This is a genomic window from Paenibacillus sp. NPDC056579 (assembly GCF_042793215.1).
Classification (GTDB): domain Bacteria; phylum Bacillota; class Bacilli; order Paenibacillales; family NBRC-103111; genus Paenibacillus_S.
In genome coordinates this window covers 286,924-344,594 of the sequence record NZ_JBHTVD010000003.1, presented here as the reverse complement: position 1 = coordinate 344,594, position 57,671 = coordinate 286,924, and the positions used below count along the sequence as shown (strand labels likewise).

At 51.3% G+C, this 57,671-nt stretch carries 51 protein-coding genes and 3 tRNA genes (2 of these 54 only partly in view); 40 read left to right on the top strand and 14 right to left on the bottom strand.

Features of this window, described 5'->3' with window-relative positions; all coding sequences use genetic code 11:
- From pyrR to pyrE, 7 genes are all read left to right on the top strand, one after another.
- A protein-coding gene (pyrR, locus tag ACFQ88_RS14135; RefSeq protein WP_379454538.1) for a bifunctional pyr operon transcriptional regulator/uracil phosphoribosyltransferase PyrR crosses the window boundary here: on the top strand, window positions 1-425 show its 3' portion. It extends 133 nt beyond the left edge of the window; only the last 425 of its 558 coding nucleotides appear in the window; the start codon falls outside the window, past its left edge; the stop codon is at window positions 423-425.
- The gene (locus ACFQ88_RS14130; protein WP_379454537.1) at window positions 422-1,330 is read left to right on the top strand and encodes an aspartate carbamoyltransferase catalytic subunit; all 909 of its coding nucleotides are present in this window, start codon (window positions 422-424) and stop codon (window positions 1,328-1,330) included. Before pyrR ends, ACFQ88_RS14130 begins: the two co-directional genes overlap by 4 nt.
- Window positions 1,331-1,428: 98 nt before the next feature.
- Entirely contained in the window at window positions 1,429-2,715 is a 1,287-nt protein-coding gene (locus tag ACFQ88_RS14125) for a dihydroorotase (protein WP_379454536.1), read from the top strand.
- 82 nt (window positions 2,716-2,797) lie between these two features.
- Window positions 2,798-3,976 (top strand): carbamoyl phosphate synthase small subunit, encoded by a 1,179-nt coding sequence (locus ACFQ88_RS14120; RefSeq protein WP_379454535.1) that lies wholly within the window; start codon window positions 2,798-2,800, stop codon window positions 3,974-3,976.
- Window positions 3,963-7,178 carry a carbamoyl-phosphate synthase large subunit gene (gene carB, locus ACFQ88_RS14115; RefSeq protein ID WP_379454534.1) on the top strand — a complete coding sequence of 1,072 codons (3,216 nt, stop codon included), beginning with the start codon at window positions 3,963-3,965 and terminating at the stop codon, window positions 7,176-7,178. The genes ACFQ88_RS14120 and carB overlap by 14 nt, the downstream gene beginning before the upstream one ends.
- Window positions 7,179-7,317: 139 nt before the next feature.
- A complete protein-coding gene (pyrF, locus tag ACFQ88_RS14110; protein WP_379454533.1) occupies window positions 7,318-8,052 on the top strand; it encodes an orotidine-5'-phosphate decarboxylase in 735 nt (244 codons plus the stop codon).
- Between the two features lie 47 nt (window positions 8,053-8,099).
- Window positions 8,100-8,762, top strand: coding sequence for an orotate phosphoribosyltransferase (pyrE, locus tag ACFQ88_RS14105; RefSeq protein WP_379454532.1), 663 nt, complete (start codon window positions 8,100-8,102; stop codon window positions 8,760-8,762).
- A 155-nt stretch (window positions 8,763-8,917) separates the two neighbouring features.
- Here pyrE and mtnB read toward each other — a convergent pair whose 3' ends face one another.
- The 7 genes from mtnB to ACFQ88_RS14070 all read right to left on the bottom strand — a co-directional run bounded on the left by mtnB (window position 8,918) and on the right by ACFQ88_RS14070 (window position 16,448).
- Entirely contained in the window at window positions 8,918-9,559 is a 642-nt protein-coding gene (gene mtnB / locus ACFQ88_RS14100; protein ID WP_379454531.1) for a methylthioribulose 1-phosphate dehydratase, read from the bottom strand.
- Window positions 9,556-10,218, bottom strand: a complete 663-nt coding sequence (locus tag ACFQ88_RS14095) for a 2-hydroxy-3-keto-5-methylthiopentenyl-1-phosphate phosphatase (protein ID WP_379454530.1) — start codon at window positions 10,216-10,218, stop codon at window positions 9,556-9,558. The genes mtnB and ACFQ88_RS14095 overlap by 4 nt, the downstream gene beginning before the upstream one ends.
- A complete protein-coding gene (locus ACFQ88_RS14090) occupies window positions 10,215-11,489 on the bottom strand; it encodes a 2,3-diketo-5-methylthiopentyl-1-phosphate enolase (RefSeq protein WP_379454529.1) in 1,275 nt (424 codons plus the stop codon). Before ACFQ88_RS14090 ends, ACFQ88_RS14095 begins: the two co-directional genes overlap by 4 nt.
- Before the next feature lie 15 nt (window positions 11,490-11,504).
- Window positions 11,505-12,371, bottom strand: coding sequence for a pyrroline-5-carboxylate reductase (proC, locus tag ACFQ88_RS14085; protein WP_239626872.1), 867 nt, complete (start codon window positions 12,369-12,371; stop codon window positions 11,505-11,507).
- A 58-nt stretch (window positions 12,372-12,429) separates the two neighbouring features.
- On the bottom strand, window positions 12,430-13,701 hold the full coding sequence (locus ACFQ88_RS14080; protein ID WP_379454528.1) for a glutamate-5-semialdehyde dehydrogenase: 1,272 nt from the start codon (window positions 13,699-13,701) through the stop codon (window positions 12,430-12,432).
- A 35-nt stretch (window positions 13,702-13,736) separates the two neighbouring features.
- Window positions 13,737-14,852, bottom strand: a complete 1,116-nt coding sequence (gene proB, locus ACFQ88_RS14075; protein WP_379454527.1) for a glutamate 5-kinase — start codon at window positions 14,850-14,852, stop codon at window positions 13,737-13,739.
- A 393-nt stretch (window positions 14,853-15,245) separates the two neighbouring features.
- Window positions 15,246-16,448 carry a pyridoxal phosphate-dependent aminotransferase gene (locus ACFQ88_RS14070; RefSeq protein WP_379454526.1) on the bottom strand — a complete coding sequence of 401 codons (1,203 nt, stop codon included), beginning with the start codon at window positions 16,446-16,448 and terminating at the stop codon, window positions 15,246-15,248.
- Between the two features lie 207 nt (window positions 16,449-16,655).
- On the opposite strand from ACFQ88_RS14070, the gene ACFQ88_RS14065 reads away from it, so the two are divergent.
- From ACFQ88_RS14065 to ACFQ88_RS14050, 4 genes are all read left to right on the top strand, one after another.
- On the top strand, window positions 16,656-17,453 hold the full coding sequence (locus ACFQ88_RS14065; RefSeq protein WP_379454525.1) for a carbon-nitrogen family hydrolase: 798 nt from the start codon (window positions 16,656-16,658) through the stop codon (window positions 17,451-17,453).
- A 124-nt stretch (window positions 17,454-17,577) separates the two neighbouring features.
- The gene (locus ACFQ88_RS14060; RefSeq protein WP_379454524.1) at window positions 17,578-18,069 is read left to right on the top strand and encodes a GNAT family N-acetyltransferase; all 492 of its coding nucleotides are present in this window, start codon (window positions 17,578-17,580) and stop codon (window positions 18,067-18,069) included.
- 16 nt (window positions 18,070-18,085) lie between these two features.
- A complete protein-coding gene (locus tag ACFQ88_RS14055; protein ID WP_379454523.1) occupies window positions 18,086-18,451 on the top strand; it encodes a GrpB family protein in 366 nt (121 codons plus the stop codon).
- Window positions 18,448-18,609: a GrpB family protein gene (locus ACFQ88_RS14050; protein WP_379454522.1), complete on the top strand. Its 162-nt coding sequence runs from the start codon at window positions 18,448-18,450 to the stop codon at window positions 18,607-18,609. Before ACFQ88_RS14055 ends, ACFQ88_RS14050 begins: the two co-directional genes overlap by 4 nt.
- 24 nt (window positions 18,610-18,633) lie before the next feature.
- On the opposite strand, the gene ACFQ88_RS14045 is transcribed toward ACFQ88_RS14050, so the two are convergent.
- On the bottom strand, window positions 18,634-19,536 hold the full coding sequence (locus ACFQ88_RS14045) for a LysR family transcriptional regulator (RefSeq protein ID WP_239626853.1): 903 nt from the start codon (window positions 19,534-19,536) through the stop codon (window positions 18,634-18,636).
- 202 nt (window positions 19,537-19,738) lie between these two features.
- Between ACFQ88_RS14045 and leuC the strand changes: the two genes are divergently transcribed.
- From leuC to ACFQ88_RS14030, 3 genes are all read left to right on the top strand, one after another.
- Window positions 19,739-21,157: a 3-isopropylmalate dehydratase large subunit gene (gene leuC / locus ACFQ88_RS14040; protein WP_379454521.1), complete on the top strand. Its 1,419-nt coding sequence runs from the start codon at window positions 19,739-19,741 to the stop codon at window positions 21,155-21,157.
- Window positions 21,158-21,189: 32 nt separating this feature from the next.
- Window positions 21,190-21,795, top strand: coding sequence for a 3-isopropylmalate dehydratase small subunit (leuD, locus tag ACFQ88_RS14035; RefSeq protein WP_239626850.1), 606 nt, complete (start codon window positions 21,190-21,192; stop codon window positions 21,793-21,795).
- 151 nt (window positions 21,796-21,946) lie between these two features.
- Window positions 21,947-23,320 carry a UDPGP type 1 family protein gene (locus ACFQ88_RS14030; protein ID WP_379454520.1) on the top strand — a complete coding sequence of 458 codons (1,374 nt, stop codon included), beginning with the start codon at window positions 21,947-21,949 and terminating at the stop codon, window positions 23,318-23,320.
- A gap of 247 nt (window positions 23,321-23,567) precedes the next feature.
- On the opposite strand, the gene ACFQ88_RS14025 is transcribed toward ACFQ88_RS14030, so the two are convergent.
- Window positions 23,568-24,410: a helix-turn-helix domain-containing protein gene (locus tag ACFQ88_RS14025; protein WP_379454519.1), complete on the bottom strand. Its 843-nt coding sequence runs from the start codon at window positions 24,408-24,410 to the stop codon at window positions 23,568-23,570.
- 126 nt (window positions 24,411-24,536) lie between these two features.
- Here ACFQ88_RS14025 and ACFQ88_RS14020 point away from each other — a divergent pair, with 126 nt between their 5' ends.
- From ACFQ88_RS14020 to ACFQ88_RS13995, 6 genes are all read left to right on the top strand, one after another.
- The gene (locus ACFQ88_RS14020; protein WP_379454518.1) at window positions 24,537-25,307 is read left to right on the top strand and encodes a sugar phosphate isomerase/epimerase family protein; all 771 of its coding nucleotides are present in this window, start codon (window positions 24,537-24,539) and stop codon (window positions 25,305-25,307) included.
- A gap of 37 nt (window positions 25,308-25,344) precedes the next feature.
- Complete coding sequence (locus ACFQ88_RS14015) at window positions 25,345-26,364, top strand: Gfo/Idh/MocA family protein (RefSeq protein ID WP_379454517.1); 1,020 nt, start codon at window positions 25,345-25,347, stop codon at window positions 26,362-26,364.
- 252 nt (window positions 26,365-26,616) lie between these two features.
- Window positions 26,617-27,489, top strand: a complete 873-nt coding sequence (locus ACFQ88_RS14010) for a 3-hydroxyacyl-CoA dehydrogenase family protein (protein ID WP_239626835.1) — start codon at window positions 26,617-26,619, stop codon at window positions 27,487-27,489.
- Entirely contained in the window at window positions 27,486-28,700 is a 1,215-nt protein-coding gene (locus ACFQ88_RS14005) for an acetate/propionate family kinase (RefSeq protein WP_379454516.1), read from the top strand. The genes ACFQ88_RS14010 and ACFQ88_RS14005 overlap by 4 nt, the downstream gene beginning before the upstream one ends.
- 60 nt (window positions 28,701-28,760) lie before the next feature.
- Window positions 28,761-30,041: an asparagine--tRNA ligase gene (gene asnS, locus ACFQ88_RS14000; RefSeq protein ID WP_379454905.1), complete on the top strand. Its 1,281-nt coding sequence runs from the start codon at window positions 28,761-28,763 to the stop codon at window positions 30,039-30,041.
- Window positions 30,042-30,105: 64 nt separating this feature from the next.
- Window positions 30,106-30,765 (top strand): DnaD domain-containing protein, encoded by a 660-nt coding sequence (locus tag ACFQ88_RS13995; protein ID WP_239626829.1) that lies wholly within the window; start codon window positions 30,106-30,108, stop codon window positions 30,763-30,765.
- Between the two features lie 123 nt (window positions 30,766-30,888).
- Here ACFQ88_RS13995 and ACFQ88_RS13990 read toward each other — a convergent pair whose 3' ends face one another.
- Together ACFQ88_RS13990 and ACFQ88_RS13985 are read right to left on the bottom strand one after the other, a co-directional pair.
- Complete coding sequence (locus ACFQ88_RS13990; RefSeq protein WP_379454515.1) at window positions 30,889-32,631, bottom strand: PdaC/SigV domain-containing protein; 1,743 nt, start codon at window positions 32,629-32,631, stop codon at window positions 30,889-30,891.
- Window positions 32,632-32,781: 150 nt separating this feature from the next.
- The gene (locus ACFQ88_RS13985; protein ID WP_239626824.1) at window positions 32,782-33,006 is read right to left on the bottom strand and encodes a spore germination protein; all 225 of its coding nucleotides are present in this window, start codon (window positions 33,004-33,006) and stop codon (window positions 32,782-32,784) included.
- Between the two features lie 577 nt (window positions 33,007-33,583).
- Between ACFQ88_RS13985 and ACFQ88_RS13980 the strand changes: the two genes are divergently transcribed.
- The 10 genes from ACFQ88_RS13980 (at window position 33,584) to ACFQ88_RS13935 (ending at window position 50,088) form a co-directional block, all read left to right on the top strand.
- Window positions 33,584-34,447 (top strand): ABC transporter ATP-binding protein, encoded by an 864-nt coding sequence (locus tag ACFQ88_RS13980; protein WP_379454514.1) that lies wholly within the window; start codon window positions 33,584-33,586, stop codon window positions 34,445-34,447.
- Window positions 34,407-35,510 carry an efflux RND transporter periplasmic adaptor subunit gene (locus tag ACFQ88_RS13975; RefSeq protein WP_379454513.1) on the top strand — a complete coding sequence of 368 codons (1,104 nt, stop codon included), beginning with the start codon at window positions 34,407-34,409 and terminating at the stop codon, window positions 35,508-35,510. Before ACFQ88_RS13980 ends, ACFQ88_RS13975 begins: the two co-directional genes overlap by 41 nt.
- A gap of 5 nt (window positions 35,511-35,515) precedes the next feature.
- Window positions 35,516-38,449, top strand: a complete 2,934-nt coding sequence (locus tag ACFQ88_RS13970; RefSeq protein WP_379454904.1) for an ABC transporter permease — start codon at window positions 35,516-35,518, stop codon at window positions 38,447-38,449.
- Between the two features lie 3 nt (window positions 38,450-38,452).
- A complete protein-coding gene (locus ACFQ88_RS13965; protein ID WP_379454512.1) occupies window positions 38,453-39,334 on the top strand; it encodes an ABC transporter ATP-binding protein in 882 nt (293 codons plus the stop codon).
- Window positions 39,335-39,421: 87 nt separating this feature from the next.
- Window positions 39,422-40,900 (top strand): ABC transporter substrate-binding protein, encoded by a 1,479-nt coding sequence (locus tag ACFQ88_RS13960; protein ID WP_239626818.1) that lies wholly within the window; start codon window positions 39,422-39,424, stop codon window positions 40,898-40,900.
- Window positions 40,901-40,960: 60 nt separating this feature from the next.
- Window positions 40,961-43,114 (top strand): hypothetical protein, encoded by a 2,154-nt coding sequence (locus tag ACFQ88_RS13955; RefSeq protein ID WP_379454511.1) that lies wholly within the window; start codon window positions 40,961-40,963, stop codon window positions 43,112-43,114.
- Window positions 43,115-43,301: 187 nt separating this feature from the next.
- Window positions 43,302-43,826: a GbsR/MarR family transcriptional regulator gene (locus tag ACFQ88_RS13950; RefSeq protein WP_379454510.1), complete on the top strand. Its 525-nt coding sequence runs from the start codon at window positions 43,302-43,304 to the stop codon at window positions 43,824-43,826.
- A 115-nt stretch (window positions 43,827-43,941) separates the two neighbouring features.
- Window positions 43,942-47,046, top strand: coding sequence for an efflux RND transporter permease subunit (locus tag ACFQ88_RS13945; protein ID WP_379454509.1), 3,105 nt, complete (start codon window positions 43,942-43,944; stop codon window positions 47,044-47,046).
- A 33-nt stretch (window positions 47,047-47,079) separates the two neighbouring features.
- The gene (locus tag ACFQ88_RS13940) at window positions 47,080-48,333 is read left to right on the top strand and encodes an efflux RND transporter periplasmic adaptor subunit (RefSeq protein WP_239626808.1); all 1,254 of its coding nucleotides are present in this window, start codon (window positions 47,080-47,082) and stop codon (window positions 48,331-48,333) included.
- Window positions 48,334-48,363: 30 nt separating this feature from the next.
- A complete protein-coding gene (locus ACFQ88_RS13935) occupies window positions 48,364-50,088 on the top strand; it encodes a hypothetical protein (protein ID WP_379454508.1) in 1,725 nt (574 codons plus the stop codon).
- Between the two features lie 78 nt (window positions 50,089-50,166).
- Here the strand turns inward: ACFQ88_RS13935 and ACFQ88_RS13930 are convergent, their stop codons facing one another.
- Window positions 50,167-50,679, bottom strand: a complete 513-nt coding sequence (locus ACFQ88_RS13930) for a 2'-5' RNA ligase family protein (protein WP_239626804.1) — start codon at window positions 50,677-50,679, stop codon at window positions 50,167-50,169.
- Window positions 50,680-50,829: 150 nt separating this feature from the next.
- On the opposite strand from ACFQ88_RS13930, the gene ACFQ88_RS13925 reads away from it, so the two are divergent.
- From ACFQ88_RS13925 to ACFQ88_RS13890, 8 genes are all read left to right on the top strand, one after another.
- The gene (locus ACFQ88_RS13925) at window positions 50,830-51,381 is read left to right on the top strand and encodes a phosphatidylglycerophosphatase A family protein (RefSeq protein ID WP_379454507.1); all 552 of its coding nucleotides are present in this window, start codon (window positions 50,830-50,832) and stop codon (window positions 51,379-51,381) included.
- 166 nt (window positions 51,382-51,547) lie between these two features.
- Complete coding sequence (locus ACFQ88_RS13920; protein WP_239626799.1) at window positions 51,548-51,712, top strand: hypothetical protein; 165 nt, start codon at window positions 51,548-51,550, stop codon at window positions 51,710-51,712.
- Between the two features lie 83 nt (window positions 51,713-51,795).
- Window positions 51,796-51,872 (top strand) — tRNA-Met (locus tag ACFQ88_RS13915).
- Between the two features lie 11 nt (window positions 51,873-51,883).
- Window positions 51,884-51,960 (top strand) — tRNA-Ile (locus ACFQ88_RS13910).
- A gap of 27 nt (window positions 51,961-51,987) precedes the next feature.
- Window positions 51,988-52,073 (top strand) — tRNA-Leu (locus tag ACFQ88_RS13905).
- 302 nt (window positions 52,074-52,375) lie between these two features.
- The gene (locus ACFQ88_RS13900; protein ID WP_379454506.1) at window positions 52,376-53,695 is read left to right on the top strand and encodes a hypothetical protein; all 1,320 of its coding nucleotides are present in this window, start codon (window positions 52,376-52,378) and stop codon (window positions 53,693-53,695) included.
- Between the two features lie 84 nt (window positions 53,696-53,779).
- Window positions 53,780-54,349, top strand: coding sequence for a sigma-70 family RNA polymerase sigma factor (locus ACFQ88_RS13895; RefSeq protein ID WP_379454505.1), 570 nt, complete (start codon window positions 53,780-53,782; stop codon window positions 54,347-54,349).
- 6 nt (window positions 54,350-54,355) lie between these two features.
- Window positions 54,356-55,129: an anti-sigma factor gene (locus ACFQ88_RS13890; RefSeq protein ID WP_379454504.1), complete on the top strand. Its 774-nt coding sequence runs from the start codon at window positions 54,356-54,358 to the stop codon at window positions 55,127-55,129.
- 116 nt (window positions 55,130-55,245) lie between these two features.
- Here the strand turns inward: ACFQ88_RS13890 and ACFQ88_RS13885 are convergent, their stop codons facing one another.
- Window positions 55,246-55,581: a hypothetical protein gene (locus tag ACFQ88_RS13885; RefSeq protein ID WP_379454503.1), complete on the bottom strand. Its 336-nt coding sequence runs from the start codon at window positions 55,579-55,581 to the stop codon at window positions 55,246-55,248.
- A 25-nt stretch (window positions 55,582-55,606) separates the two neighbouring features.
- Window positions 55,607-56,305 (bottom strand): pirin family protein, encoded by a 699-nt coding sequence (locus tag ACFQ88_RS13880; protein ID WP_379454502.1) that lies wholly within the window; start codon window positions 56,303-56,305, stop codon window positions 55,607-55,609.
- A gap of 169 nt (window positions 56,306-56,474) precedes the next feature.
- Here ACFQ88_RS13880 and ACFQ88_RS13875 point away from each other — a divergent pair, with 169 nt between their 5' ends.
- Window positions 56,475-56,867, top strand: a complete 393-nt coding sequence (locus ACFQ88_RS13875; protein WP_239626785.1) for a VOC family protein — start codon at window positions 56,475-56,477, stop codon at window positions 56,865-56,867.
- Window positions 56,868-56,947: 80 nt separating this feature from the next.
- A protein-coding gene (locus ACFQ88_RS13870) for an acyltransferase (RefSeq protein WP_379454501.1) crosses the window boundary here: on the top strand, window positions 56,948-57,671 show its 5' portion. Its footprint extends 443 nt past the window's final position; 724 of the gene's 1,167 nt are visible here — the first part of the coding sequence; it begins with the start codon at window positions 56,948-56,950; its stop codon lies beyond the right edge, outside the window.

Below are 57,671 nucleotides of genomic sequence, written 5' to 3'. Positions count from 1 at the left end.
GCATATACCTTGCCAACCGGATTGCCGAGCGGATCATGGAGATCGAGAACGTTCCGGTTCCGGTAGGCGAGATTGATGTAACGCGCTACCGCGACGACCGGTCGGGCAGGCTGGAGCGGGCGGTCAAGAGCGATGCAGCACCGGCAATGGACATTCACAACAAGAAGGTCATCTTGTTCGATGATGTGCTGTACACAGGCAGAACCGTTAGAGCGGCAATGGACGCTTTGATGGATCTGGGAAGGCCGCAGATGATCCAATTGGGCGTGCTGGTCGACCGAGGCCACCGGGAGCTTCCGATTCGTCCTGATTACGTGGGCAAAAACATTCCGACCTCGCGCCTTGAGAGCATCGAGGTACTGCTTAAAGAAGTGGACGGAGACGACCAGGTCGTCATTACTCAACAAAGGAGGCAAAACGGATGACACAGTTGAAGCTCGCATCGGAGAAACATTTGTTAGGCACCAAAGGGATGAGTGCACAGGACATCACGTCCATATTAGACCGGGCGGCCTATTGGGAGCAATATCCCGTGAAGCTGGCGAACCACTTGCAGGGCCGTTTTGTGGCCAATATGTTTTTTGAAAACAGCACAAGAACGCGATTTTCCTTCGAAGTAGCGGAGAAAAGACTCGGCGCGGAAGTGTTGAACTTCGCGGCTGCAGTATCGAGTGTGCAAAAAGGAGAATCGATATACGATACAGTCAAAACGCTTGAATCTATGGGGATCGACGCCGGCGTGATCCGGATGAAGCCGAACGGCCTGCTGGCTGAGCTGGCGGAGAAGATCAAAGTACCGCTGATCAATGCGGGCGACGGCAACAATGAGCATCCTACGCAAGCGCTGCTCGATCTGTATACGATGCGCAAGCAGTTCGGGCATCTGAAGGGGCTGCACGTAGCGATCATCGGAGATATTCAGCACAGCAGGGTAGCGCGCTCGAACTTATGGGCGCTGCAGACGATGGGAGCCAAAGTAAGCCTGTGCGCTCCACCATCGATGCAGGCGCCAGAGCTGGCTGCATATGCGCCGTACGTTACGATCGACGAAGCAATCAAGGCCGATGTGGTGATGATGCTGCGGGTGCAGCTGGAGCGCCACGAAGAGAGCGTGTATAAGTCGGCTGCCGACTATCGTGAGGCTTACGGCTTAACCGTGAAAAGGGAAGCGGCGATGGCGCCTCATGCGATCATCATGCACCCTGCGCCGGTCAACCGCGATGTTGAGATAGACGACGTGCTGGTGGAGTGCGAGCGCTCGAAGATTTTTGCCCAGATGGGGCATGGGGTACCGATTAGAATGGCTGTAATCGAACGGGCATTAAGCTAACATCATTAGCTTCCTATACGGGCCCGTACATAGAGAAATGCGGGCGAATGGATTCGCTGGGCACACTATAAGCAATGAAGGACGACAGGGAGGGCATTATGGGAATTTGGATTTTGAACGCGCAGGTTGTAGCTACCGGTAACGAGCTGGCGAAACGGCATATTTTAGTAGAAGGCAATGTAGTTGAAACGATAATTGACGCAGCCAACGGCGTGCCGGATACGGCGGGCCACACGGTAGTGGATGCGGCAGGCAATCTGGTAACACCGGGCTTGATCGATATGCACGTGCATCTTCGCGAGCCGGGCTTTGAGCATAAAGAAACGATTGCAACCGGAACCCGTTCCGCTGCACGCGGCGGCTACACGACGATCGCCTGCATGCCGAACACCCGGCCGGTAATCGACACGGTCGAGACGGTCAAATATGTACTGGACAAAGCGGAAACCGAAGGCGTAATTCGCGTCCTGCCATACGGCTGTATTACGAAGAACGAGCTCGGCCGCGAGCTGACCGATTTTGATGCACTGAAAGAGGCCGGCGTTATCGGCTTTACGGACGACGGCGTTGGCGTGCAAAGCGCACAAATGATGAAGGATGCGATGGCCAAAGCGGCATCGATCGGGCTCCCGGTTATCGCTCACTGCGAAGACAACACGCTGGTTGAGGGCGCTTGGGTAAGCGAAGGAGCATTCTCCAAGAAGCACGGCTTGAAGGGGATTCCGAACGAGTCGGAAGCGATTCATGTAGGCCGTGACGTATTGCTCGCCGAAGCGACAGGCGTTCATTACCATGTGTGCCACGTCAGCACGGAGCAATCCGTTCGCCTGATCCGTCACGCGAAGCAATTCGGCATCAAAGTGACCGCAGAAGTTTGTCCGCACCACCTGCTGCTGTCCGATGAAGACATTCCGGGCATGGATGCGAATTGGAAGATGAATCCTCCGCTCCGCACGCCAAGAGACGTGCAAGCTTGTATCGAAGGGCTGCTGGACGGTACGATCGACATTATCGTTACTGACCATGCACCGCACAGCGAAGAGGAGAAAGCGCGCGGCGTCGACCTGGCTCCTTTCGGAATTGTTGGCTTCGAAACGGCGTTTCCGCTCTTGTATACGAAATTCGTAGCTACCGGCGAATGGACGCTGCAGTTCCTTATAGATAAAATGACTTCCCTTCCGGCGCAAGTGTTCGGATTGCCTTGGGGCACGCTGGAAGTCGGCAAAGAAGCGGATCTGACGATGATCGATCTGGAAACGGAAAAAGAAGTAAATCCTGCGGAATTCGCTTCCAAAGGACGCAACACGCCGTTTACCGGCTGGAAGCTTAAAGGCTGGCCAACATGGACGATGGCAGGCGGCAAGGTCGTTTGGTCGGAAGCCTAAACCACGTTCAGACCTCTAATTGGATATAACGATTGATTAGCATACAGGGATGTTTCTTTAACATGATAAGGAGTTGAAAACGATGCAGGCAAGGTTGTTGTTGGAAGACGGCACGTTATTTACCGGCAAGGCGTTTGGCAGTGAAGGCGAGTCGACGGGTGAAGTCGTATTTAATACAGGGATTACAGGTTATCAGGAGGTTCTCTCCGATCCTTCCTACTGCGGACAGATCGTAACGATGACGTATCCGCTGATTGGAAACTACGGGATTACGCGGGACGATTTCGAATCGATCCGCCCGTTCATTCACGGGTTTGTAGTCCGCGAGCATGAGACGGTTCCAAGCAACTGGAGAGCGGAATATTCCCTCGACAGTCTGTTGAAGGAATATGGCATTATCGGCATCAGCGGCGTTGACACACGGATGCTGACCCGCCGTATCCGCCACCATGGCGTAATGAAAGGGCTGCTGACAACGACCAACAAACCGGTTGCCGAGCTGCTGGAGCAGCTGAAAGCAACTACGCTGATGACGGATCAAGTATCCCGGGTTTCCACGAAATCCGTATTCAGCTGCCCAGGAACGAAAGAGCGGGTCGTACTCGTAGACTTCGGTGCAAAAAGCGGTATCGTTCGTGACTTAACCAAGCGCGGCTGCGACGTAGTAGTCGTTCCGCAGGATGCAACAGCGGATCAAATCCGCCGGTTGGCTCCGGACGGCATTCTGCTCTCTAACGGCCCTGGGGACCCTAAAGACGTTCCTCATGCCGTAACTATGATTTCCGAGCTGATCGGCGAGTTCCCGATCTTCGGCATCTGCTTGGGTCATCAGCTGTTCGCGCTCGCTTGCGGCGCCGATACCGAGAAGCTGAAATTCGGACATCGCGGGGGCAACCATCCGGTTAAAGATTTGCAAAGCAACCGCTGCTACATCACTTCGCAAAACCACGGCTATACCGTAAAAGACGATTCCATCGCCAATACGGAGCTGGAAGTAACTCATATCAACAACAACGACGGAACCATTGAAGGCTTGAAGCATAAGAAGCATGCGGCGTTCTCGGTACAGTACCATCCGGAAGCGGCACCGGGTCCATTCGACTCCAGCTACTTGTTCGATGACTTCATCCAAATGATCCGCGATTTCAAACAGGCGAATCCGCAGCTGCCAAGACAGGCGCAAATTTCCGCGGCTTCCAAGCTGGGCGTACAGCCTGCCGGATCTGCATCGAAAGGAGAACTCCACTATGCCAAAAAATAATAGCTTGAAAAAAATACTCGTTATCGGTTCCGGTCCGATCGTCATCGGACAGGCGGCTGAGTTCGACTACGCCGGTACTCAGGCTTGCCAAGCATTGAAAGAAGAAGGAATGGAAGTTGTCCTGATCAACAGCAACCCTGCTACGATCATGACGGACACGAATATGGCGGACAAGGTTTACATCGAACCTATTACGCTGGAGTTTGTAACGCAAATCATCCGCCAGGAGCGTCCCGACGGATTGCTCCCGACACTCGGCGGTCAAACCGGCTTGAACATGGCGGTTGAACTGGCAAGAGCGGGCGTGCTGGAGCGCGAAAACGTCAAGCTGCTCGGTACTCAGCTGACAGCGATCGAAAAAGCGGAAGACCGCGATTTGTTCCGCGACTTGATGAGAGAGCTGGAGCAGCCGGTACCTGACAGCACGATCGTAACGACGGTGAAAGAAGCGGTTGATTTCGCTAACGAAATCGGCTATCCGATCATCGTTCGCCCTGCCTACACATTGGGCGGTACAGGCGGCGGTATTTGCGCCAACGAAGAAGAGCTGCTGGAGACTGTTGCATCCGGTATCCGCTACAGCCCTATCGGCCAATGCTTGATCGAGAAGAGCATCGCCGGCATGAAAGAAGTCGAATACGAAGTTATGCGCGATGCGAACGACAACTGTATCGTCGTATGTAACATGGAGAACTTCGACCCGGTTGGCGTTCATACAGGCGACAGTATCGTTGTGGCGCCTAGCCAAACGCTGTCCGACCGCGAGTACCAAATGCTCCGTTCGGCATCGCTCAAAATTATCCGCGCCTTAAACATCGAAGGCGGATGTAACGTACAATTCGCGCTGGATCCGTTCAGCTACCAATACTATGTTATCGAGGTAAATCCTCGCGTGAGCCGTTCCTCGGCGCTGGCTTCCAAAGCGACGGGCTACCCTATCGCCAAGATGGCTGCAAAAATTGCGATCGGCTACACTCTGGACGAGATCGTCAACCCGGTAACAGGACAAACTTACGCTTGCTTCGAGCCGACGCTGGACTATATCGTATCCAAAATTCCGCGCTGGCCGTTCGATAAATTTACAGCGGCTAACCGTAAGCTCGGTACGCAAATGAAAGCAACCGGCGAGGTTATGGCTATCGGCCGTACATTCGAGGAATCGATTCATAAAGCGATTCGTTCCCTTGAGATCGGCGTGCACCGCTTATACTTGAAAGAAACAGACCTTCTGGACCAAGAAACGCTGGAAGCGCGTCTGATCAAGCCGGACGACGAGCGGATGTTCCTGATCGCAGAAGCGTTCCGCCGCGGCTATACATTGCAGCAAATTCAAGACTTGACCAAGATCGACTGGTGGTTCCTGAGCAAGCTGGAAGGGCTGATCCAGTTCGAAGAGCAGCTGCTTCAGCCTGAGCTGACCGAAGAGCTGTTGTATGAAGCGAAGCGCAAAGGCTTCACGGATCGTGCGATTGCCGAAATTCGCCGCAATGCGGATAAAGGCTTGAACTTCACGCAAGAAGCGGATATCCGCGCTTACCGTCTGAGCTTGAACCTGAAGCCGGTCTACAAAATGGTAGACACTTGCGCGGCAGAGTTCGAAGCGACGACTCCTTACTACTACTCGACTTACGAGACGGAAGACGAAGTGAAGGAGACGACGAAGCAAAAGGTCGTCGTACTAGGCTCCGGACCTATCCGTATCGGACAAGGCATCGAGTTCGACTACTCTACGGTACATGCCGTATGGGCGATCCAAGCCGCAGGCTATGAAGCGGTTATCATTAACAATAACCCGGAGACGGTTTCTACGGACTTCAACACATCCGACCGTCTGTACTTTGAACCGCTGTTCTTCGAGGACGTAATGAACGTCATCGAGCATGAGAAGCCGATCGGCGTAATCGTTCAGTTCGGCGGACAAACCGCTATCAACCTGGCTGCACCGCTCGCTAATGCAGGCGTACGCATTCTCGGTACCGACCTTGAAAATATCGATGCAGCGGAAGACCGCAAAAAGTTCGAAGCGCTGCTGCGCGAGCTGAACATCGCTCAACCGCCGGGCGGAACAGTGACTTCCGTCGATCAAGCGGTAGGCATGGCTTCCAAGTTCGGTTATCCGGTACTCGTTCGTCCTTCCTACGTATTGGGCGGACGCGCGATGGAAATCGTCTATTCCGATGAAGAGCTGCTGAGCTACATGGAGTATGCAGTCAAAATCAACCCTGAGCATCCGGTATTGATCGACCGTTATATGCTTGGTAAAGAAGTAGAGGTTGACGCGATTTGCGATAAAGAAACGGTCCTAATCCCAGGTATCATGGAGCACGTTGAGAGAGCGGGCGTACACTCCGGTGACTCGATCGCCGTGTATCCGCCGCAAACCATCTCGGAAGAGATTAAACAGCAAATTATCGATATTACTACGAAAATCGCCAGAGGGCTGCAAGTGGTAGGCTTGGTGAACATCCAGTTCGTCATTTATCAAGACCAAGCTTATGTGATCGAGGTAAACCCTCGCTCCTCCAGAACGGTGCCGTTCCTGAGCAAAGTAACGAAAATTCCTATGGCTAACGTAGCTACCCGCCTCATTATGGGCGAGAAGCTGGCCGACATGGGTTATCAAACAGGCTTGTGGCCGGAAGACGAATACGTATCCGTAAAAGTGCCTGTATTCTCCTTCGCCAAATTGCGCCGCGTAGACACGACGCTTGGACCGGAAATGAAATCGACCGGCGAGGTTATGGGACGCGACCTCAACTTCGCAAAAGCTCTGTACAAAGGATTGATCGGTTCCGGGATGAAAATTCCGCCAACCGGCGCGATTATTGCTACAGTAGCGGATAAAGATAAAGCTGAGGCGATCGAAATTTTGACTGGCTTCTACAAGCTTGGCTACAAAATCGTGGCAACCGGCGGAACCGCCAAAGCATTGGAAGAAGCAGGACTGCATGTAACCCGCGTCAACAAGCTGAGCGAAGGCTCGCCGAACATTCTTGACCTGATCCGCAATGGAGAAGCTCACTTTGTCGTCAATACGCTGACCAAAGGCAAAACGCCTGAACGTGACGGTTTCCGTATTCGCCGTGAAGCGGTTGAGAACGGTGTGGTCTGCATGACCTCCCTCGATACGGTTAGAGCGCTGTGGCACATGCTTGAAGCGATCAACTTCCAATCGACGGCTATGCCTGCTCACCACGCATAATAGAGTGAATTGAAGATTAGCACAGTAACCCGGGATGACCAAGGGAAGCTGTGCTAATCCCTTGATTAGGCGGCTCCACCGCTTGAATGTTTGATGAAGCCTGATGAAAATACACAATACAATGGGGAGGCGAGACAGCATGTCAGTGCAAACGAATATCGCGGAACGAATTATGGTGGCTCTGGATTATCCCGACGCCGCAGCGGCTCAGAAGCTGCTTGAATCATTGAGAGGCATTCCTTGCTATATGAAGGTCGGCATGCAGTTGTTTTACAGTGCCGGACCTCAATTCGTAAGCAGTCTGAAGGAGCAGGGCTACAAGGTGTTCCTCGATGTGAAAATGCACGATATTCCGAACACGGTGAAAGGCGGATCGGAAAGTGTGACCCGTCTTGGCGTGGACATGTTCAATGTGCACGCGGCTGGCGGCAAGCAAATGATGGAGGCTGCTCTCGAGGGAGTCGATAAGGCTTTGGCGGGCGGAGGTGCAGCTGAAGCAAGCCGACCGATCGTCATCGCCGTGACTCAGCTGACCAGTACAAGCCAAGCCGTGATGAATGAAGAGATCGGTCTGCCGGGAACGGTGGAGGACGCCGTACAGCGTTATGCACAGCTTGCGCAATCTGCAGGATTGCAAGGCGTTGTCGCTTCTCCTTTGGAAGTGACACGAATCAAAAGCGTGTGCGGTTCGGGATTCGTGACCGTGACGCCGGGCATTCGTCCGGCAGGCGCAGCCATAGGCGATCAGTCGCGCGTTATGACGCCTGCAGAAGCTTTTGCACAAGGAACGGACTATGTCGTTATCGGGCGTCCGATTACAGCGGCAGAGGACCCTAGAGGCGCTCTGGAAGCTATTATTCAATCGGTAGAGTAAGTAGCCACTCGCCGATCTCAAACTATAGATAAAAGGAGTTTTGTCTGATGAGCACAAAAACGATTTCTACGAACCCCCAGCTGGCAGAACGTATTGCAGCGGCCCTTTTGCAAATTGAAGCGGTAGCTCTTCGCCCTGACCCTAGTCAGCCCTTTACATGGACGTCCGGACTCAAATCGCCGATTTATTGCGATAACCGGCTGACGATTTCCTACCCGGAAATCCGCGAGCTGATTGCAGACGGCTTCGTATCCTTGATCCGCGACAACTTCCCGGATGTTGAAGTAATCGCCGGAGCTGCGACTGGCGGCATTCCGCATGCAGCGTGGGTTGCTCAAAAGCTGAACCTGCCTATGGTGTACGTTCGCGACAAAGCGAAAGGCCACGGCAAGGAGAACCTGATCGAAGGAAGGATTCGCCCAGGACAAAAAACCGTCGTTATCGAAGACTTGATTTCCACAGGCGGCAGCTCGTTGAAGGTTGCTTTGGCAGTTAATGATGCAGGCGCTAATGCTCTGGGCGTGCTCGGGATTTTCTCCTACCAGTTCGACAAAGCAACGGAAGCGTTCGCCGGCGCAGGAATTCCGTTCGAAACGCTGTCCAATTACACGACGCTATTGGATGTAGCCTTGAAACAAGGCAGCATTCAAGAGTCGGATGTGGAAGTGCTGAAGTCTTGGCGCGTAAATCCGAGCGAATACGGTAAATAACCTATTATGGACATGCCCCATACTCGTCTTTCTGCAAAGAAAGCCGGTGTGGGGCTTTTTTGCCGCTTATTGAACAAAAAAATCGCGGAGCCTCCCTTCCTGGTGAGGGTGTCCGCGATTTTGTTACCATAATAGAATTTTATAACATTCCGAGGTCATTTTTTGAGCAATTCCAGACGGTACACATATTCGAACAAATATTCAAATGCTTCCAGATTGCGCTTGGCTTCGAAAGCATTGGCGCCCCAAGCGTAAATGCCGTGCTTGCGCAGCATGATGCCAGGGACGCGTGGAACGATGGCGTCTTGTACCAGCTCGGCAATCCTTGGAATGTCCGCATAGTTAGGCAGGATAGGCACTTCGATCTGCGCCTCTTCGTCCCAAATGTTGAATGCTTTGATCAGCTCGACACCGTCGACAGGGATCGATTTGCGCTCCCAGAACAGCTCCGAGACGAGATTGTTGAATACGGTATGGACATGGAAAATCGCCCCGCAGCCCGTTGCTTTATAAATTTCACAATGGATTAATGTTTCCGCCGACGGCTTAAGTCCTGTCGTTTCCGTAGGCTGTCCCTTATCATCCACCAGAAGAAAATCGGAAGGCGTGTTCACCGATTTGTCTTTACCGCTGGCGGTAATGGCGAAAGTAAATTGCTCCGGGGCGAAATCGCCTACACGGATGGACAGGTTGCCGCTGGTGGCAGGAAACCAGCCCTTTGCCGCTAAAATGGTCTTTACTTCCCGAAGCTCGGCGAACGCCTGCTGCTTTTCTTCCAATCGAAGCGTGCTGCTCACTTGACTTTCAACTCCTCTAATTGCTTGATAATGTCATGAAAATCCTCAAAGGCATAATAGTTCAATCCTAAATCCTTGCACAGGTCGACCAGGATGGAGCGGGCAAATACGGTTTCCACCAGCTTCGCTCCTTCAAAATCCGTTACACTGTCACCGATCAGAATCCGCTCGTAAGCTTCCGGCGAGTAGCCGCGGATAATAGCCGTTTTGCACATTCCGCAATCATTGTGACAGTGCTCGTCGCAGGAATGCGGCCATAGGATTTCGATATGGCTTCCGCTGAAGTCGCTGCCGTTGCAGTAAATGTGATCTTTCGGAATATCGAACTCCGACAGCACAGGATAGACGAAAAAGTCGATCCCGCCGCTCGTGACGTAAAATTCGATATCGTTATCCTTGCAATAGGCAAGCAGCTCCTTGAAGCCGGGGCGTATGACTACGTTATGGATCGCATAATCGACGACTTCCTGCTTACGGGAAGTTGGCAGCAAGGCAAACATGCGGCCTACACCTTCGCGAATCGAGATCGATTTGGCGAGAACCTGCTCAACCAGCCGATCCCAACCTGGCGGCTGAAAATGCTTCATGATGGCGACGATATTGTCGTTAACGGTGATGGTGCCGTCAAAATCGCAAAAGATGATCCGTTTCCTGCTCATTCTCTAATCCCCCAAGCTTCGATTGCTACTCTTAGCTCCGGATGCTGCTCTGCATAATCCTTCAGCGATACACCGGCTTGGCATGCGGCAATGGCTTGACGGAATGCTTGTCCGCCTGCGATAGTCCCCATAGGATGGCCATGGATACCTCCGCCCGCATTGACGACGACCTGCTCGCCGAAATCCTTCAGGATGAGCGGCACAAGACCAGGGTGAATGCCTGCGGACGGAACCGGGAAGCTAGTTTTCAGCGGCAGGGAAGCGACCGTTTCTCCGTTGGCACTGTATACGTAATCCGAAGTCTGTCCGGTTAACAGCACTTCCTTGATCGCCATGTTCTCCTCACGCGGCATGACGACGGAGCCGTATGGCGACGGAAACAGGACCAGATCGGCGCCGGCCAGACGCATCAGCTTGCCCAGCAGCACATTGGCGGCAATTCCGTAATGCGGCGATGGATAGAAGGCGCCGGCCATCGCCGGATGGGCCATGATCGGCACGCTGATGTCCGGATGACGGCTTAGCTCTGCGAGTGTGTCAAATCCATAGGCAAGAACGTTAAACAATAAAGCGTTAGCTCCGGCATCGATTGCCTTGCGGGCTTGATCCAGCAGGCTGAAGGTAGGACCGGTCAAATTAGTTGCGTACAGCAGCTTTTGACCCGTAACCTGTTCCGCTTGTGCGGCTGCCTGCAGGCAAGCTTCCACACGCCGTTCAATCGGCGTCAGCGGATTCTCAAATAAAATCTCGTCATCCTTGATCAGATCGACGCCGCCTGCCGCCTGCAAGTAAAACTGCTCGCGAAGCGTAGACAGGTCGTGTCCGATTACGGATTTGAAAATACTCATCAACAGCGGGCGGTCATGGACTCCAAGAAGATCCCGTACGCCCTGCATGCCGAATTTAGGTCCTGGGAAAGCAGACAGAAACTCGCTGGAGAACTGAAGATCGATCAGCTTGACCCGGCCGTCCATGGAGAGCTTACCGAATACCGTAACAAGCAAAGCAGGGATATCCCGGCTGAAATTGGCATCCGGATAGGCGATGGAAATGTCCGCGTAACGCTCCGATGCAGGTGCGCCGGGAGCGGGCTCATGTACCTTAATATCGACCACTTTGCCGAGATGGCGCTCCATTTCGGCTTTCTTGGCTTCCGGCAGATCGGTCCAGCTGCCCACCGTCAGCCCGACGGCGATACCTTGTGCTTTTTTGGCAAAATCCGCTTTCTCATCATGGCAGCGATAGGTGGCAACACAATATGAATTTAACAACACGTACACCTACTTTTATTTAGATTGAACGGCAGCAGCTTGGGATGAAATCGCTTCTCCCAGCTCGCCTGCCCGTTCTGCCGAGCGCAGAACCGCTTTGGTCACACCGACGGAGAAATCGTGACGTTCCAACGTTTCCAGCGCGGCCTGGGTTGTTCCGTTAGGTGAAGTAACCTTACGACGCAAATCCGCAGGATCCTCGCCTGTCAGTTCAACCATTTTGGCTGCTCCGAGTACGGTTTGCACCGTTAGTTGCTTTGCGGCCTCAGGGGTAAGACCGCCGCGGATGCCGCCTTCGATCATAGCCTCCATCATGTAGTAAATATATGCCGGTCCGCTGCCGGAAACGCCGGTCACGATGTCGAGCTTCGACTCCTCCACGACCGATACGATCCCGGTAGAGGCGAACATGTCAATGGCCAGCTTCTGCTGCTCGGCGCTTGTGCCGGAGGAGAAGCTGATGCCGGTTGCTCCAAGTCCGATGGAGCTCGACGTATTAGGCATTGTGCGGACGATGGGCTGTCCGCTGGTGCCGAGCACAGCTTCAATCGTGGCGATGGACATTCCGGCGATCACGGATACAAGCAGCGCGGAAGGCTTCAGTTGGGAGCTGAGCGAAGTCAGCCCTTCGATGGCGTCTTTCGGCTTGAATGCCACGACTACGACATCCGCTTCCGTAACGGCGCGGAGCTTGTCGACTTCATTCGCAGCATAGCTGACCCCATAGCGGTCATGAAGAGACTTCAGACGGTCCGTATCCTGTCTGTTAATCATGGTAATCCGGGCAGGATTATCGTTTTTACCCGACGTCAGCCCCCGAACGATGGCTTCAGCCATTGAGCCTGCGCCTATGAATGTGATGTTGGCGGTGGATAAAGACATAGCTTGTCGTCTCCTTTGCAAGCAGGTAATGTTGAGTAACGATTTTATACAAAATGACTTAGCCGCGAATTTGTCCGCTGCCGCTGATGCAATATTTGGTAGAGGTCATCTCAGACAGCCCCATAGGTCCGCGGGCATGGAGCTTCTGCGTGCTGATGCCGATTTCCGCGCCGAACCCGAATTCGAAGCCGTCGGTAAACCGTGTGGATGCGTTATGATACACGGCTGCTGCGTCGACTTCCTGCAGGAAGCGGGCGGCATGCTCAGCCGTTTCCGTGACGATGCATTCCGAATGCATTGTTCCATGCCGGCGGATATGTTCCATAGCTTCGTCCAGCCCATCGACGACGCGGATGTTGAGTATATAGTCGTTGTACTCCGTATCCCAATCCTGGTCGGATGCGGCCTTGATGGAAGGAACCAGCTCGCGTGCCATTGCGTCCCCGCGAAGCTCTACCTTGTTCTCCGAAAAGGTTTGTGCCAAAGAAGCGAGACGGTCTTGCGCGAAGCTCCGATGGACGAGCAGCGTCTCCATGGAATTGCATACGGAAGGGCGTTGGACTTTGGCGTTCAATGCGATATTCAAAGCCATTTCATATTGTGCGGTATCGTCAATATAAGTATGACAAATGCCGGCTCCCGTTTCAATGACAGGCACGGTTGCATTTTGCACGACATTTTGAATCAAGGAATGCCCTCCGCGAGGGATCAGGACGTCCAGCAGACCGTTCAGCTTCAGCATCTCATCGACGGAGGAACGTTTAGGGTCCAGCACAAGCTGAATGGCATCAGCCGGTACATCGGTACGGGAGAGGGTTTCATGCATGACTTCCACGATCCGTTTGTTGGATTGCAGCGCTGCCGAGCCCCCGCGAAGCACAACGGCGTTGCCGGTTTTGAGGCACAGTCCGGCGGCATCGACGGTAACGTTAGGGCGTGCTTCATAGATCATGCCGATGACCCCGATAGGCACGCGGATTTTGCGGATATGCAAGCCATTAGGACGATCGAATTCCTCGAGCACGTCGCCGACCGGATCGGCAAGGTCGACTACCTCTCTGAGTCCTTGGGCGATAGCTTCGACACGCTTCTCGTCAAGCTTGATGCGATCCAGAAGCGAATCACTGGTTCCATTTTTCTTGCCCTCGGCAAGATCCAGCTTGTTGGCTTCTATGATGGATGCCGACTCCGCGACGAGAGCATCGGCGATGAGAAGCAGGGCGTTGTTCTTTTGCTCGGTTGACAAATTGGCCAAGCGTGGAGCTGCTTTTTTGGCTAAAGTCGCTTTTTGGACAACTTCGCTTGCCGTTTGAGTTTGTTGTGCTGTCATTGTTAATTCCTCCTTTTAATTAGTAAATATAGAGGCTATACCTGCTTGTGAACGGATAGCGTAATCCATTCGTCACGGTGGATCACTTCAATCCGGTTGACCTCAATACGCTTCTGCACTTCCTCGGTGCTAAGACCGGCAACGGCCTGAAGCTGCCATTTGGTGTAGTTGACGACGCCGCGGCCGATCGTTTGCTGATCGAGATTTACAACCTCGACCACATCACCGGGATGAAAATCGCCGGTGATTTCGGTTACTCCTGCCGGCAGGAGGCTTTTGCCTCCGACGATTAGAGCGTGCTCGGCACCTGCGTCTACCGTAATGCGGCCTTGCGGGGAAGAGTGGAAGCCGAGCCACTGCTTTTTGACCGGCAAATTGTGCTCATTCGTTTCGAAATAGGTGCCTTTGCCTTTGCCGTCGATGGCGAGCGACAAATCTCCATCCTCCATAACCCGGCCAATGAAGAGAGGGACGCCGCCTCTCATAGCGATACGGGCCGCTTCAATCTTGGAGCGCATGCCCCCTGTACCTACGGAGGAGCCGGAACCGCCGGCGATGCGGAACAGATCCTCGCTGATTTGGGTTACGAGATTCAATCGCTGCGCATTAGGGTTATGCCGCGGATCTTCCGTGTACAGGCCGTCGATATCGGTTAAAATGACGAGCTGTTTGGCTCTGACGAGATTCGCCACCAAGGCGGACAACGTATCGTTGTCCCCGAACTTCAATTCGTCGACGACTACCGTGTCGTTCTCGTTAATGATAGGGATCATCCCGTGGCGCAGCAGCTCTTCGATCGTCATGGAAGCATTGTGGATTCGCTTGCGGTTCGAGAAGTCGGAGCGCGTCAGCAAAATTTGCGCAACGCCTATGCCGTGGGCCGCGAACGCTTCGTGATAAGCCTGCATCAGGAGCGCCTGGCCGACCGAGGCCGAAGCCTGCTTTTCATGCAAAAGCTTGGGGCGGGTTATGTATCCCATTTCGCGAAAGCCTGCCGCTACGGCGCCGGACGTTACCAGCAGCACTTGATAGCCTTGCTTGTGCAGCTGTGAAAGCTCGGAGGCGAAGAACACGATTTTGCTGCGGTTCAGTCCGCCTTCATCGGAGGTAAGAGAGCTGCTGCCGATTTTGATGACAATGGTTTGCTGCATGGAGGGATCACTTCTTTCTGCCATATAAATAAAATGGAAAACAAATCGCATTTAGGTTGGAGACTGTAAGATAACGGTGATAGGGTCCGATGAAAACACAAAAAGCTCCCGTCCACTAAGGACGGAAGCTGATATCTTCCGCGGTACCACCTTAATTGATGATAAAACATCCAACTTGATAGCCTTATTAACGGCAAGGGCAGCAACCGTCCAACTCATCGTTGGCCGTTCCGGGGCGGGTTCGGACAGTGTTCACGGTAAATTCTTTCAGCCGGTGGAATTTACTCTCTGGGCGTGCATGGACTTCCTACTGTTCCCATCATCACGTTTCGATTTCTTATAAGCATAGCACGCATCCGGCGGTTTTGTAAAGGTAGCTTGGCCTAATCGGCATTACCCGAATAGGTGCAGCTTGGCTACCCGCTCCACGGCTTCCTGCAAGCGGGCTTCCGGCGTCAGCAGACCGAGCCTAACATAGCCTTCGCCGTTTTCGCCGAAGCCGATGCCAGGGGCAACGACGATCTTGGCTTCTTCCAGCAGCAAGTCGGCAAGCGACGCCGAAGTGTGGCCTTTTGGAACCGGCAGCCAGGTGAAGAAGGAGCCTTGCGAGCGGTTCGCTTTCCAGCCGATGCGATCGAGTGAAGCATAAAGGGCGTCTCTGCGGCCTTGATACATCGCGAGCAGGTCGCGGACGCAATCCTGCGGGCCTGTCAGCGCCGCTGCAGCGGCTTCTTGGATGCCGCCGAACAGACTGCAGTAGTAATGATCCTGAATCAGGTTGATCATGCGCACGATCTCTTTGTTGCCCAGAGCAAAGCCGACGCGCCAGCCGGCCATGTTGTACGTTTTGGACAGCGTATAAAACTCGACGCCGACTTCTTTGGCACCGGGAAGCTGGAGGAAGCTGACCGGCTTCTGACCGTCGAAGCCGAGAGCGCCGTAGGCGAAATCACTGGCAACGACAATGCCGTGCTTTGCCGCAAAACGGATCGTCTCTTCATAAAAGGAAGCGGGAGCAGCTGCACCCGTAGGATTGTTCGGGTAATTGATGAACATGAGCTTCGCCTGGTTCAGATCCGCTTCCGGAATCGCGCTGTAATCCGGCAGGAAGGCATTCGATTCCCGGAGCGGCATAAATGACATGCGGGCACCTGCCAAAGCGACTCCGGACCAATAGTCGGGATAACCAGGGTCAGGGACGAGGCATACGTCACCGGGATTCAGCAAGCATTGGCTGATTTCGACCAGTCCGGTTTTGCCTCCGAACAAGATCGCGACCTCCGTCTCGGGGTCCAGCTCGACACCGTAATCTTCCTTATAGCGAGCGGCAACAGCCTGCTTCAGAAACAAAAATCCGTTGAATGGCGGATAACGGTGATACAGCGGGTTTTCCGCAGCTTCCTGAAGCTTCTTAACTATATGGGCAGGCGTCGGTTGATCGGGATTTCCTTGTCCCAAATTAATGACGTCGTGTCCCGCGGCGATTTGCGCATTGGCTTTGCCGACCAGCTTCGCAAAAAATTGCGTAGGCAGCTCCTGCATACGTTCGGCGGGTTGAATAGGGAATGCGGAAATGCGGGTTGAAGCAGTACTCATTTATGGTCACTCTCCATTGATTTGTATAAGCTTGCCGTTCTAACGGGCTAGCAATAATGTATCATGAATCGATGCGACTGTATAGAACTCGAAGTCATTTATCCCACTTAGCGCATTGGAATAATATAAATTCGACAGTCATTGAACTTCGTGACGGCATCGACTATGATTAGGGAGATAATGTAGAGATGAAAGGTGATTATACACATGACGCAAAAACGTTGGAATATAGCGCTGCTGCAAATGGATATCGCCATCGGCGAGCCGGAACGGAATTTCTCCAAGCTGGAGGCTATGCTGCAAAAAGCGGTCGAAGGCGGTCCGAAGCCGGACGTTATCGTATTTCCCGAAATGTGGAATACCGGCTACGCGTTGGATCGGATTCATGAGCTTGCCGACGTGAACGGGGAACGGACGAAGGCTTTGCTATCCGCATTCAGCCGGACACACGGTGTAAATATTATTGGAGGTTCAATCGCTGAGAAAAAAGGCGATGACATCTACAATACGATCTATGCGTTCGACCGCGAAGGAAAGCAGGTAGCGGATTATTCCAAAATCCATCTGTTCCGCCTTATGGATGAAGAGAAATATTTGAAGGAAGGCGGCCATATCGGTCAGCTGGAGCTGGACGGCGTTCCTGCCGGCATGATGATTTGCTACGACATCCGGTTCCCTGAGCTGAGCCGCAAGCTGGCTCTTGGCGGAGCACAGATTATGTTCGTTCCAGCAGAATGGCCGAATCCTAGACTTCACCATTGGCGTACTCTGTTAACTGCGAGAGCGATAGAAAATCAGATGTTCGTCGTTTCCTGCAACCGGATGGGCGTGAGCGGGACGACGGAATTTTTCGGCCACTCGATGGTGATCGACCCTTGGGGCGAAATCTTGGTGGAGGGCGACGAGTCCGAAGCCATCCTGCGTGCGGAGATCGACCTGGAGCTTGTCGGGCAGGTTCGCAGCAAAATTCCGGTATTCGAGGACCGGAGACCGGCTTTATATTAATAATGTAGAGGGGCAGCTTAACGGCTGCTTTTTTCTTTTATATAGAAAGTTTCCCGACCGAGGTGCGCTTGAATCGTTTACAGTTAAATGGATGCACGATGCACAAGTTTGAGGAGGAAACAAAATGGCAAATAGGGGTATGGCTCTGGAAACAGTCGCCTATGAAAATAAGTCGATTTTACAAAATCTAATGGAGCTCTATCAATACGATATGAGCGAATATGAAGATGAATTTGAGCTTAACGATTACGGTTTATTCGGCTATCGGTATATCGATCATTATTGGACGGAGGAAGGGAGGCACGCTTATTTTGTAAAAGTCGACGGCAGGCTGGCCGGATTTGTGCTGCTGCGTGAGCTGCCACAGCTGGCCGACGGCACAGTATGCAGATCCATCGCTGAATTCTTCATCTTAAGGCATTACCGAAAGTCCAGCATTGGCCGGAAAACGGCGAAGCAGGTGTTCTCACAATTTCCCGGGCAATGGAGCGTCTGTTACTTGGAGAAAAACACGATTGCAAGAACGTTCTGGACCCGTGTGATACAAGAGAGCGCAATCGGTGAAGTGAGGAATACGACATATCTTGATATGAAGTGCTTTGAGTTTCAAACATAGCGGGAGGGGACGCGGGATGAGAAGGGCAGAAATTGCGGCGTGGACACCGGAATGGGGTAGTTTGTATGCGGCCGCGCAAGAGGAATTAAAGCAGCTTCTGGGGAAAGATTGCATTGAAATCCACCATATCGGCAGCACATCCGTCCCCGCTATCGGGTATGCCAAACCGATAATTGATATCGTCGTTGCCGTCCGGAGCATTCAAGCCGTAGATGCTTTCAATGAACGCATGATAGAGGCAGGCTTTCAACAGAGAGGGGAGAATGGCATAGCCGGCAGAAGGTATTTCACCAAAGGCGGCGAACGGCGAACGCATCATATCATATATTTGAGGCTGGCGACGCTAACATCCGCGCGCATTTGGATTTCAAAGCTTACTTGACCGCGCATCCCGATGAGGCACGCCGTTACGGCGAGCTGAAGCTGAGGGTAGCGGAGCAGTATCCAGATCATGTACATCGTTATCAGGAAGGCAAACAGTTCTTTGTCCAACAATTGGCGCAAAAAGCCGCCGAATGGGCGGCTCGAAGCGACCGTTGACGCACCATAACGGTACGATGACGTTTACTGCTGCTCGACGACTTCCTTGAAAGTCGATATGAAAGCTTCAACCGCCTTGGACATGTAGCGTCCCTTCCGGTAAGCAATGACCAGCATGCGAGTCGGGCGATCAGCGAGGGAGAGATAGGCCGGGGCATGCTGGCTCCAAGCACCCCGGGAAATCATGTGCGGCACGAAAGCGATGCCCATTCCCGCCGCGACCAGGGATTGTACGGTTTCGATATTGCTGCTCTCAAATACGATGCGGGGCGAAAAGCCGGCATGCTCGCACAGCTGCAGCGTAATTTGACGAAAACCTTGACCCTTTTTCAGGGCGATGAAAGGCTCTTCGCGAAGCTCCTCGATCCGGATCGGACGCTTCTCTGCTTCCGCTGTTTTGGCAAGACGATGCTGAGGCGGCAGCGCGAGGACGATCTCCTCCTCGATCAGCGGCTCATAAGTGAGCGAGTCGTCCATAAGCGGAAGCGACAGCAGGCTGATGTCGATTTGGCCGCTGGCGGTGAGATGCTCCAGATTGGCGGTGGTCTCCTCCATGAGCATAATTTCGATCTCCGGGTATCGCTCTTGAAATACCGGCAGCACCAGAGGCAGCACGTGGGCTCCTGTTATCGGCAGGCTGCCGACGACGAGCTTGCCCTTGCGCATTTGCGATATATCTTCCATTTCGCGCTTCAGCTGCTCGACCATGTCCAGAATGGCCTGGGCTTTCTCGACGAACAGCGATCCGGCATACGTAACCTCTACCGAGTTCGTTGTCCGCTGAAACAGCAGCAGGCCGATTTCTTTTTCCAGCTTGGACAGCTGCTGGCTGAGCGACGGCTGAGCGATGTGAAGCTTCTCCGCGGCGCGGGAAAAATTTTTGTCTATGGCGATCTGCAGCGCGTATTGCAGCTGTCTCAGTTCCATTTTTTTGAGGCTCCTTTTATTAGCGATGTCGTGGTATGCTTCATTTGTAACTGTTCTATCCGCATTTATGAAGCAAACGTTTCATTATAATGATTTCCTATCAAGCTTATAGATATTATATCTTGGATCAATGAATAAAGAAATGCTAGACTATGTAGCATGAGATGAATTGATTCGCATTCATGACAATGAGGTGAAACTGATGGCAAAAACTATGTTTGAGAAAATTTGGGACAATCACGTTATTCATCAGGAAGCAGGCAAACCTAGCATCATTTATATCGACCTGCAGCTGGTTCACGAGGTAACGTCTCCGCAAGCGTTCGAAGGACTTCGGCTGTCCGGCCGCAAAGTGCGCCGCCCGGATCTGACTTATGCAACTATGGATCATAACGTTCCTACTAAAGACCGTTTCAACATTACAGACCCTATCTCCAAGCAGCAAATCGACACCTTGTCGCAAAACTGTAAGGATTTCGGCGTTACTTTGTTCGACCTGGACAGCATCGACCAAGGCGTCGTGCACGTTATGGGCCCTGAGCTCGGCTTGACGCACCCAGGTAAAACGATCGTTTGCGGCGACAGCCACACTTCCACTCACGGTGCATTCGGAGCTCTTGCTTTCGGTATCGGTACGAGTGAGGTTGAGCACGTGTTGGCGACTCAATGCTTGCAGCAAGCGAAGCCAAAAACAATGGAAGTGCGCATTAACGGCAAGCTGAACCCTGGCGTTACGGCGAAGGACTTGATCTTGGGCGTTATCGCTAAATACGGCACGGACTTTGCTACTGGCTACGTATTGGAATATACCGGTGAATCTATCCGCAACCTGTCGATGGAAGAGCGTATGACGGTATGTAACATGTCCATCGAAGCGGGCGCAAGAGCAGGTCTGATCGCTCCGGACGAAACGACATTCAACTATTTGCGTGGACGTGAATATGTGCCTCAAGGCGCTGCATTCGACCAAGCGGTAGAGCAATGGAAGCAGCTTACTACGGACGCAGGCGCACAATACGATGCGGTTGTAGAATTCGATGCCGACAGCCTGATCCCGCAAGTAACCTGGGGAACAAGCCCTGGTATGGGTACGGACATCACGGCTCTTGTACCGGATCCAAAAAGCTTTGCTACCGAGAACGAGCGTAAAGCCGCTGAAAAAGCGATCGAGTATATGGGCATTACTCCGGGCACTCCGATGACCGATCTTGCAGTTGACTATGTATTTATCGGTTCCTGTACGAACGGACGTATCGAAGACCTTCGCGCAGCTGCCAAAGTAGCGCAAGGACACAAAGTATCTTCGAACGTGACTGCGATTGTCGTACCTGGCTCCGGCCGTGTAAAAATTCAGGCGGAAAAAGAAGGCCTGGATAAAATCTTCACTGAAGCGGGCTTCGAATGGCGCGATGCGGGCTGCAGCATGTGCTTGGCGATGAATCCGGACGTATTGAAACCGGGTCAACGCTGTGCATCGACCTCCAACCGTAACTTTGAAGGACGTCAAGGACGTGACGGACGTACGCATCTGGTGTCTCCTGCAATGGCAGCGGCAGCAGCGATCAAAGGACATTTCTACGATGTTCGCGATTGGAACTTCAAAGTGAAGCAAGAAGCTTAATTCAATAAACCTTAAGTGAGGAGAATGACTACATGGAAGCTTTTACTAAGCATACCGGTCTTGTAGGCCCGGTCGACCGCGTTAACGTAGATACAGATGCCATCATCCCTAAACAATTTTTGAAACGGATCGAGCGCTCCGGCTTCGGCCAATTTTTGTTCTTCGAATGGCGCTTTGACAAGTCCGGCGAAGTGATCAAGGAGTTTTCCTTGAATCAGCCTCGCTACCAAGGTTCGTCCGTTCTGATCTCCCGTGCGAACTTCGGCTGCGGATCTTCCCGTGAACACGCGCCTTGGGCTATTCAGGATTACGGCTTCAAAGTCGTTATCGCTCCGTCTTATGCGGACATTTTCTACAACAACTGCTTCAAAAACGGCATTTTGCCTATCAAATTGAGCGAAGAGCAAGTGGAAGAGCTGTTCCAGCGTACGGCTAAGACGGAAGGCTACCAATTGACGGTTGATCTTGAGAACAAAAAGATCACTGACGATCAAGGTTTGAGCATCGACTTCGATCTGGATGAGCACCGCCGTCAATTCCTGCTGCAAGGCTTGGACGATATCGGCTTGACGCTTCAGCACGCAGATAAAATCGCTGCTTACGAAGAAGCACACAAAGCTCGTCTTGCATATAAATAAGCTGTTTATTAAGAGACTGTTCCGGGTTATCCGACCCGGGCGGTCTTTTTTTGTTTAAGTGGGGTTCATGCGCAGCAAGGTAACGTAAGCGCGAAGAAATATGATACAATGAACCCAAAAGCTGGAAGATCCGATCGAGGGGGAGAACAGGTTGGAACAAAGACGCGAGGAAGCGGAAGCAAGGCTGGCCGCATACGGTCAGGAGCATCTGCTGCGCTTTTACGATGAGCTATCCGGCGATTCGCGACGACAGCTGCTGGATCAGGTGCTGCAGCTGGATTTGGAGCGGATCCGCTCGATTTGGGAGCAAGCTTCCGTTAAAAAGGAAGAGGATGCTTTTGCAGCGGCGGGCATATCCCCGATCCCGGCTTACGCATGGGACGAGCTCAGCGATAGGGAGAAGCAGAGCTATACGGAGGCTGGGTGGCGCTTGCTGCGGGAGGGCAAAGCAGGAGCCATAGTAGTAGCCGGGGGACAAGGCAGCCGGTTAGGCTACGATGGGCCGAAGGGGACGTATGACATCGGTTTGCCTTCATGCAAATCGTTCTTCCAGCTGCAGGCGGAGCGGCTGATTAACCTTACGGAGCGGGCAGGACAGGCTATCCCGTGGTACATTATGACCAGTCCCGCCAATCATGACGAGACGGTGCGTTTTTTCGAGCAAGCAAATTATTTCGGGCTGCGTTCGGCCGATTGCTTTTTTTTCACGCAGGGCGTTATGCCTGCTCTGGATGCTGAGGGGAAGATCTTGCTGGCTGCAAAGGATCAGATCAGCTTGGCGCCTAGCGGCAATGGAGACTGCTTTGCAGCTTTAAGGCGTTCGGGCGCCTTGGTCGATATGAAGCGGCGCGGATTGACATGGCTCTATTATTACAATGTCGATAATGCGTTGGTGAAGGTAGCCGATCCGTTGTTCCTCGGAATGGCGGCATCCCATTCTCATCCTGCAGCTGCCAAAGCGGCGGAGAAATCCGGTCCCGAGGAGCAGGTGGGCGTGCTGTGCATGAAGTCCGGACGTCCGGCGGTCGTTGAATATACCGTCATACCGGAAGCTATGAAGCATGCAACGGACCGGCAAGGCAAACTCCTTTACGGCTTGGGCAACCTGTCGATGCAAGCGTTCCGGCTTGACTTTATTGAAAAGTTTGCGGAGGCGGAGCTGCCTTATGCAATGGCACATAAAAGGATCAGCTTCATTGATCCGACCGGCCGTCTCGTGGTCCCGGAGCAGCCAAATGCATTCAAATTCGAACGGTTTATATTCGATTTCTTCTCATTGGCCGACAACATTACCGTATTGAAAGTGAAGCGGGAGGAGGAGTTTGCGCCCGTCAAAAACAAAGAAGGAGAGGACAGCCCTGAAACCGCGCGCAGGCTCGTATTTGACTTGCACAGGAAATGGCTGCTAGCTGCAGGTGTACCTGCCGAGCTGATCGGGGACCGCCCCATCGAAATATCCCCGCTGGATTCTTATTCCGGCGAGGGCTTGACGGATGACGTTGTCCGGAAGCTGCTGCAGCAGTAAAAAGAGCTGTCCCATTTCCATAATGGGACAGCTCCATAATCCTGAAGCGCGTCATTGGCCGCGATGCTTATATTTCGCTTATTGCACCTTTAAAGCAAATTTTCGCTCTCTCATTGCTTCCTTTTGCCGCTTCGATTCGCTTTTGCGTTCCATTTTACGATGCTCATACTAAAATACAGAGTGACGGACATCCCGAGGGGGTAGGCTTCTGGCGCAACAGACAGGCTGCTGCGGCAAAAATTGTTGTTTACTCGTTGTGTCCGCTTCGATCTGCATCTGTGCCGCCAACGCCTCTTGCCTGCTGCAGCCGGAATTCCTTCGGGGAGATCCCGTACTTTTCGCGGAACACGCGGTGAAAATACGTATAACTGCCGAAGCCGGACGTTTCGGCGATCTGCTCGAGCGTCATGCTGCTGTAATTCATTCGTTCGATGGAGGTGGACAAACGAATTTCGAGAGCATATTGAATCATCGTTTTGCCGAAGCATTCCTTGAATAGATGGACCGCCCTCGATACGCTTAAGCCGACATGGGCGGCAACATCCTCGATCTTGAAGGGAAGGATGGCGTGCTCTTCTATGAAGCTCTTCATCCGGGAGGCGAGAAAAGAGCTCCCATGGAGCGTTCGTGTCTCCGTAACGGCCCTGTCAATATGAAGGCATAGGGCACGCAGCAAGTAATCCGACAGCTCCTTGTTTTCGTCTTCGATGCGCCGCTTCTCCAGAATGATTTGCCTCCATAAGATGAGAAGCTTTTCATAGGCGGCGATGCGGACCTTTTGCGGCTTTTTGCTTTTTCTCCACCACGCTTCGAGCCACTCGCCCTTGCAAATGATGTAATAGTCCCCGCTGGAAATAAGCGTCTGCCCAAGCTTGTTCGTATGCTCGTCGACCCGCAGGTCATAGATGTCTCCCGGCTGATACAACAGCAAATCTCCGGTTTCGATCCGTGTCATCGCTCCGTTCACCATAGCCTGACAATAGCCTTCCGTCTGCAGACGGAACAGGTAGGCGCGCATGACATCGTTGTGCCCGGTCTGGAAACGCTGCGAATGATAGGAATAGCCGCATGATAGAATTTGAGAGAGCATCCACGTAACTCCTTATCGATTATTAGCAAAATAGTTCATGTTGTAACCACATCGTTCATAGTCATTATAGGGGATTTGCGATTAAAATGGTATCAAATAGATTACTTTATTGGGAGAGTGAACAGGTTGAGAAGAATGGGCATTGGTGTGCAGCTTTATACGGTTCGTGACGACTTGGCGAAAGATTTCCGCGGTACGCTGCGCCGTGTGGCCGAGCTTGGCTATGAGGGCGTTGAATTTGCCGGTTACGGTGGCCTGCCTGCCGACGAGCTGAAGCAGCTGCTGGATGAGCTGAACCTGAAGCCGATCGGAGCTCATGTGAGCTTGCAAAATATGCGTAACGATTTGGACAAAGAGATCGACTATTTGCTAGCGATTGGTGCCAAATACCTGATCTGCCCTTATGTAGCGGCGGAAGACCGCCAGGATGCGGAGGCTTGGAAAAGCTTATTCGTGTTCTTAGGGGAAGCGGCACGCAGAGCCAATGAAAAAGGCTTGAAATTCGCTTATCATAACCATGCTTTCGAGTTTGAGACGAAGATTGGCGACCAATATGTTTTCGACGCGCTGTACGCATCGGCACCAGAGCATATTTTGGTGGAAATGGACGCAGGCTGGGTCCAATATGCAGGTCTCGATACGCTGAAATATATTGCTGATTATGCGGGCCGACTGCCGTTGCTTCATCTTAAGGATTTCAAAGGCATGATCAACAATCAGATCAATACGGTTGAGCTGGGACAAGGCGAGATCGATTTGCCGGTCGTTATTCAGGCAGCATCCGATGCTGACGTAGAATGGCTGATCGTGGAGCAGGACCGCTGTCAAAATCCTCCTCTGGAAAGCGTTGCCACAAGCCTGAAATGGCTTCAGGACAACTATCTGTCCAAATTTTAATAGCACTTAACCTAACTACAAAGGAGCCGAAACGATAATGAGCAAAATTAGAGTCGCCGTCATTGGCTGCGGAGCCATTTCCAAGCACAGACATATTCCTGAATATGCAGCAAATCCGAATGTAGAGCTGGTTGCATTCGTCGATATTATAAAAGACCGCGCGGAGCATTACGCATCCCAATACGGCGCCAAAGCCTACACCGATTACAATGAAATGCTGAAAGCGGAAAAGCCGGATGCCGTGAGCGTATGTACTCCGAACGCTTTACATGCCACGGTTTCGATTGCGGCAGCCAATGCAGGCGCGCACGTCCTGGTTGAAAAGCCTATGGCTACTACGGAAGCCGAAGGTTTGGCTATGATCGAAGCGGCACGCAATAACAATGTCTACTTGATGGTAGGTCACAATCAACGTTTGATGCCGCCTCATGCGAAAGCAAAAGAAATCCTGCAAACGGGCCGACTCGGCAAGGTGATTACGTTCCGCACTTCGTTCGGACATCCCGGACCGGAAGGCTGGAGCGTAGACGGAAGAGACAGCTGGTTTTTCCGTAAGGAAGAAGCGATCATGGGCGCAATGGGCGACCTTGGAGTTCACAAGTCCGACCTTATCCGTTGGCTGCTCGATGACGAAGTGGTGGACATTGCAGCATTCGTCGGAACGATACATAAGGAAGGCACCGATGTTGACGACAACGCGACTTGCGTAGTGCGCATGCAAAGCGGCGTGATCGGAACGCTCGTAGCAAGCTGGACGTACTACAAAGGCGGAGACAACAGCACAGTGCTTTGGTGCGAGAACGGCGTAATGAAAATCGGCACGCACCCGGACGATCAAGTCATTGTGGAGCTGCGCAACGGTTCGGTAGAGAAATACAAGGTGGGAGCTATGGCGACCAACGAGAAGCAAACGACAAGCGGCGTCATCGACGAATTCGTCAACTGCCTCGTTACCAATACGCCGCCTAGCATTTCCGGTGAGGAAGGCTTGAAGTCGTTGAAAGTCATTCTTGCTGCCTTCGAATCGCAAGATACGAAAAAGGTCATTTCTCTTTAATATAGTCATAGTTGTACAAAGGCGAGTCTTCAGCTGCAATTGCGGCTGCAGGACTCGTTTTTTTTGCCGGAACAATGAGGATTCGTGTACTCCATAACCGGCGATCATGGATGTTAATGGGTTCACAACAATGTCATAGGATTTCCGCTTCGGCTTGATGTATAATGAAACTAAACGGTTGTTTGCAAGCGTTTTTACCGTTGGTTAATAAATAGATAATTTGCAGCAGGAAGCGGTTAAGGGGGAGACGGCATGCAGTGCAGCAAAGTCGGAGTCATCGGTGCAGGAACTATGGGTCAAGGAATTGCGGAAATGCTAGCGGCTCAAGGGCTCGACGTCATACTGATCGATCGTTCGAAGGAGCAGGTGGAGCGAGCTTGGGAACAAATCGAGATGAGCCTGGACAAGCAGATGGAGAAGTGGGCGATTACGGCCGCTGAGAAAAAGCTCATTTTATCGAAGATACATAAAGAAACCGCTTTACAGCGCTGCGCGGAGTGCCAGCTGGTCATCGAGTCGATCACCGAGGACCTGAAGCAGAAGATGAAGCTGTTCCGGCAGCTGGATTCGATCTGCCCGCCTACGACTATACTGGCAAGCAATACGTCGACGTTAAGCTTGACGGAAATTGCCGCGGTAACGGAGAAGCCGGAGCGCACTATCGGCATTCATTTCATATATCCCGTATCAAAAATCCATTTGGTGGAAATTATTAGAGGGTTGAAAACTTCTGAAGAAACGTTTGCATTCACCAAGCAGTTTGTGGAGGAAACGATCCAGAAACGGGGCATTCAAGTATATGAATCGCCTGGTTATGTTACGACACGGTTAATTTGTGTGCTAATTAACGAAGCTTTGCATACGCTGTCAGAAAGGGTGGCGAGTGCGGAAGACATCGATACGGCAATGCGGATCGGGTACGATTTCCATTATGGTCCGCTGGAGATGTGCGACCGGTTCGGGCTCGATTCGGTGCTCGCCGCCATGGAGAGAATGTTCCGGGAATTCGGCGATGTCAAATACCGTCCGGCGGTGCTGCTGAAGCAAATGGTACGCGCAGGCCAGCTTGGCACGAAAACGGGACAAGGCTTCTTTCGTTATGACAAGGACGGTGACCGGTTATGAAAATTTTAGTCATTAATGCGGGAAGCTCTTCATTGAAGTTCCAGCTGTATTCGATGGAGAACGAAGCGGTGCTTGCCAAGGGAAAAGTAGAGCGAATCGGCATGGATTCCGCCATTGCGAGCTTCGAGCCTGATGGAAAGCCGGAGATCCGCGAGGTGTCGGAAATATTGGAGCATACGTCCGCCATTCGGAAGGTGCTGGATATGCTGGTTCACAAGCAATACGGTGTGCTCGGATCGATTCAGGAGATTGATGCTGTCGGGCATCGGGTTGTCCATGGCGGCGAGTCGTTCTCCGGCTCCGTCCTGGTCGATGAAGACGTGAAACGCGAGATCAAACGATTGTTCGATCTGGCACCGCTTCACAATCCGGCGCACATGCTTGGGATTCATGCGGTCGAAGCCAACATGCCGGAGGTTCCGCAGGTTGTCGTGTTCGATACGGCTTTCCATCAGACGATGCCGCCGCAATCGTATTTGTATCCGATACCTATGGTTCTGTACAAGAAGCATAAAATACGCCGGTACGGGTTCCACGGCACTTCTCACGCTTACGTGAGCGAGAGAGCCGCTATGCTGCTGCAGAGACCTTTACAGGAACTCAAGCTGATTTCGTGCCATATTGGCAACGGGGCAAGCTGCACGGCGGTTATGAACGGCAAATCGTACGATACGAGCATGGGAATGACGCCTTTGGAAGGGCTGATGATGGGAACACGCAGCGGCGATATCGATCCGGCTATCGTGCCTTATGCGATGGGCAAAGAGGATTTGACGCTCGGCGAGGTTAACTCGATGCTCAATAAGCATAGCGGATTGATGGCGATTTCGGGCATCAGCAGCGACATGCGGGAAATTCTCGAATCGATGGAAGCTGGGGATAAAAACGCCGCATTAGCCTTCGAAATGTACGAATACCGGCTGCGCAAATATATCGGCGCCTATGCAGCTGCCATGAACGGACTCGATGCTATCGTGTTTACAGCTGGGGTCGGGGAAAATTCTCCGGCGCTCCGTAAGGCGGTATGCACGAATTTGACCTTCCTAGGCGTTGAGCTCGATGAGCAGGCCAATGCAGCAAGAAGCCCGGAAGACCGCCGTATCTCGACTGAACGGTCCCGGGTGCAGGTGCTGGTCATACCGACGAACGAAGAGCTGGTTATTGCGAGAGATACGCATCAATTGATATTGAATCGATTAAATGTAGTATAATATAAAGATAAAGAGATCCCAATAGCAGGAAGGATGGTCTGTTTGAGCCGAAACTTATCCATGATCCGCGATGTCAGTCAGTACAAAGACAATACGGTTACGATTGGCTGCTGGCTGCATAACAAAAGATCGAGCGGTAAAATTCAATTTTTGCAGCTGCGCGACGGCTCCGGTTTTATACAAGCGGTCGTTGTCAAAAGCGAGGTGCCGGAGGACGTATGGGAAGCGGCTGGCAAGCTGACGCAGGAGAGCTCGCTGTATGTGACGGGCACAGTCCGGGAGGATACCCGCAGTAAGAGCGGATACGAGCTGACCGTTACCGGCATTGAGATCATTCAAGTATCTTCGGATTATCCGATTACTCCGAAGGAGCACGGGGTCGACTATTTGATGGATCACCGTCATCTGTGGATCCGTTCGCCCCGCCAGCGCGCCATTCTTGTCGTGCGTGCGCAAATTATCCGCGCTATTCAGCAGTTTTTTGATGAGAGAGGCTTTCATCTCGTCGATCCGCCGATATTGACGCCGTCCTCTTGTGAAGGGACGACGAACTTGTTTCATACGAAGTATTTCGATGAAGACGCCTTTTTGACGCAAAGCGGTCAATTATATATGGAAGCGGCAGCGATGGCGCTCGGCCGGGTTTACTCGTTCGGACCTACCTTCCGCGCGGAGAAGTCGAAGACGCGCCGTCACTTGATCGAATTTTGGATGATCGAGCCGGAAATGGCATTCGTCACCCACGAGGAGAACCTGAAAATTCAGGAGCAGTTCGTGTCTCATATCGTGCAGTCAGTGCTGCAGCACTGCAGTAATGAGCTTGAGGTGCTGGAGCGGGATACGTCCAAGCTCGAGAAGATCCAGGCGCCGTTCCCGCGGATTACATACGACGAAGCGGTCGCGTTCCTGAAGGCCAACGGGCATGAATTCGACTGGGGCGAGGACTTCGGAGCGCCGCACGAAACGGCTATTGCCGAGAAATACGAGACGCCGGTGTTCATTACACACTACCCGACGGAAATTAAGGCTTTCTATATGAAGCCGGATCCGAGCCGGCCTGAAGTCGTCCTGTGCGCCGACATGATCGCGCCGGAAGGGTACGGGGAAATCATCGGGGGAAGCCAGCGGATCGACGATCCCGAGCTGATGGAGCAGCGCTTCACGGAGCATGAGCTGTCCAAGGAAGCGTACCAATGGTATCTCGATTTACGCAAATACGGAAGCGTGCCGCATTCCGGGTTCGGCTTGGGATTGGAGCGTACGGTCGCTTGGATTTGCGGGCTGGATCACGTCAGGGAGACGATACCTTTTCCAAGACTGTTGTACCGCTTATACCCGTAAATTAGAAAACGCAGCATGATCGTACATCCAACGGTTATTGGGCTATGCATGGAGAGGTGATCGGATGAAGGTTAGCAATCACGAGGCGGAGCTGATGGCGGCGTTTACTGCCGGCTGGAGGGAAGGAAGCATTTCGGTGCCTTACTTGCTGCTTAAGCATTACCATCAGTGGAAGCTGACGGAAGTCGAGGTCATGCTGATGATTCACGTCATGGCCTTTATGGAGAAGGAACGAATTGATTTTCCGACGCTGGAGGAGCTCCAGGAAAGAATGAGCGTTCCGGCGGAAAAAGTGATAGCCGCATTGCAAAAGCTGCTGAAGGAAGGGCTGCTATCCATCGATGACAGCATTGATCCGCACAGCGGCATTCAATATGAGAAGTACAATTTGAACCCTTTGTACGAGCGTCTGGCAGCCTGCTGGCTTGAGGAAGCAAAGCAGCGCAAGAAACAGCCTGAACCAGTAAGGAAGGATATTTTTTCCATATTCGAGAAGGAATTCGGACGGCCGCTGACTCCGATGGAGCTGGAATCGATAACGGGATGGCTGGATAAAGACAGCTACCCGGAGGAATTGATTTTGGCCGGACTGAAGGAAGCGGTATTCGCAGGGAAGGTGCATTTTCGCTACATTGACCGGATCTTGCTTGAATGGAGCCGCAACCGGATTACGACCGTGGAGCAGGCGAAGGAGCATTCGCAGAAGTTTCGATCTATCCGATGAGGGCTCCTCGTCGGAAGGAAGCTCGGTACAGACAGACTGGGGCGACACTTCGTGCTTGGTACGATACGAACGAGAAAGAACCTTTACGGAAATGATTTCCGTAAAGGTTCTTTTTTTTGCAGTTTAGGACTTGTTGTTTATAACGATCATACCGGACTCGGATATGACATCGCTCTTCAGGATTTTGGCGAAAAAGTCCACAGGAACGAACAGGCTTCCTTCTTCATTAATATATGGGGCGGCGCCTAGCTGGATCGGAGCAATCTTGTTGTACGCGTAGCTGTCTTGACCGACCGTTACCGCGGTCCATTGCGCGCCTTTGATAACCTCTGCCTGCTTCTTGTCTGCATTCCATTTGATCTCATAGCCCAGACTTTCGGCAGCTGCTCTTAACGGAGCAAATGCCATTCCGCTGCTATTCGTGACCAGAGACAGCTCTTTGCCGCCAACAACCAGCTTGACCGGTGCGGAACCGGAGTTGCCGGAGTCAGGCTGCTGCGGAATCGGAATACGGAATTCCGGTGTGCCGGACGAGTAAGGGGCGATCTCGTATTGACCGAATACGATCACGGCATTGCCTTTTTCGATATAAAAGGTTTGGGTGTCGGAAATACCTTTAAATCCGTCGGCAAAATAATTTTCCGGCTTTTTCGCGATTTCTTCTTTAATAAATTTATTTATGATGTCCTTATATTGGCTTCCGAACATATCCTTTAACTCGATACGCGCCGCTTGAGCTTGGTCGGATACGTTATAAGTGTCAATCCGCGTCATGCCGTGCGCTCCGCCCGTGTAGGTGTATGTGGCCGTTTTGATCGACAGATGGTCCTTGTCGTCGGTGCCTCCGTCCGCTTTGACCTCGTAAGCTACTGTCAAATCATAAGGGCGAAATTCATAGCCGCTTTGCTTCGCTGCTTCTGCGCCTTGCTTCGCTTGCAGCTTCATAGCATCCAAATCTTTCCTCGCTTGCTGATAGATGCTATCGTTCAGTTCCGCTTGATATTTCGTATCCTTCATGCCTTGAACGACCGGAATGCTGATATTGACGGTCAGCTCGTCCGTTTGCTCCTTAATCGGCTTGGAGCTGATTTGGAGAGCTTGTTCAGCTTGTCCGGACGTTGCAGGAATCGGAATCCGGAACTCAGGCGACCCCGCAGCATAAGGGGCAATCTCGTACTCGCTAAACACGATCACTGCTTGGCCGTTCTCGATATAAAAGGCTTGCGTGTCGGAAATACCTTTGAATCCGTCGGCAAAATAATTTTCCGGCTTTTTCGCAATTTCATCCTGAATCTGTTTATTGATGATGTCCTTGTACTGATCTCCGAACAAATCCTTTAACTCGATACGCGCCGCTTGATCCCGGTCGGATACGTTATAAGTTTCAATTACCGTCATGCCGTGCGCTCCGCCCGTGTAAGCATATGTGAGCAGCTTCAGCGATAGGATCTGAGTGCCGTTTGTTTTCATCTCATACTTCGACATCAGCTCATGGGGCCTAAAAACATATCCCGCTTGCTTAGCGTAGTCCGCATCCTCCTGAGCCTGCTTTTTGGCCAGTTCCAAGCCTTTCGTAGCATTCTGGTAAATCATATCGTTCAGTTCCGCTTCATACTGCTTATCCTTCAAGCCTTGAACAACGGGAATGCTGAGCTCGACGTTCAGTGCCTCGGACTGTTCCTTCACCGTCTTGGCGGTAATGACGACAGATGACGGGTTTACTGGTGCAGAGATTGGTACTGCGTTTATGCCGGCGGCGGATATGGGAACGGCCTGTACATCGGCGGCGAATGCACTTGGGGTATACGCGGCGATCAGGCAGCAACCGGCTACGCTGAGCTTCATGAGTTTAAACGGAGTTTTCATCGTTATGTACCTCCCGGGTGATTGTAGTGGTGTTGGTGACTATATTCATTATAGCTAATGACGACCAACATTTGGTTACGGAGAAGTTACAATTCCGGAAGCTTCGGGCAGAGAGCGACAAACCGTACTTCATGAGACCGTCCGCCACTGCTATATAATCGTGGTGTTATTGTCATTCAGGTCGGGATCATTGGTGTTCGTACTGCTATTCTGGTTGTTCGACACAGAGCCGAAGGCGTCACCAGGTGAAAAAGCGGCTGCACCCCCGTAGTTTTTCGAAGTGCTCGACAGCGCAATAACAGCGGCGTCACCAATTTGAACATTGGAGCTTTGGCTAACGTTATTGATTTTGACATTACCGACAATGGAAGGCACGGTCGACTCAACTCCTCTCAACCGGAAATAAGTTCTGCAGTTACTCCCAATGTATGTAGTTGTTTGCCCAAATGTTCCCCGCTCTTATCGACGGAGAAGCAGGCTGATTATTACAGTAAGTGATTTATCAGGTAAAAATTGGTTGTTAATGTTTCAGAGGCAAGGTATAATCTTCCTATTCTTATATGTGACTACTTTCACAAGATAGAAGCCTCATTTGATAGATAGATTTCCGTTATTGTATTAGCTTCCCAATTGCACTTGATCAGAAGGACAGCTTTCCTGTGAGAATATTTGGAGTCTGCGGTAAAGAAGGTCGTATCGACCGTTGTCGTGCTTGTACGATTGAAGGTATGGTTGAAGCAGCTGTACTTTTTTTTAAGCACGGTGTCTTGTATTTCCGTATTCCGCTTTTTACATCGGGCTTGAAATCGATATTCGATTCATTGTATAGAAGCATGCAAGAAGTTTTTTGCTACGGTTTTGTAACATTTTCAGCGGATCGTTCGTCTATAATTTGGAAGTACTGGTTCTGCTAGATATATAGTCATTTTGTACAAAAGGTAGGAGGGTCGAAATGCTTGGTTGGCTTCGCCAAAAAAACAAACCGCAATCGTTCGAAGCTGACAGGGAAATGGACGCGCTCATTCAAGGCAGCGAGTCGCCTGCCGCAGCAGGTGAAGCATCGGTCTCCGGCGTAATGCCCGCGATGCCGGAGCAACGGAACGAGGCTGCTGCAGCCATCGAAGAGCCGGTCGATCTATCTGTACCGCTTCTTACGGTGAGAGGGGTAGAACGATCGTTTCCGGTAGGAGGCCAGCAGCTTCATGTGCTTAAGGGGATCGATATGGCGCTGTATCCCAGGCAGCTGGTCATGCTGAAGGGGCGGTCCGGTTCCGGCAAGACGACGCTGTTGAACTTGATCGGAGGACTCGATCAGCCGAATAAAGGAGAGATCTTGTTCAAGGATTATCCGTTTCATACAAGCAGCGACGATCGACGAACGCAAATTCGCCGCAAGGAAATCGGCTTTATATTTCAATCGTTTGCCTTGATGCCGCTCTTGTCGGCTTGGGAAAATGTTGAGCTCGCGCTGCGGATGGCGGATGTTCCTCGCTCCCAATGGAAGCAGCGGGCCGCCCATTGCTTGGAGCTTGTCGGCTTGAGCAGACGCATGCACCATCGTCCGTTCGAGCTGTCCGGAGGAGAGCAGCAGCGTGTCGCCATTGCCAAAGCGATCGCGCACAAGCCGAGTCTGCTGTTGGCGGACGAACCGACCGCAGAGCTCGATTCGCAAATGGGCGCACAGGTGATGGCCGTGTTTCGGGACATTATTTTAACCGAGAAGGTTACCATTTGCATGACTACACACGATCCGACAATTATGGAGGTTGCCGACCATGTCTTCGAAATGGTGGATGGGAAATTCATTAATTCATAAGCGAAACGCCAAGCCTCTTCTGATTGCATGTATGGCTGTCGTTCTCGCGCTCAGTTCAGGCTGCTCGCTGCTGCCGAAGGAGGCGGAGGAAGAGACGCTGCCTGTGGTCAATCCGCCTAAGCTGTCGAAGAAGCCGGAGTACGTTGTTAAGACCGACACGCTGGAAACGAAGGTTCGGGGCTCCGGCAGACTGATGGGGACGAAGGAAGAGGACTTATATTTTACAGACGATAATAACCGCAGAATCAAAAATATTTTGGTGAAAACCGGAGACAAGGTCGAGCAAGGCCAAGTAATCGCCGAGCTGGACGTGAGCGAGCAGGAAAGTCAGCTGAAGCAGAAGCGGCTTCAAACGCGCAGGGATGAGCTGACGATGATCGAGACACTGCGCAAAGCCGATGAAATGAGTGCAGAGGATTTGGAGAAGGCGAAGATCGATTTCGAGCTGAAGCGGGAGGAACTGCAGAAGCTGGAGGAAACCATCGCCAAAGCGAAGCTGACGGCGCCGTACTCGGGAACGATCGTATCCGTATATTTGAAAAAAGGCGATACGGCCAAAGCTTACGATGCCGTGGCGACGATTGCGGACCTAACTCAATTGGCCGTTGTCGCAAGCTTGAATCAGGAGGATTTGAAAAAGGTGGCGGTTGGTATGGATGTCGTCGTCGATATCAATACTGCCGGCCAGCATAAAGGAAAGGTGCTGCAGCTGCCGAATCCGAAGCCTGATGACAACAACGGCAACGGAGGTCTCGGCGGGCAAAACGGGAACCAGAGACAGCCCGATTCCATCGACAATTATTTGGTCGTTCAGCTGGATCCGTTCCCGCAAGGGGTGAATCGCGGTACTCAGCTCAGCGTCTCTGTAATTATTCAGCGCAAGGAGAATGCGGTCATGATTCCGTTGTCTACGCTCAGGACTTATTCGGGACGCAACTATGTTCAAGTCGTAGACGAACAAGGTAATAAGAAGGAAGTGGACGTGGAAATCGGCCAGCAAACCGCTACGGATGTCGAGATCGTGAAGGGGCTAGCGCCGGGGCAGAAAGTAGTGGGTCGTTGATGTCGATGCCGATGCTGCGGTTTTTATTTCGTAAAATGTGGAATACGCGCTGGCTGACCTTAAGCACGCTGGTGGGGCTCATCATGGCCGTAGCCTTTACTACCAGCATCCCGATGTACTCCGACGGGTCATTAAAGCGGGTGGTCAGCAAGTCGTTGGAAGAGAAGAATGGCGGACTGCCGGCCGGCTCCGTATTAATACGCTATCAGGCAACGGGCTCCGACCGGGCGCCCTTGGATTCACTGCAGGATGCAGACCAATACATAACGAATGAAATGCCCAAGGACATTGCGTTTCCGTATCAGGCGTTCGTAAGAAGCTACTCTATCCGCTCCGCCCAATTGATTCCGGAAGATTCGACCAAGGTGGATCCAAGTAAAAAGCGGCAAATGACCTTGCTGTCGCAAAACGCTTTGAAGGACCGCGTCGAGCTTAAGCAGGGCGAGTGGTTCAAGGATCAAGTGCAAAACGGCGTCGTAGAGACCGTCATCCTGGAAGAAGCGATGTACCGCAACGATATTCATATCGGAGACATCTACAGCTACCCGATCAGCGGGGGGCTAGGCATAGCTCCGTTGAGAGTTAAGGTCGTCGGCACCGTTGTCCCGAAGGATGCGGAGGACCCGTACTGGTTTCAGGGGATGGAAGGCATTATCAATTCCTTTTTCATGAGCGAGACCGGGTTTAATGACTATATTTTGAAGCAAAAAAATATTCCGCTAAATCTAGGGAACTGGTACTATGCCTTCGATTTGAAGGACATTCAGACCAGTCAGCTGTCGCCTCTGGAATCGAAGCTGGAGCGGCTGGACATCATCTTGTTCCAGAAGCTGAAAAATACGCGCGTTGACGTATCGTTCATTCAAACGCTGCAGGAGTTTAAAACGCAAAGCTTGCAACTGCAAATATTGCTGTTCACATTGGCTGCTCCCATGATAGCGATGGTGTTCTACTACATCGTCATGAATGCGCGCCAGTCGCTGGAGAGGCAGCGCAGCGTCATCGCCGTGCTGCGAAGCAGGGGAGGCAGCACCAGGCAAATCATCGGCATTTATGTGCTCGAAGGCCTGCTTCTCGGCTCGATAGCGATGATTATCGGTCCGATGCTTGGCTGGTTTATGGCCAAGAGCATAGGCTCCTCCAGCGGATTTCTTACGTTCGTGGACCGCAAGTCGGTACCGGTCGGGGTATCCACCGAGGCGCTGCTGTACGGCGGTGCTGCCGTGCTGATCGCTCTGCTTGCGAGCGTGATTCCGGCTATCGTGTACGCCAGGTCGTCCATCGTGAGCTATAAGCAAAAGCTCGCCCGTTCCGACCGTGCGCCGTTTTGGCAGAAGTGGTTTCTCGACGTGCTGCTGATCGGCGTTGTCGCCTACGGCTATTATTTATTCGACCAGCGCCAGGTGCTGTCGGTCCAAACAGGATTGACTACGGATCAGCTGCAGGTGCATCCGCTGCTCTTTTTCGTGCCTGCGCTGTCCATTATTGCGCTCGGTTTGTTCTTTCTGCGCATCTTTCCGTGGCTGCTTCGGCTGTGGAATTGGATCGGCAAGCGATTTTTGCCGGTTCCCGTCTACTTGACGCTTACCCAGCTGTCCCGGTCGGCGCAGTCGTATTATCCGTTGATGCTGCTCCTTATTCTGACGCTGGGTCTCGGGGTATATAACTCCTCTGCGGCTCGAACGATCGACTTGAATTCGACGGACCGCATCCTCTACTCCTACGGTACGGACGTCGTGATGCAGGCAAGCTGGGAGGGCGTCTCCGACGACATGCCCCAAGACCAGTCAGGCGGCCAGCAGGGAGGCGGCAACGGTGGGAATGGAGGCAGTGGAGGCAGCGGAGGTGGAAATCAAGGGGGGAACGGCTCCGGCGGCGGCCAGCAAGGAGGCGGCAATGGCGGGCCGCCGGGCGGCGGCATGGAAGAAGTGCCTACGAAGCTGAGGTATATCGAACCGCCATTTGTCGTATTTCAGCAGCTGGAGGGCGTAGAGCATGCGGCACGTGTTTTGAAAACCAAGGCGAATGTCGTCATGTCCGGCAAAACGCTGGGCCAAGGCATGCTGATGGGTATCGACAACACGGACTTTTCCCAAGTGTCCTGGTACCGGAACGATTTGTTCAAGGTACACCCGAACCTGTACTTGAACCTGATGGGCACGTATGAGCAATCGGTTATTATTCCTACCTCCTTTGCCGAGAAGCATCATATCAAAGAAGGCGATATTCTCAGCATTACGATTCAGCAGCAGCCGGTGGAATTCGTGGTGGTTGCGACAGTGCCTTATTGGCCTAGCCAATATCCGGAGCAGATGCCGTTTTTCATCGCGAATTTGGAATACATTTACGATCAGGCGCCGATGGTTCCGTATGAAGTGTGGTTAAAGATGAAGGAGGGGGCCAAGGTCGCACCGCTGCTGGAGCAGCTGAATCAGAAGCAGATTCAAATCGCCAGCGTGAAGGACGTGCGCAACGAGCTGATTGTTCAGAAGAAGCATCCGGCTCGCGGCGGGGTGTTCGGAATCTTAAGCTTGGGCTTCCTTGTCTCGGTATTCGTGTCGCTGATCGGCTACATTTTATATTGGTTCTTCAACTTGTCGAGCCGTGTTGTGCAATTCGGCGTCCTTCGGGCCATGGGCTTGTCACGCAGACAGCTGACAGGGATGCTGCTTCTGGAGCAAGGCTTCACCGCCGGTTTGTCCATCGCTCTCGGCATCGGTATCGGTAAGCTGACGAGCTACGTGTTTCTGCCGTTTCTGCAAACCGCAGAAAATGTGAAGACTCAGGTTCCGCCGTTCCGTGTCGTCTTCAATGCGAGAGATACGGATCAGCTGTACATCGTCGTAGCATTCATGATGCTGACCGGAGCCGCATTGCTGTTTATGCATATTCGCAGGCTGAGGGTCCATCAGGCCGTCAAGCTCGGAGAGGAGAAGTAGGCGATGATTTCGTGCGAGGAGCTAGTCAAAATTTACAAGACCGACGACATCGAAGTCGTCGCTTTGAAAGGGCTCAATATTTCCGTAGCTGCAGGAGAAATGATGGCCATTATCGGCAACAGCGGTAGCGGGAAATCGACGTTTCTGAACATCCTGGGCGGCCTTGACCGCCCTTCAGCAGGGCAGGTTCAGGTAGGAGAATGGAATTTGCTTAAAATTACCGATGAAGAGCTGGTGCAGTATAAGCGCAAAACCGTCGGCTTCATATGGCAAAATAACGCCCGAAATCTCGTTCCGTATTTGACGGCGCTCGAAAACGTGGAAATGCCAATGATGCTGAGCGGCCAGTATGACCGCGCTTATGCGAAGCAGCTGCTGGAATGGGTAGGGCTCAAAGACCGTATGGGCAACAAGCTTCAGCAGTTATCGGGCGGTGAGCAGCAGAGAGTAGCCATAGCCATCTCTTTGGCCAATCGGCCGTCTCTCCTGCTGGCTGACGAACCGACCGGTTCGGTGGATACCAAGACGTCCGATATGATCATGGATATATTCCGCAAGCTGAACCGGGAGCTTGGAGTTACGATCGTTATCGTTACCCACGATATGGCTTTGGCGACAAAGGTGGACCGGGTCGTAGCCATCCGTGACGGCATGACGAGTACCGAGTTCATCAAGCGGAACCCGAATCTCGATCAAGAAGAAATGGAATCAGCTGCAGGGTTTCAGACGATGAAGGACGTCCATGAAGAGTACGTAGTTTTGGATAAAGCCGGCCGTCTGCAAATTCCGAAAGCTTATCTCCAGGCTCTGAATATCGATTCGAAGGCGTCCATGGAGTTTGACGGGGAGAAAATAATTATTCGTCCTCCCAAATCCATTGAATAGCTCAATCCTGTACCTTCAAAATCGTTCTTACATAAAAATTTGCATCACATTCAGTATAAAAACTATTTCGGCTGGAGGAATGCCACAATGAAACCATGGGTAAAGAACACAATGCTTCTTTCAATGAGCGTCGGCCTTACCGTTCCGATCCTTGCAGGATGTACGAAAACCCCGGGCACAGACGCGAAAACGGAGAAAGTGCTTCGTGTCGCAACAAGCTTCGGATACGGAGACGATGAATATTTCCGTCAACAGTTTACCGAGATTTTCGAGTTTGCGAATCCGAACATCAAGATCGAGATTATTCCGACAATGGATGACAGCTACCGCTACGGAGCAATGAATCCGAACCAGAAGCCGGTCGATCCGATGGAGAAGCTGAAGGAAGTCATGCAGGGGGATAACCCGCCCGATGTCGTGATGGTCGGATACGAGCAGCTGCCTGAACTGATTTCGAACAATATGCTGACCCAGCTCGACCCGATGATTACGAAAGACAAGTTCGATACGTCCGATATGGTGCCTGCGGTTATCGAAGGGCTGAAAAAGGTTGGCGACGGCAAGCTGTATGCACTAGCGCCTACTTTCAATTCCTCCGCGCTCATTTATAACAAAAAAATGTTCGATGAAGCCGGCGTTCCCTATCCGAAGGACAAAATGACTTGGGATGAAGCGTTCGATCTTGGCAGACGGCTTAGCAAGGGCGAAGGGGAAAACCGCAAATACGGATTTTCCTTCAGTACGCAATCGATGGGCGATCTCTTTTACTCGATCCAAATGTATTCCGCCCCGCTTCAATTGACTATGTTCGATGAAAAGGCCGAGAAGATGACCGTAGATTCGGATCGATGGGAGAAGGTATGGAAAACGATGCTTCAGCTGAAGCAGGACAAAGTGATGCCGGAGCAGCAGGATCCGATGCAGATGAAGACCCGCATGATGAACGGCTCGGAAACCTTCAATCCGTTCCAGTACGATGATTTTCTGTCCGGCAGAGTCGCAATGTCCATAATTAACTACGGCCAGATCAGTCAAATAACGAATGCGAATAAGAACTCGCAAAATATTCAAGGGTTCACTCCGATCGATTGGGATGTCGTGACGCTGCCCGTTCACCCGGAAGCGCCGGATGTAGGCGGGTACATGGGAATGAACGGCATTATGGGCATCAACGCCAAGGCGCAAAATCTGGAGGACGCCTGGAAATTCATCAAGTTCGTGAACGGGGAAGATTGGGCAAGGTTGAAATCAAGCAGCTCCTACAATATCGTGACGCGCAAGAAGTACATTAAGCCGAAAGACGGCGTACAATTCCATGTCGAAGCCTTCACTACTTTGACACCAGCACCGCAGCCTGACAGCAAAGTGTACCGTGAGAAGCAAAACCTGTACCAGGTCCAGGATATCGGCCGCAGATATTTTAATGATGTGACGCAAAACAAGCTGCAGGTAAGAGAAGCGTTGAAGAAATGGCAGACCGAGGGCGACGTCATGCTGCAGCAAATCAAAGACAATCCTAACGGCCCGATCAACCGTGGCGGAGCCATCGCTGTACCTGCAGGTTAAAGAACAATCACAAAAGCACTCCTACACTACATCATCATTTCAGGGAGGTTAATAGTCACCATGAATGTAAGCAAAAAAACGACCCAGATCCTGCTTTTGAGCGCAGCCCTAACCTTGAGTACTGTCGCCCCGGCTTTCGCCGATGACGGAGGCACGACGCCTCCGTCAAGCCCTACCGCCGTATTATCCACCGGATCGGCACCGGCGCTCGGCCAAGTGACGGTCAACGGCAGCAGCTTCTTTGAGCTGAAGAACGTGACGATCCTGCCTGAGAAAGGCAGCAAGACGGTCACCTTCACCGTCAGTGTACATAATGAAGGAACGACCGATCTGCTGTTTATCGATTACTGGCCAAGAGTGAAGACGAAATCCGGCAACCAAATTTCTGTGCGCATTTTGCCTCAGGACAAAGACAAGAACAAGATCACTCCGAAGTCGGTGCAGGATATCAGCTTCTATGCGACCGTGAATGAAACGACGGAGCTGACCGACCTGATCTTCCAGTTCATCAAATGGGATTTCAGCCAGCCTAACTTCGAGAGAACGATCGGTGAAGTTGCCGTGCCGGACAATTACTCCATCGTAACGGCGGCGAATGATGCGCATCTGATTAACATGGGCGGAACCGAGGTCAAGACATCGATCAAGAAGATGCTGATGACCAAAAATGAGAAGAACTTTACACCTACCGTTATTCTCAATATGGAAAACGTAGGGAGCCGTACGGCAGCCGTTCCTGCGTATCAATTTCTGATTCGTACGAGCGAAGGATATATGTATCCGCTGGACGCCAAGAATCTGAAGGATTTGGCAATCAATCCGCAGGTGAACAAGGAAGTGGAGCTGACGGGCTCCGTTCCCGTATCGGTCAGCACGGAAGGCTGGCAGCTCGTCGTTACCCAGAATGCGGCGGACATCAAGCTGAACCTGCCGATTGCATATTTCGAGCTGCCTCTTGTGTCGGAGCCGGATACGGTAGATTCGAATAAGGAGTACAACTTCACGAACAAAGAAGGAACCTATACGACGAAGCTGAATTCCTTCCAGCGGCTGCCTATGGAGGATCAGGACATTTTATCGGCGAATCTTACGCTGTTGAACAAGGGGACCGACTCGCTCCCATTGCCGGAGCTAACGGGCCATTTTCTATTGGATGATAAGGTGAAGGTGGAAGCCAAGCTGATCCAGACCGACAAAGTGATCGGCCTGCCGTCCGGCAGCTCCGCAAGCTTTCAGTTTATCGGCAAAATGCCGTATACGTACCAATTTTCCAATGTGAAGCTTGTACTGCAGGAGAAGACGGGAGAGAAGGAAACGGAGGATCTTCTGGAGTTTGCGCATCGTTCCGAGCTGTTGAATATGCCGTATTTCAATGTCGGGGAAGTATATAAAAATACGGATGTCGGCAGAAACGCGAGCTATCAGGTTCGCAGTGTCAAAACGTATTCCGGCGATACGGCCGATATTTTCACCGTACAGCTGGAGACGACCAATTTGGAGAAGCGCTATAACGACGTATCCAAGCTGGTGGCCCAGTTCAAGACCGGGGACGGATCGATTTATCCCGCTACGGTATCGGAGATTAAGAATAAAATTACGCCGGGAGGCAAAGCGATGCTTGTACTATCGAGCACGCTGCCGAAAGGATTCCCGACATCCAATATGAATGTGATGATCGGGGAAGCCGTTACGGATAACAAATTCTCTACGGAGAAGGATACCGCGGATGCCTATGTGAATGCGGTCGGCTTCTGGCTGCCGAATGAAAGCTTTGTAGCGCAGGATGATCTGCTGAATGTGGACCTGTTCCCGTATACCTTCTCGGTCAACAAGATCAACACATGGCTGGACAGGGAGAAATTAAAGCTTACATTCAATTACGAGCTCACCAAGAATTTGTTGATGAGCTTCAATACCGAAGGACGCAAGCTGGTCATCGGTCTGGAAGACGAGAACGGTAACAAATCGTTTATGAGGGAGTTTGATTTCAAAGACTTCGATCAGATTGACGTTACTACGGATACGGACGTTTCGAAGGATACGAAGATCCGGTTAGGCAAGCGTGACGGCTTCGTTATCGAGGAAAGGGATCAGGATCTCATCTTCCATCTCGAAACGTTGAGGACCTACAAGCTAAGCATCTATGATTCATTCCAAGGGCAGAAGAAGCTGCTCGCCACGAAAACCATCGACTGGTTCTCTACCACGGACTAATTTCATCTATATCGCTGAACCGCCTTTGCAAAGGACTGACAACCTGGCTGGGCGGTTTTTTCTTGTCCTAATTATGTAAAAATGGTTAAAAATGTTTTGGAACTATTGACACATTTTTCAAAAGGACTTATGTTATTATCGTTAACAACATTCTTAACGACGATAACATGAGGTAGAGGAGAACGTTATGAAATCACCGCAATCGACATTTGCTGCTCTTAAACAGAATATTAGCAACCACATGTCCTTATCCTTCGAATCGGAGGGATTTAGTCCGCTTGTCGGTAAAATATTCGCTTATTTGCTGTTTGCTCCAAGACCCGTCAGCTTGCAGGAAATGGCCGATGAGCTCGGTGTGACTAAAGCGGCGATCAGCGTGCAGGTGAGAACACTGGAGAAGCATATGATGTGCCAGAAGATCCCTGTCAGCAATGACCGCAGAGATTACTACTACATATCGGACGACATCAGTATGACGTCTATGCAGTCGAGTATCCAGAAGATGAAACGAATTCAGCAGCAGGTGGAACATACTTTACATATTTTTGACCATTTGGAGCAAGTCGGAGAGCAGGAGCAGGATTCCCATGATGCATGCAAACGAAGATTTATCGAGATGCAGGCGATGTACGAAATCTTCCTGAATCGTCTGGAAGGGCTGGAGGAGGAGTGGATTCAAAAGAGAGCGCAAATATTCCCTCAGTCGGAATAGCTTTCGCTGGTGAATCAAAATTTGCCAAATTGATTTTCGGAAAATGAAAAAAAATGAAGGGGTACCTCAAAATGCCTCGTCTAACAGGTCAGTAAAATAATGGAGGAGTAGAAAGATGAATAAGCTTACCCAATTTTCCATGAAAAACATCACGGCCGTCATCATTATCATCTTGTTGCTTTTCGGCGCCGGCGTGTATGCAGCGACAACATTGAAGGTTGAGAGTATGCCGGATATTTCGTTCCCGGTTGTCCTCGTGAATACCCAGTATACAGCTCCTCCAAAAGATGTGCTCGAGGACGTAACCAAGCCGCTGGAAAAAGCCATAGTAGGATTGGAAGGTATGAAAAACTTGACCTCCACGTCCAGCGATAACTTTTCCTCCATTGTCATCGAGCTCGAACAGGATAAAAAGCCCGACGATGTGAAGAAGGATGTTGAAAGTCTTATCAGCAACGTCATTCTTCCGCAAGGGTCCGAGAAGCCGAAGGTTCAAACGTTCGGATTTGCTTCCGAGCCTGTATACTACTTGTCGGCTTACGCAACGAACGGGATGGGCCAGGAAGAGCTCGATAAAATCTACAAGGATGTTATCCTCCCCGGATTCAATTCGCTCAAAGGGATCGACCATGTTGACTCCATCGGTAATCAGGAAGCTGTACTGACGATGAAGATGGACATCAATGCCATCAACAACTATGGACTGACCCCATCAGGCGTATCCTCCAGCATTAAGGCGGCGCTCAATACGAGTCCAGCCGGTTCCGTCGATTTTAACGGCAATACCCAGATGGTTCGTGTCAAAAGCGATTTGAACTCATTGTACAACCTGGAAAACATGAAGATTACGACACCGAACGGCGATACGCTGCTCTTGAAGCAAATCGCCAAAATAGAAGCGATCCGGGAATCGACATTCCTTTCCCGTTTGAACGGCATGCCGGCTATAGGCATTAACTTGTACAAGACGAAAAACGCGAACGCGGTTGAATTCGCCGACAGTGCAGATAAGCTGATGGCGGGCTGGAAGCAGCAATTCCCGAACATTACGTTCCACACCATTTACAACAGCGCGACCGATATCAAGCAGTCCGTTCACGGTATGGTGAATGAGGGCGGTCTCGGGGCGATCCTGGCTTCCATCATGATTTTGCTGTTTCTTAGAAATGTTCGTATGACCGTCATTGTTTTGGTCTCCATACCATTATCCATCTTGGTTACATTGCTGATTATGGCACCGCTAGATATATCGCTAAACATTATGACCCTGGGCGGTATGGCTATTGCCGTTGGCCGGGTCGTGGACGATAGTATCGTTGTTATCGAGAATATTTACAGCGAGCTGCAAAAAGCGCAAGAACGCAACGAATCCGTCATCAAGCTGGCGACCGCTCAGGTGGCGTCGGCGATTACTTCCTCCACCATTACAACCGTTGGGGTATTCGGGCCGATTGCATTCGTAAGCGGGGTTCTGGGCGAGGTGTTCCGTCCGTTTGCCATTACGCTCGTCGTCGCGCTGATGTCTTCCTTGCTCGTTGCGCTTACAGTAATTCCTATGTTGGCAAAGCTTCTAGTATTGCGCAGCAAAAAATTCAAAGAACACAGCGAAGAGCATCTGGGTCAATTTTCCATCATCTATAAGAAAACGCTGCTGTGGTCTCTCGTGCATCGTAAAAAAACCGTTCTACTGGCTATTTTGCTGCTTGTCGTGACCGTTATCGGGACCGTACCGTTTCTGGCCGTGTCGTTCATGCCGGAGAGCGCTACAGACAAATTGATGAACGTTTCTATTAAAATGCCGCGTGAGACAACGATTGAGAGCATGGATGCCAAAGTCAAGGAAATCGAAGCGATGATGAAGGAATCCAAAGACCCGGCGGGCCAGCCGACCTTTGTCTATTACGACTCGCTGATCGGATATAACCAGAGCGAGGATCGCATCGCCTACCGCACATCGATGTTCGCAGAAGCGTCGGCGGCTACCGATGCCAAGCAGCTTGTGAAGGATTTGAAGCAGGACATTTTGTATATGCTGCCTAAAGGCTCCGAAGTGGAAGTACAGCTCATTTCGGGAGGTCCGCCTTCAGGCGGAGACGATTTCTCCTACATGCTGAAGGGTGAAGATCTGACCTTGCTCTCCGAGGGAGCGCAGAGGGTAAAAGAGAAATTGAAGGAATTCCCCGCTCTGATCGATATTAAAGATTCGCTTAGCGAATCCAAGACGGAAGTGGAAATCAGCGTTGACCAGAATAAAGCCCGTATGTATGGCTTATCGTCGGCTCAAATTAACGAGTCGGTTCGCAGCTGGCTGGCGGAAGAAAAAATCGGCGATCTGAAATTCGACAATACGACCTTTGAAACGAAAGTCATGCTGGACGAAAATTTCAAAAACTCGGTGGATAAAATCGGCCGTTTTCAAATCAAAACGCCTACCGGGGTTACACTCAACTTGAACGAAGTAGCCAAAGTGAATCAAATCGACGCGCCGGTTGCTATTACGAGAGAGATGCAAGAGCAGTACGTCAAAGTGACCGCCAAAATCGACAGCCCGGATAAAGCGGGGATAAGCCAGCAGGTTTCCGAAGCGCTGAAATCCGTAGAGCTGCCGTCGGGTGTCAGAACCGAGGTCAAAGGGGTTACCGACGACATCCAAGAAAGCTTCTCGCAAATGTTCGTCGCGATGGGAGCGTCCATTTTCATCGTGTATCTGGTCATGGTTCTTGCGTTCGGCAACGGCAGTGCGCCATTTGCCATCCTGTTCTCCTTGCCGCTTGCGGCTATCGGAGGGCTGCTTGGTCTCCTCATTACCAAAGAGTCGGTCAACATTACGTCCTTGATTGGATTCCTAATGCTCATCGGGGTCGTTGTAACGAACGCCATCGTGCTAATCGACCGCGTACAGCAGCTGCGCGAGGCCGGCCACGAAGTGAAGGAAGCATTGCTCGAAGCGGGGATGACAAGACTTCGTCCGATCATCATGACGGCAGGCGCAACCATTATCGCTTTGCTGCCGCTTGGCCTCGGGCTGTCTAAAGGCACCTTGATTTCCAAAGGCTTGGCCGTCGTAGTTATCGGCGGTTTGACTACATCGACTTTGCTGACGCTGCTGGTGGTTCCTGTAGTCTACATTATGATTGATAATATGAAAAAACGGTTCGGCCGCCTATTCAAAAAAAATCATACGCTGGTTGAAGCCAATACGGCTTCCCCTGTGAAATAAATATAACGGGTAAGAAAAAGGAGAAATGAGCCAATGAATCCGACAGTCGCAAAAACGATGAAGCATAGCACCAAAGTGGTAGGGGCCGTCATTATCAGCTCCGCGCTGCTCGCAGGGTGTACCTCACAGCCGGCAGCCCAGCCACAAACGAATGCCGCAGAGACGCAAATCAAAACGATCAAGGTTGCCAAAATAGAGAAAAAGAAAATCGGCGAGCCGCTGGAGCAAGTGGCTGACGTATCGTCGTCGATTACATTGGATGTCATCAATAAAGTCGGCGGGGATGTTCAAGAAATATTGAAGAAACGCGGCGATATGGTGGAAAAAGGAGAAGTCATTTTCCGAATCGATCCTACCGATGTGCTGTTGCAAAAGGAAAAGGCGCAAGTATCGCTAACCGGCAGCAGAGAGCAGCTGGCCAAATCCAAACAGGATTTGGTCAATTCGAGACAAGATATGCAGAACGGGATTGCTAAGCTTGAAACATCGATTAAAGATACCGAGAAAAACTATAATAAAATGCGCAATGATTACGATTTGGGGTTAGTTACCAAAAATCAGGTTGAGCAAATGGAAGATCAGCTGAAAAACCTGCGTCTCGAGCTGGACAGTGCAAAAGCCAAGCTGAAAACATTGGACAGCACCAACTCCTTATCGCAGGTTGAGCAAGTGCTGCAATCCTCCGATTTGTCAATCCGCGAAGCGGACCGTACGCTGGCTAATATGGAAGTGAAGGCTCCCGTCAGCGGTGTATTGACCGATCTGCCGATAGAGGTGGGGATGACGCTTCAAGGCGGCTTCCGGGCCGCACAGCTGCAGCAGCTCGATCCGATTAAAATTAAAGCCGAGCTGACCGAGGATGCAGCCAAGCTGATCCGCGGCAAGCAGGAGCTGTCATTCTACGTCCCCGGCTCCGTCGATAAGCAAAAAGCTAAAGTCAGCTACTTGGCGGATGTGATGAGCGCTCAATCCAAATCCTACGCGCTGGAGCTGGAAGTACCGAATGCGGACCGCAAGCTGAAGCCGGGCATGAAGGCGCAAATATTGCTGACGGAAGAAAACGATCAAGTGGTCATAACCGTCCCTACGCTGAGCGTTGTCCGGGAAGGCGGAGACACCTTTGTATTCGTGCTGTCGGGTGAGACGGTTGAGAAGCGCAAGGTGCAGCTGGGTCGGTTGAACGAAACGGATCAGGAAGTGCTCTCGGGAGTGAAAGAAGGAGAACAGCTCGTCATTTCCGGTCAAAATCAATTAAAAGACAAAGAAAAAGTACAGCTGGCGAAATAAACTTACCCACTGGAGGAGAAACAAGTGAAAATGAACTGGAAAAAGACCGTCACATCCGTCGTCATAACATCCGCACTTATGACTTCTAGCTATGCCGCAATCGCTGCGGAGCCTTCGGAAGCGCCTATTCAGGCGACCGAAGCCGCATTATCGTATACATTAAACGATTCGCTTCAATTTGAAATTAAAAGCGTATTGAATGAGCATATTCTGGAAGGCACAAGAATCGGTATAGTTGTCCGGATGAAAAATACCGGCGGCTCCATTACCCGCGTACCGGAATATGAGCTGCGTGTCAAAACAAGCGACGGGGTAGAATATGCGCTTCAGCCGAGCGCCTCCAACCCTAAAGCGATTCAACCGATGGCCAATACGGAATTGAGCTATATGGCGGTCATTGACCGCACGGACTCCGTTGCTCTGTCTGAAGTGAATTGGACGGATGTCGACTATTATGTGTATCCGAAGAAGGAAACGTTGGTTGTTACAGCTCCGATCAGCACGCAAGCCTGGAGCGGCAGCGATACGGTAATTCAAGACCCTACGGCTGTGAAAAAGTGGGGAGAGACGTTCAAGATCGCATCGCTGATCTCTCCGCTGGAGTATACGCCGGTAAGCATCGAGAAGGAAGTGACGGACAAAGGCACCGTACAAATTGTCCAGCTGGTGGTTCAAAATCCGTCTGAGAAGAGAGAGACGCTGCCTGATTTTACGCTGGACGGCAAATCGGAAACCCAGATTTTCTCGGGTAATAAGGTGGAGCAGGGAGAAATCGTTCTCGAGGCGAAGGAGCAAAAGTATATTCATTTTGCTATCCCTACGGAGAACGATACAGTGCTAAGCAGCCTGAATCTGCTGACTCCGGAGAAATTCGCCCAGGCAGGCGCCGGAGCCCAGCCTTCACTGGTCAATTATAATGTAGGAAGACTGAACATCTTACTGGCTGCCGCAGCGAATACAGGGACTTATCCATTCTACGAGCTGAATCAAGTTATGAAATTCGACGATTTAAGCGATTTGATCCATCCGAATTTGCAAGTATCCATGGTGGAATTCCATATGGATGACAACGAGGAAGAGGGCTCCAAGAACGTAACGGCCAAATTCAAGCTGACGAACAAGAGCGATATGCCGATAGCCGTACCTGCATTCCAGACCGAGCTGGTAAGCGCCGACGGCTTTACTTACAGCGGCAGCCGCCAGATCATAGCGACGAAGAACATTCTCCCGAGCTCAAGTCTGGTCGTGAACTACTCCTACACGCTGCCTGTGTCGGAGAAGGGCGAAGGGCTCGCTTTGAAAATATTAGACACGCAGAAAGCGGCTCCGTACAAAACCGCTATAGCAGCTTACCGGGTCGTCCTGCAAGCGCCGGATGCTGCGGACCAGCTTACGATGTATCCGTTCAATGCGAAGGTAACGTACTGGACGATTACGCCAATGTTCAATCGTACAGGCAATTTATCTTATTCATATAAAGCAAGATTCGATTTGCAGATCAGCCGCGACGAGCAAGTACAGGTCGACCAAAGCTATTCCAGGCTGCAGCTGGAGCTCTATGATTCGGTCGGACGCTTGATAGGAACGACGACAGGCAAATTCATCGGTACCGGACGTTTGGTAACAGGCGAGAATAATTTGAACTTCGAGTCGACGTCCGAGCAGCTGGAGCGTCCGCTGATGATCAAAGCTTATGAAGTATTTACGACGCAGTCCGGAGACTCCAAGCGGCTGCTGGGCGTATTCAAGCAGTGACCGTCCTATAGCTTAAGATTCACAACAAAAGCCGATCCATTGGGATCGGCTTTGTTTATTTTATGAGAGCGGATAAGGTTACTTCAATGCAATGGTTTGCAGCTCGTTCCATAATCCGTCCTTATTTTGCTGCAGAACGGATACGCTGTCGACGACGCAGCGAAGATCAAGGCGGGTATTCCGCAGGCTGGAGAGTACGTCGTGCAGCTCGTCATTGCCCAATCCTTGCGCAACGGTAAGGTGAGGGGTGAAGGCTGCAGGTTTGTTCGTGTGTTCTCCTGGCAAAAGAACGCCTTGGATCGTATCGTACAGCCTTTGTATCGGATACGGATCCGAAAGAGCCATGAAGATGACATTTTGAACGGGATAGAAGGTGGAAAACCGGTTAAAATGCAGCTCGGACCGTTTCATCCCGGCCAATGCGCCTGTTATGCGTCCGATAATGGACTGCAGCTGCTCCTCGCTCCATGCTTCCTTGCGGATCAGGCTCAAATGCGGCCGAATATTCGGATAGTGAGGGTCGTATCTGCGGCGGTAGTGGTTCGCGAATTGTTCAATTTCTTTGGATGGAAAGACGGATATGCCATACATCAGAATCCCTCCCAAGAATAGATTTCGTTTCCCTACATGTATTCATATTATACCTCTGTTCCCTTACGCATCCAAGTGGAAAACATTTTTAACAGCATGTTCATACAATAGGATAAACACTATTATCTTCGTGCGAGGGGCGTATGAATTATGAAGCGTCAAGTTCACAGCCAGGAAGTCAGAGCCGCCGTGTACCAAAAGCTGAACGAACGCGGAGTGAAGATAGAAGATATTGCGTTTATCGTGCACCAGATGCAAAGCCCCTATAATCCCTCTCTAAGGCTTGAGGATTGTGTAGAATCCATTCATGCGGTTCTGCAAAAAAGAGAGCTTCAGCATGCCATTCTGGTGGGGATAGAGCTGGATTTGATGGCAGAAAAAGGGATGCTTTCTGAACCTCTTCAATCGATTATCGAATCGGACGAGGGGCTGTTCGGCTGCGATGAGACTTTAGCCTTGGGAGCCGTGCTGACGTATGGAAGCATCGGGGTCACTACGTTCGGTCACCTCGATAAACAGAAGATCGGCATTATCAAGGAGCTGGACACCAAAGCGGGAGTCAAGGTTCATACGTTTTTGGACGACCTGGTCGCCAGCGTTGCGGCTTCCGCTTCAAGCCGTCTTGCGCATCATCAAAGAGATCATATGGAAAAGCGAACCGGAACGGACCTTCCACCGGCTCAAGGAATCCAAGGCTTATAAGTTAGCCTCCATATGTGGGCGTCTCATATATCGGTGCATATCCAGCGGAATAAAGCGGCTTAGGATTTAGTAAGACCAAATAAGGATGTTTCTTTTTGGTTATGCTACTAATGATTAATCAATCGATCATGAATAGGCAAAATCAGATAAACGGAGTGACACGCACATGAATTGGATCTATTGGGGGAAGCTGTACGAAACGAAATTCCAGGCAGGTTGTTTAGCCAAAAGAATGGAAGAAGACTGGTGGATTTACGGATATGAATGTCCCCAGGAGGTAGAGGTGTTCCGGTCCAAAAAAGGGCGTTTTGGCGTAAGGTATATCGTCTAAAAAAAATATGAAGTTTTTTCTTGACAATTATTCGCAGATTATTGTATGATTGGATTCGTCGCTAAGAAAGACTAGCTAACTAACGCGGGGTGGAGCAGCCCGGTAGCTCGTCGGGCTCATAACCCGAAGGCCGCAGGTTCAAATCCTGCCCCCGCAACCAATTTTTTTTGTGGGCCCTTAGCTCAGTTGGTTAGAGCGGTCGGCTCATAACCGATTGGTCGGGGGTTCGAGTCCCTCAGGGCCCACCAACAATCATGAACTTTGTTTGTGATTTTGCCGGAGTGGCGGAATGGCAGACGCACAGGACTTAAAATCCTGCGGGGGCGACCCCGTACCGGTTCGAGTCCGGTCTTCGGCACCATATTTCATTAGCGTACATAACGAACCTTGTGCAGCTTTCATGCTTTTTGCATGACGGAGGCGCAAGGTTTTTTTGACAACAATAGAATTTATAAGTTTCCGAGGTAATCGGATGCAAATTCTATTTGGCGATAAAACCTACCTCTCAACGCGGTCGTTCATCTTTGAAAGGCCTCGGTAGGGGGTTTCTCATTACTATGAAGTCTCAAAAAAAATTCAAATTCGATCAAACCGAATAGGGCTCGGAGCCGTTTCCTAAGATGAAGGTTTGCAATACTACACATCTTGGGAGGTAGATTGAATATGAAGCGACACGGCTTGGCGGCAATAGGAATTGCAGGAGCTTTATTGTGGGGATCCGCATTCCAGATACCGGCATGGGCGGCGGATAACGCAGCCTCTGCCAATGTGAAGACAGCGGCGCAGGTTGCGGAAGAGCTTGGCATTCTGCAAGGAGATGGTAACGGAGTGTCCGACGCCTATTTATCCAAGACGACGACCAGGCTGCAGTCGGCAATTCTTTTCTTGCGTCTGAAAGGTCTTGAGCATGCTGCCATGGAGTTTCGCAGTGCAGATAATTTTTCAGATGCCAATCAAGTGAATGACGCCAACAAATCAATCCTGGCATATTTAAAAGCGAATCCGCAGCTCGGCTGGACCGGAACGGGCAACGGTGCGTTCGAGCCGTCTGCACTTATCACTTCGTCCCAGTACTACAAGGTCCTTCTGGAAACGTTGGGATATAAGCAGGATTCCGACTTCCGGTACGAGGATGTGCTGGATTATGCGAAACAAGTCGGTCTATCCCGGATAGCAGATGCTGGCTCCCTTCGTAACGACCATATCGCTACAGCGACGGTAGAAGCGCTAGCCCTTAAGGTGAAAGGAAGCGGGAAAACGCTTGCGGATTTGCTGTCCGAGCAGAAGGTGATCGATCCGGCTAAAGCGGAGTCGGCCAAGAGAGTATCTCTTCGTGTGGCTGACGATAAGTCGTTAGGATCTTACTTGACGGATCAGAGTGGAAGAACCTTGTATGTGTTTGCAAAGGACACCCAAAACGTAAGCGCATGCAAAGATCAATGTGCGGTTAACTGGCCCGTATATTATGAGAACAACCTATGGGTTCCTTCAGAGCTGCATGCGTCAGATTTCCAAACGATAATCCGGGAAGACGGAAAACAACAGCTAACATACAGAGGTCAGCCGTTATATTATTACATAAACGATGAAAAACCGGGGGACGTGAAGGGTCACGGGGTCAATAATTTATGGAAGGCAGCCGGCTATTCGGCTGTTCAAGTTACTAACCATGATAAGGGCGGAACCATGCTGACGAATTCTAAAGGGAGGACGTTGTACACGTTCACCAAAGACAGCTTGGAGAAGAGCGCATGCTATGGCGCATGTGAAGCCAATTGGCCGATATTTTACTCCAGTCATGCTCCGCTATCCGGCGGGTTTGCTGCAGACGATTTTGGAACGATATCGCGTGAGGACGGGACCAAGCAAACGACATTCCGAGGTCAGCCGCTTTATTATTTCTTCAAGGATGAAAAGGCCGGCGATATGCTGGGGCAAGGCTTGAATAACGTCTGGTTCATCGTCGATCCGTCAGCAAAATAATTAAGCTTGACTGCCCGAAGGCTTGACTGTCCGAGCCGGAGGGCTCTTTTTGCCAAATGAAACTGGTTTGAGGAGCGCTTACACGTGCAAACCTATACGGATGAGCAGTTGATGCAACTGATTAGAGAAAAGCATAGTTTTGCGCTGCGCATGCTGTACGACCGGTATGTGCGCCTTGTATATTCTTTTGCCGTAAAATCGGGAGTCGACGCGCAGCTCGCCCATGACATCGTCCAGCAGGTATTTACAAGAATTTGGGTGACGGAGAAGGGATACGACTCGGGAAAGGGGCAGTTTGTCAACTGGCTTTTGACCATCACAAGAAATATGACGATAGATCATTTGCGCAAACAAAGAAACCAACAACGGTTCGTCTCCTATGAGGTCATTACAGATTCGGAGCTTGGTGCGGGCCGTCCGGAGGATTGTCTTCAAGATACGGTATCGATGCGGATGCTGAAAGATGAAATTAAGAGTGCCTACAGATATTTATCCGAAAAGCAAATTCAGCTTCTCCGTCTCTTTTACTGGGAGGGCTATACGTTAAGTGAAATTGCGGAAAGCAAGGGAGAGCCGCTGGGGACGGTCAAAAACCGGCTGCATCAAACGCTCAAGACGTTACGTCAGCATCTGAAATCTTACGGGGAGGAGTGAACCGTTATGACCGAAACGAATAAACGCTGCGCCCAATTGGTGCCTTATTTTTTGAAGGAGCTTTCGATCGAGGATACGCAAGCTTTCACCGACCATGTATCGTCGTGTCCTGCCTGTCATTCGGAGCTGCAAGCTATGCTGCAGGCTTGGCAATTACTCCCTGGCGAGATGGAAATGATAGATGTTCCGGAGGCGGACAGAGAGCAAATGTGGCAGCGGATTGCCGCACAAATCGAGGAGGCTCCCGTCTCAGGCGAGCTGGAGAAAGCACGGCGGAAGGAAAACGGGAAATCAGCCGGAGCTGCTTTGACTGCGCGGAAGAAATGGGTTTTTCCAGCGGCAGCCGCGGTATTGTGTATAGCTATTGGAGCGGCCGCAGGCTGGGGCTTGAATTCCGGGGGTATCCCATCGTCTTGGCATAAAGATGCAACTTCGGAGGAGCCTTCTTTTGTCGTTGAGCAGTATGTACTTAAAGCATTCGATTCGACGATGACAGGAGCAAGCGGGAAGGGCTGGGTCAGACAGCAGGGGCAATCCAGACAGCTGGTGCTGGAGGTCAACGGACTTCAGGCGAGTTCGGGGGATCAGGCGTACCAGCTATGGATAATAAAAGATGGCAACCGGTTCAACGGCGGAACGTTCCGAGTTGATGAGAAAGGCAGCAGTGTGATGATATACGACTTGAATGTGACTCAAGGGACTTTTGAAGCGATAGGGATTACATTGGAGCCGGATGGGAAGGGGACGCAGCCTAGAGGTAAGAAAGTATTGGGTACATGATCATCGTACTCACCGGACTGTCCATCTCTAATACATGAAAGGGGCCGCAGGTCCTCTAAACAGATCAGGCTCGATATAATTAGAGGGCCGGCGGATCTTCTGTTTCATTTAGGTGACTACACTTTCTCGTTATTGTATTCCATTCTGGAATCGACTTGAATGGACCAGCGTTTGCTCTCGGCATCATATTGAACCGTCGGAATGTCCTTGTCGTAGAACCAGAACTTTTGGGTGGGCTGCCCGGTCTGCTCTATGAAGTAAAACAGGTTCAGATCCCGGCTCGATGGTTCAAGCAGCGTTGCAATCTCCGGCTCCACATCCTCGACGACAAATCTCCACCCGCCTGGAACAGTCTCCAGTACGAAAGGCTTCCGGCTTCCCGATACGTCGAACAGCATTCGGCTTCCTATAGCATGTTTAATATAAAAATGGATCTTTTTATCGGCTGTCATGAGTCGGTCACTCTCCTCAATTACTTTAAGGCAAATCAATGAGCAGCAGTTTCGAGCCATGCTCCGTATGCAGCTCCAGCTCGTGCAAATCCGTTATTCTCGCCGCGTCCCGGCGGTTGAGAACGGTTGAACCGTTTAAGGTTAGGATTCCCTCGATGACGAATACATAGATTCTCCGACCGTGCTCTTGTTGAAACTTTATCGTATGGCCGGATTCGAGCTCGGATAAGTACAGCGTCGTCTGCTGGTGAATATGAGCGATGCAGGGTCCTGATTGATGGGATACGACTGGCAGCAGCTTGTTTAACATATCGGATGGATTATACTCGCTCGTTTCGTAGGATGGGGCTAGTTGCCGCTCCTCCGGCTTGATCCAAATTTGCAGCAGCTCCACTTCCTCGTCTGCAGGATTGACCTCCGAATGGATAATTCCCGTGCCTGCGGACATACGCTGTACGGCTCCATAGCCGGTTACGGCTTTATGTCCGGTGCTGTCCTCATGCTGGAGCTGACCTCTCAATACGATGGACACGATCTCCATCTCCCGGTGAGGATGGGCACCGAAGCCGCGATGGCCGGCGACCGTATCGTCGTTAAATACGCACAGCGGGCCGAATTCCGTGTTGTCCGGATCGTAATAATTGCCAAAGGAAAAGCTGAAATTGCTCTGCAGCCAGCCATGGTCGGAGGAGAAGCGGGATTCGGCGGGATAAACTCGGATCATTGCAGACACTCTCCTTAATAAAATATAGTTGCTTACTACTTTAGTATAAACAAGTTGGTACGGAAGTTCAATCGTTGAATTCCAACCCATTTTCCGTTACTATGAAGCAGATTATACATAGCAATTGGCATTTTTCTTTCAATGCCGGGACTAAGGGAGGAGCAATGATATGGCAAGGAGAAAAATCGAGCACGTCGGGATCATGGTGGCCGATATGGAGCGTTCCATCGCGTTTTACCGTGATGTGGTAGGGTTAAGCTTAAAAGGCACTCTGACACACACTAACGGCGTTATCCGATTGGCCTTTATGGGGTTCGACCAGACGGGCGAAACGGAGCTGGAGCTGATTGAAGGGTACAATGACAGTCTTCCTCTGGAAGGCAAGGTGCATCATGTCGCTTTTACCGTAGACGATGTCGAAGATGAGTTTGCGAGAATCCAAACGCTGGAAGTGAAGCTGATCGATCAGGAGATCGTCAAGCTGCCCAACGGTTCCCGTTACTTCTTCTTCCATGGCCCGGATGGGGAATGGATCGAATTTTTCCAGTCGACCCGAGGGTAGTCCGTGCAGCGATACAATGTTATACTAGGAAAGCTGGTTTTTCACAAACCGCGCTAGCAACTGACGAGGAGTGAAAGACCTTGGCTAAACAAGCAAGAATCGAAGAAATCCAATATTTGCGAGGCTTCGCTTTTTTGGCGGTCGTCCTTCAGCATGCTATTGGTCACTACGCGTACTTACCGGAAGCCCGGATGGAGGACGGGGCCTTGCTTGCTATTCTCTTGATCGCGGCGAAGTTCGCAGTTCCGATGTTTATTTTCATTACGGGACTCGTCTTGTTCTACAATTACACAAGCAAAGTATCGTGCGGCTCCTTCTTGCTTAAACGATGTAAAGATATCATTCTGCCATATGCTATTTGGTCCGTCATCTATGCACTTGTTTTCGGAGATTTGAGCTCGGGCTTCTGGATCGAGTCCAAGCAAGTCGTGATGGATTTGTTTACGGGCAAAGCCTCTTATCATTTGTGGTATGTCGTTATGAGCATTCAGCTCTATTTGTTGTTCCCGCTCATCCAAGGGGGATTGCAGCAACTATGGCAGCGGTGGAAGCCGTGGGCTCTCCGGTGCGCTTTTCTCTTATTATGCGCCGGTTACCTTCTTCTTACCAGAGAAGTAGGAACGATAGGCAGTTTGTTTGAGAAAATATATATCCCGGTGCTTACGCCGTTATTTACAGAGTATGCAGACCGGAACGCACTTTATTTCTTTATTTATTTCCTTATGGGCGCAGCGGCGGGAATGAATCTGCAGGCCTGGAAGCAGAAGGTATTGAAGACCAAATGGCTCTGGATCAGCTTGTATC

Coding starts and splice junctions, on each gene's coding strand:
- ACFQ88_RS14130 (WP_379454537.1), top strand. CDS start 422: ATGACACAGTTGAAGCTCGCATCGGAGAAACATTTGTTAGGCACCAAA.
- ACFQ88_RS14125 (WP_379454536.1), top strand. CDS start 1,429: ATGGGAATTTGGATTTTGAACGCGCAGGTTGTAGCTACCGGTAACGAG.
- ACFQ88_RS14120 (WP_379454535.1), top strand. CDS start 2,798: ATGCAGGCAAGGTTGTTGTTGGAAGACGGCACGTTATTTACCGGCAAG.
- carB (WP_379454534.1), top strand. CDS start 3,963: ATGCCAAAAAATAATAGCTTGAAAAAAATACTCGTTATCGGTTCCGGT.
- pyrF (WP_379454533.1), top strand. CDS start 7,318: ATGTCAGTGCAAACGAATATCGCGGAACGAATTATGGTGGCTCTGGAT.
- pyrE (WP_379454532.1), top strand. CDS start 8,100: ATGAGCACAAAAACGATTTCTACGAACCCCCAGCTGGCAGAACGTATT.
- ACFQ88_RS14095 (WP_379454530.1), bottom strand. CDS start 10,218: ATGAGCAGGAAACGGATCATCTTTTGCGATTTTGACGGCACCATCACC.
- proC (WP_239626872.1), bottom strand. CDS start 12,371: ATGTCTTTATCCACCGCCAACATCACATTCATAGGCGCAGGCTCAATG.
- ACFQ88_RS14080 (WP_379454528.1), bottom strand. CDS start 13,701: ATGACAGCACAACAAACTCAAACGGCAAGCGAAGTTGTCCAAAAAGCG.
- proB (WP_379454527.1), bottom strand. CDS start 14,852: ATGCAGCAAACCATTGTCATCAAAATCGGCAGCAGCTCTCTTACCTCC.
- ACFQ88_RS14070 (WP_379454526.1), bottom strand. CDS start 16,448: ATGAGTACTGCTTCAACCCGCATTTCCGCATTCCCTATTCAACCCGCC.
- ACFQ88_RS14065 (WP_379454525.1), top strand. CDS start 16,656: ATGACGCAAAAACGTTGGAATATAGCGCTGCTGCAAATGGATATCGCC.
- ACFQ88_RS14060 (WP_379454524.1), top strand. CDS start 17,578: ATGGCAAATAGGGGTATGGCTCTGGAAACAGTCGCCTATGAAAATAAG.
- ACFQ88_RS14055 (WP_379454523.1), top strand. CDS start 18,086: ATGAGAAGGGCAGAAATTGCGGCGTGGACACCGGAATGGGGTAGTTTG.
- ACFQ88_RS14045 (WP_239626853.1), bottom strand. CDS start 19,536: ATGGAACTGAGACAGCTGCAATACGCGCTGCAGATCGCCATAGACAAA.
- leuC (WP_379454521.1), top strand. CDS start 19,739: ATGGCAAAAACTATGTTTGAGAAAATTTGGGACAATCACGTTATTCAT.
- leuD (WP_239626850.1), top strand. CDS start 21,190: ATGGAAGCTTTTACTAAGCATACCGGTCTTGTAGGCCCGGTCGACCGC.
- ACFQ88_RS14025 (WP_379454519.1), bottom strand. CDS start 24,410: ATGCTCTCTCAAATTCTATCATGCGGCTATTCCTATCATTCGCAGCGT.
- ACFQ88_RS14015 (WP_379454517.1), top strand. CDS start 25,345: ATGAGCAAAATTAGAGTCGCCGTCATTGGCTGCGGAGCCATTTCCAAG.
- ACFQ88_RS14010 (WP_239626835.1), top strand. CDS start 26,617: ATGCAGTGCAGCAAAGTCGGAGTCATCGGTGCAGGAACTATGGGTCAA.
- ACFQ88_RS14005 (WP_379454516.1), top strand. CDS start 27,486: ATGAAAATTTTAGTCATTAATGCGGGAAGCTCTTCATTGAAGTTCCAG.
- asnS (WP_379454905.1), top strand. CDS start 28,761: ATGATCCGCGATGTCAGTCAGTACAAAGACAATACGGTTACGATTGGC.
- ACFQ88_RS13995 (WP_239626829.1), top strand. CDS start 30,106: ATGAAGGTTAGCAATCACGAGGCGGAGCTGATGGCGGCGTTTACTGCC.
- ACFQ88_RS13990 (WP_379454515.1), bottom strand. CDS start 32,631: ATGAAAACTCCGTTTAAACTCATGAAGCTCAGCGTAGCCGGTTGCTGC.
- ACFQ88_RS13980 (WP_379454514.1), top strand. CDS start 33,584: ATGCTTGGTTGGCTTCGCCAAAAAAACAAACCGCAATCGTTCGAAGCT.
- ACFQ88_RS13975 (WP_379454513.1), top strand. CDS start 34,407: ATGTCTTCGAAATGGTGGATGGGAAATTCATTAATTCATAAGCGAAAC.
- ACFQ88_RS13970 (WP_379454904.1), top strand. CDS start 35,516: ATGCCGATGCTGCGGTTTTTATTTCGTAAAATGTGGAATACGCGCTGG.
- ACFQ88_RS13965 (WP_379454512.1), top strand. CDS start 38,453: ATGATTTCGTGCGAGGAGCTAGTCAAAATTTACAAGACCGACGACATC.
- ACFQ88_RS13960 (WP_239626818.1), top strand. CDS start 39,422: ATGAAACCATGGGTAAAGAACACAATGCTTCTTTCAATGAGCGTCGGC.
- ACFQ88_RS13955 (WP_379454511.1), top strand. CDS start 40,961: ATGAATGTAAGCAAAAAAACGACCCAGATCCTGCTTTTGAGCGCAGCC.
- ACFQ88_RS13950 (WP_379454510.1), top strand. CDS start 43,302: ATGAAATCACCGCAATCGACATTTGCTGCTCTTAAACAGAATATTAGC.
- ACFQ88_RS13945 (WP_379454509.1), top strand. CDS start 43,942: ATGAATAAGCTTACCCAATTTTCCATGAAAAACATCACGGCCGTCATC.
- ACFQ88_RS13940 (WP_239626808.1), top strand. CDS start 47,080: ATGAATCCGACAGTCGCAAAAACGATGAAGCATAGCACCAAAGTGGTA.
- ACFQ88_RS13935 (WP_379454508.1), top strand. CDS start 48,364: ATGAACTGGAAAAAGACCGTCACATCCGTCGTCATAACATCCGCACTT.
- ACFQ88_RS13930 (WP_239626804.1), bottom strand. CDS start 50,679: ATGTATGGCATATCCGTCTTTCCATCCAAAGAAATTGAACAATTCGCG.
- ACFQ88_RS13925 (WP_379454507.1), top strand. CDS start 50,830: ATGAAGCGTCAAGTTCACAGCCAGGAAGTCAGAGCCGCCGTGTACCAA.
- ACFQ88_RS13920 (WP_239626799.1), top strand. CDS start 51,548: ATGAATTGGATCTATTGGGGGAAGCTGTACGAAACGAAATTCCAGGCA.
- ACFQ88_RS13900 (WP_379454506.1), top strand. CDS start 52,376: ATGAAGCGACACGGCTTGGCGGCAATAGGAATTGCAGGAGCTTTATTG.
- ACFQ88_RS13890 (WP_379454504.1), top strand. CDS start 54,356: ATGACCGAAACGAATAAACGCTGCGCCCAATTGGTGCCTTATTTTTTG.
- ACFQ88_RS13885 (WP_379454503.1), bottom strand. CDS start 55,581: ATGACAGCCGATAAAAAGATCCATTTTTATATTAAACATGCTATAGGA.
- ACFQ88_RS13880 (WP_379454502.1), bottom strand. CDS start 56,305: ATGATCCGAGTTTATCCCGCCGAATCCCGCTTCTCCTCCGACCATGGC.
- ACFQ88_RS13875 (WP_239626785.1), top strand. CDS start 56,475: ATGGCAAGGAGAAAAATCGAGCACGTCGGGATCATGGTGGCCGATATG.